Below are 56,357 nucleotides of genomic sequence, written 5' to 3' on the forward strand. Positions count from 1 at the left end.
CGCAAGTGAAAGCCGGGTCGACACCGACTTCTTTTGCGGCTGGCTGAAGCAGGATGTCGCACACAATGTGACGCTGGCCGGTGCCCTGGAATACCGCATCAATGACGGCGGATCGAAAAAGGTCCGCACCATGCAGCAACTCTCGACAACTTACGGTATCCTGAAGACGAAGTCGGCCACGCCCTTCTGATCGGAATCGAGTACAGTTTCTGAAGCGGGACCGTCGGGCCCCGGGACTCAACCAGACTTCGCGCTTGCGTCACAGGATCCGGACGACAGTTTGGAGTTCGGAACCGGCGAGAGCCCTCTTCATGCCGGCGGAATTGAACGGCATGGTAACAGTGCCGCTGCGATCGACCGCGATAAGGCCTCCGTCTCCGCCATGCCGCGCGACGGCATGCAACAATGCCTGACCAGCCTGATCCAGGCTCTCTCCGGCCAGAGCCACGTGCGCCGCCAGGGTCCGGGCTCCGCCGGCGTAAATGAACGCCTCGCCGATACCTGTGCAGCTGACCGCGACCTCGCTATCCGCCCAGTTGCCGATGCCTGTAATCGGCGTGTCCCCCACGCGCCCGGCACGCTTCCCCAGGAGGCCGCCGGTGGAGGTGGCGGCTGCAAGCGCGCCGTTCCGGTCCAGCGCCACAGCGCCGACAGTGCCATGCGCCAGCCCCTCGTCCAGCCGGAGCGTCTCCTCGCGCTCGACCCCTACGGGCAGCCGGTAGTGTGCGTCGGGCTCCTCGACGAGTTCCATACCCCGCTCGATGGCGAAGGCGCGGGCGCCCTCGCCGGCAAGCAGCACGTAAGGCGTATGCTCCAGCACCGCCCGCGCGGCCCTGATCGGCAGGGCTATTCCGGGCGCGGCGCATATCCCGCCCGCACGAAGCCGTGCGCCGTCCATGATCGCGGCATCGCATTCCACGATCCCTGCGCCATTGGGTGCCGAGCCGCGACCGGCAACATAGAGTCCACTCTGCTCCATCTGGGCCACGGCGTGTTCGACCGTATCGATGGCATCCTCGCCGTCAGCCAGCATTGCCTCGCATACATGCACGAGCACGCCGAGGTGTTCCTCCACTTCTGCGTAGTCACGGTCCGGATTTACGCCGGCTCCGCCGTGCAGTGCGATGACATGTTTCTGCGACATCAGTTTCCTGCTCTTCTTATAGTCACGTCGATCGGCTCGATATCGAACCGGACCTTTTCAAGGGCATAGCGGGCAACCCCATCGGGGCCGCGTCCCCACCAGCCACGCGAGGCGTCGGTCTGGGTGAAGCGATAGGTGACGCCGTGACCGTTGGAGAACGAGTGCCACTCGACCGTTCGCGCAGCCGAATTGTCGATCAGCGCCTCCCCGGCGACATCGGCCAGCGAGGTGGCGCCGAGCGCCATCCCGCCGCCGGTGATTGGCGCAGTGGCGAAGTATTCGTTGCCGACGGTGGCGGATTTGAACCCCGCAGGGGTCACTCCTCCCGTGACGAGGTCGAGAGCATCGCCGCTGGTGGCCAGAGAGATCCCGAGATTAGTGACACCGAACCTTTCCCCAACGCCGAGCTCGGCCATACGCGCGTCGAGAAAGGTCACGTAACCTTCACCAAGCACGCGGGCGGTGTTGCTGCCGGTTCTCAGGACAAGCGCCGTGTTCTCGTCGATACCTGCGCCCCTCCTGTGCGGCTGGCCTTCGCGCAGGAGAGCGGCGGCGAGACGACCGAGGCGCGCTCTTTCGCCGAAATGCTGGTCGACCAGCATGTCTGCGACAAAGCCCAGCCCGCGCCCGACCTGCAAGGGTTCGGCCTGGGTATCGGGCAGGAGCGCGGCAAGGGTATCGCCCTGCGTGATCATCGGGTCGCTCATCACGGCAGCGCCTGCCGAGGTGCCGCCGATCACCGCGCCATCGCGCAGCCGCGCCCGGATCGCGGCGAGCATGGGCGTGTCCCGCCCTTCCGTGTTCAGCAGGAGGCCGGTAATGCGCGACTGGTCGCCCCCGGTGAACCAGATGGCGCCCGCCTCAGCCACGCGAGCGATCTCTTCGGTGTTGTCGACATTGGCGGCCCACCGGGCTTCGTCGGTATCCGCAGTGGCGGGATCGTCCATCACGGCCAGCCTCACCACCTCGATAGCGTCGGCATCGGCGCCATGCGCAATCAACGCCTCGCGAAACGCCTCTGCGGATCGGGCAGGTTCGCCCGAAGCGGCGGGGATGATCGCAATCGTGGGATGGCTCGAAGGACGCGCCTCCAGAAACGCAGCGAAGATTTCGGCGTTGTCGGGCTCCAGCCCGCCGCCCACGATGACCAGAGTGCCGGGTTCGGCGCGCACCTGGGGCACGGTGCAGGCCGCTACCAGCGCGGCACAGGCAAGTGCTACCAGTCGTGTTTGCAGCATCAGAAGCCTCCTCCATGCGCCAGCATCATGGCAATGCTCGCCAGCACCATCAGCGCCAGCATCGGTTTCCAGAAGAAGGCGAGCCACGTGCCGTAGGGCACGCGAGCCGCAGCGAGACAGCCCATCAGGGTTGCCGAGGTCGGCACGACAAGGTTGGTCAGCCCGTCGCCCAGCTGGAAGGCCAGCACCGCGGTCTGGCGGGTGACGCCGGAGAGGTCTGCCAGCGGTGCCATGATCGGCATGGTGATGCTCGCCTGGCCGGAACCGGACGAGACTGCGAAGTTGAATACGCTCTGCGCGACATACATCGACCACGCCGTCAACCAGTCAGGCACCATTGCCGTCACGTTTGCCAGACCAGCCAGCAGGGCATTGAGCAGGGACGGGCTGGCCGGATCGTCTCCGCCCAGCACCAGCATGATGCCCTTGGCAGCGCCCACGATGATTGCGGCTGGCAACAATTGCGCCGCGCCATCACGAAAAGCGCTCATCATCTCGCTGGGGGAACCGCCCTCGATACGGCCGAGGCGAGCGATCACGGCGGTGGCAATGCCGACCGCAAAGAACTGCGCGGCGATTTCCGGCAGGTAATATCCCCGCGCGGTAACGCCCCATGCGACCCACGCAACGCCGGCCAGCAGCGTCAGCAGTATCAGCAGGTGAGGCGCGCCGAACTTGCCAACCTGATCCTGCTCCGCGCCCTCGTTCAGCATTCCGATACCGGGACGCATCCCGAGCCGGACAGCACGGGCATAGCGCCAGGTGAACGCGGCACCCAAGGCCGTGAAGACTGTCCAGAGCGCGACGCGCGGCCACATGCCGGACATCGGCGCAAGATCGGCAATACTCTGGGCGATGACGACGCTGAACGGGTTCATCCAGCTCGTGGCGAAGCCCAGCTGGCTCGCGCACAGGCAGACCAGCAGAGCGGTGATCGAATCGTACCCCGCGCGGCACAGGGCTGGCGCGAGGATCAGGGTCAGCGCTATCGCCTCCTCCGAAAGGCCGAAGATCGCGCCGCCCAGTGAGAAGCTGGCGAACAGCAGCACGATCAGCGTCTCGCTCCTCGCTTTTCCTCCCGGCAGCGAAGCCTCGAGCGCGGCATCGATGGCGCGGGTGCGCATGATCATGCCGAACACGCCGCCCAGCACGATGATGAAAGCCATCAGCCCCACCGTGGGCGAATAGCGGTCGCCCGTCACAAGTCCCGCGAACAGGAAATCAAGGAAACCAGCACGCTCCTCCCCGCCGATGATCGGTGCGGGCATGACGGCCCCGGCAGGCTGATAGCTGCCGGGCACGATCCGCGCAGGGTCGCCAGCAACCTGGAACTGGCCCGGCGTGAACACGAAGGTCGCCGCCCAGGCAATCAGCGCGAGGACGAACATGATCAGCAGGGTATCCGGCATCCGCCAGACCTGCGACCTCGCACTTTCGCCGGGGGCTGCGTCAGCCTCTCGCTCTTCAAGCATCGACTTCTCCCGATAGACCGGGACCGGGATCAGCCGAGTTCGTCAGCAGATCCCGGCCTTGCCGGTTCCGACCTTGCAACCTCAGAAGCGCGAGGTCACGCGCACAGTTACGTAGCGGCCGATCAGGTCGTGGTTGAACAGGTCGACGTTGGAGGAGGAGCCGAGCACGCGGGGCGGATCGGCATCGAGCACGTTGCGGGCAGACAGCTGGATGAAGCTGTCTTCGGCAAAGTCGTAGCTGACGCTCATGTCGAAGGTGAGATAGTCGTCCACCTCGTAATCCGCATCTAGCGGCAGGCCCAGCGCCTCCAGCGTCCGGTTGGACGGATCGTCGCTGTAACCGCTCTTGTAATGGCCCGACACACTCGCCCGCCACCTGGCGTTGCGCCAGCGCACCTTTCCGCTGGCGATGAAATCCGGGTAGAGATAGTCGCCCGCCAGCTGTTCAAGCGGGCTGGCATCGGATGCCTGCCGCTCGAAGTTCAGGATCTTCGTCGCATCGAAGGTGAGGGTGAAATCACCGACCGATCCGCCGCCCAGGCGATGGGTATAGCCGAAATCGATCCCGTCGGTTTTCTGGAAGCCGAGATTGGTGATCTGGAAATGGGCATCGGTCACGAAGCCGTTGGCGACTTCGAGGCCGGGCGTGCCGGTCGGCAATTCGCCTGCGCCCACCACGGCGAATTCGCCCGCCAGCGCGCGGCGGATGAAGTCGTCCTCGTCGATGCCGACAAGGTCTTCGTGGCGGATGTTCCAGTAATCGGCCCGCAGTTCGATATCGGGCGTGGGGGTGACAACCACGCCGCCGCCGAAGCTGCGCGCGTTCTCGGCCCCGAGCGCGGGGTTGCCCACGTCTTCCGAAAGCAGCGCCTCGCCGTCGGCGCTGGCATCGCCGTCGCAGGCACCGGGCGTCGCCTCGCAATCGACGCGGTAGGAACTGAGCAGCACGCCCGCTCCGCTTTGTGCCAGCGACGGGGCGCGGAACGACGTGGAGTAGTTGGCCCGCAGAGCGATCCAGTCCGCTGGTTGCCAGCGCGCTGCGACCTTGGGATTGAAGTCGCTGCCGAAGCCCTGGAAGTCGTCGTAGCGGCCGGCCAGTTGCAGGTCGAACCCGTCTGCCACCGGCACGTAGACTTCGCCGTAGACGGCCCAGCTGTTGCGGCTGGCCGCTGCGCTGGTGGAGGAGAAGCCGAGAATGGGCTCAGGATTGTCGATCGTGGCCACGGCCACGCCCGAGGGCGTATCGCGCAATGTCTCGCGCCTGAACTCGCCACCGAATGCCGCCTTCAGCGGACCGGAAGGCAGCTCCAGCAGCGTGCCGTTCACATTGCCATCGACGGAGTAGAGCTTGGAGCGCCCGGTCCGTTCGGCCTGCGTTGCCAGCAGTTCGGCAACGCCCGCCTCCTGCGTGGTCTGCCCGCCGAACGGGTTATACCACAGCGTCGTCTTGCCGATATCCTCGCAGGTGTCTCCCACGAAGTCGGCATCGGGACGGCCTAGGTCCACGTCCCAGCGTTCCACGCGCGAACCATCGGTGCAGACGTTGCCGAGGTTGAGATCGTAGAAATTTCGCGCGATGGCGAGGCCGGAAACGCCGCGCTGCACGCGGTCGTTGCCGCCGTAGAGGAAGGCAATGTCGTAATTCCAGTCACCGCCCGCTTCGCCGCGCAGGCCGGTGGTCCAGCGATAGCTGTCGGATTCGATCTCCACCGCGCGCGGTTCGGGGATCTTGCCCCAAGCGTAGATGGGGAAGCCGAAGAAGTCGCTGAAATCGGTCGCTCCCTCGAACGAGCCCTCCTGCACGATATCTTCCTGCAAGGCGGCTGGCCAGAAGGGGTTTTCCGGATCGATCGGCGCGCGCGAGAAATTTGCGGGCGAGCTGACGCCGCGCGATTCCACGCGGCTGTAGAGCACGTCGTTGTACCAGGTGATCGTGTCCGAGATTTCGAACTGGTGGGTGAAGAGGCCGCCAATGGTCTCCATCCGGTCCTGCACCGAGACGAAGGCATTGGTGTTCACCTCGCAGAATTCGCCGAGATTGCCGGAGCCGAAGTCGTCAGCCGCGCAGCCGCCGTCCTGCGGTTCTTCCGTCTGGTCGAAGAACTGAAAGAACAGGTCGTTGAAGCTGGGATAGAAGCCCTGCTGGCTCGGGCGGAAACTGTCGCGGCTGATCGCCCGGTCGCGCAGGAAGAAGGGATTGCGCTTGAAGTAATCGACGACCAGCATCACCGAGTTGCGTTCGCCGATCCGGGCACCTGCAACGGCGGTGAGATTGTAGCGGCCCTCGTCCGTGCCGGCGGTGGAATTGCCGTAGCTGGCGCTGAGTTCCAGTCCTTCGAAATCCTCGCGCAACACGTAGTTCACCACGCCTGCGACAGCGTCCGCACCGTAGATTGCCGACGCGCCGGACGGGAGGACTTCCACCCGCTCGACCGCCGCGAGGGGGATGGAGCTTGCATCGATGAAGCTTTCCTGCCCGCGAGCGAACGCGCTGATCTGGGCGCGCCGACCGTTGATGAGGGTCAGCGTAGAGGATGCGCCAAGACCGCGCAGGGAAACCGCCGAAGCGCCCACGGGCGTATCCGATGAAAGCGGCCCGGCCGTGGCCGTGGAGAACGTTGCGCCGCCGCCGACGGCGACGGGCAGGTCCTGCAACACCTCGATAACGGTGGCGGCGCCCGACTCGACGATGTCTTGGCGCGAGACCGTGACCGTCTGGACCGGCCCATCGGTGGGCAGGCCTTCGATGCGGCTCCCGGTGACGACAATCGTATCGTCGGTACTGGCGTTATCCGCCTCCGGATTGCCGGGTGTATTGTCAGCCTGGGCAAGCGCAGGCGTGGAAATCCCTGCGAGCAGCAGGGCGGCGGCGCTGGTGGCACCGAAACGGAATTTCGTGTGTGAAGACATGGTGTGATCCCTCGAACCGTAATTCGCGACGAAGCGTCGTGTGGCGAATGGTCGGGGACGGGCCCGGAATGTCGGCAAAGCGGTCTCATCTGGTCAGACGAGGTGCCCGAAGTCCGCGCCTATCCCGCGCGGACGGGTATCACTCGTCGAACCAGTCGGTGAGATGAAACTCGACCGAGCGGCGTACGGCTACCTGGCCGTGAATGGGGCAGAAAAAGCACCTAGCCATGGGAAGAGTATGCCAGCCGACCAGCGACTTCGCAAGATCGCTTCAAGGAAGGGACTCTCGCCTGCATGGTGGAGTCTGCTAAGCCTTTTCAGAAGAAAGATTATTCCGCAGGAAAATTCGGGAGCAAGCGCCTCCCCGTTCGGTGCATCATCGCCGCTCTTCAAACGGTGCCGTCTTCGGCGGATATGCAGCGAATCGCGTCGCGTGCCCGGAACGCTCTCCCGGTTGATGCTTGGCCTTGTCGGTGCACTCGCGCTTGGGCATGTCTGCGAAATGAGCGACCAGACCACGAGTGAAAGGCTTTTGTCTGCGGCCGAGCGCATCCTGGTGGAGCGCGGCGTAACCGGCCTGTCCGTGCGCAAGGTGGGGGAGCAGGCGGGGGTGAACCCCACACTCGTCACCTACCATTTCGGGACCGTCGAGAACCTGCTGGTCGAACTGGCTCGGCGCAATCTCGATCATATCCTCGCCAAGTGGCAGACCATCAGCCCGGATATGGAACCGGGGCTTCTGCTCGAGACCTGGCTGCTACCGATGCAGCGGGAAGCATGTTTTACGCTGGGCGGACGGGCGCTGGCGGTGCTCGACGAGATCGCCGCGCATGGGGAAGGGGAGGCGCGTAGGCTCGTCAACGACGCCATGGAAACGTTCGTCCCCGTTCTGCGCGAAGCGATGGCGCCCCATTTCCCGCACCTTTCCCCCGACGAATTGCGCGCACGCCTGCGCTTCATTTCCGGTGCCGTGCTCGGACCGCCTCCGCGCATCGATGGCGCCCCCCGTCTGCCCGGTGGAAGGGCGCTGGACGATCCGTCGTTCCTGCTCGCATTCGCCCGCGCAGCTCTGGCTGGACAAGCCGCCGCCGATTGATTTATACGACTGTATAAATCCAGAGAGGTGTTGGGAAAATGACCGTGGCCAATGACCAAGTGGCAGGATTTGTTGCCGCAACAACGGCCGTCGCGAACGAGATCATGGCTGCGCGATGAGCAGGTACGCGCAGATTTCGCGGCGCGAGTTCGTGAAATGGAGCGGCTTCGCATCGACATGCGGTACGACGTGGCAAAGTGCCCTTGCCGCGCCTCTCGCTGACACCCCGCGAGGGCTGAATGCCTTGCTGCTCGACACCCGCTTTGGCCGCTTGCAGCCCAACGCTGTGTCGCACGTCCCGGTCCTCCGCTTTTCGGGCGATGTCACGGGTGTGTGGTATGACGAACTCGACACGCGCTGGCGACGGAAAGGCTTCGTGCTGGGCGGCATCACCGGGGCCGACGCGCTGTTCGTGCTGGAAACGCTTGCCAACGACCGGGGTCGCCGCGTCGTCTCGCGAACGCCGCTGGACCTGCCGCGTGTGAAGGACGTGGAGGCCGTGCGCTGGATCATCGCCCCGCATCACCCGAGCGTTTCCGCATGAGTATCCTGCCACCCGATATGGACGAGGCCGGTTTCGCTGCCTTTCTCAGCGACCTGCGCGGCACGGTGGGCGGGGACTGGGTCTGGTCGTCCGACGCAGACATGTTCCCCTACCGCGATGCCTTCTCGCCGGTGTGGAACACCTCAGAAGAAATTCAGGCGAGCAGCGCAGTCGCCCCTGCCGACGTGGCGCAGGTGCAGCAGGTGGTGCGTATTGCGAAGCGCCACCGCGTACCGCTGCACCCGATCTCTACCGGCAAGAACTTCGGCTACGGCGGTGCCTCGCCCAATGTGCAGGGCAGCGCGGTGCTGGACCTGAAGCGGCTGGACCGCGTGATCGAGGTGAATGAAGAGCGCAACTACTGCCTCGTCGAGCCGGGCGTGTCCTATTTCGATCTCTACCGCCACATCCAGGAACGCGGTCTGAAAGTCATGATCGACTGCCCCGATCCCGGCTGGGGATCGCCCGTGGGCAACGCGCTGGACCGCGGCGTTGGTTACACCATGCCGCAGTTCCGCGACCATTTCGGCGCGCATTGCGGCATGGAAGTGGTGCTGCCCGATGGCGAACTGATGCGCACCGGCATGGGTGCGATGCCGGGCGCGGATAGCTGGCAGGAATACCCCTACGGGTTCGGGCCGGACCCGTCGGGCCTGTTCGCGCAGGGCAATTTCGGTGTCGTCACCAAGATGGGTTTCCGCCTGATGCCGCAGCCCGAATATTATCGCACCGGCCTGATCCGCGTGCCCCGGCGGCGCGACCTTGTGAAGCTGGTGAACCACGTGAATTACCTGTCGGACAGCGGCATGGTGAGCGAGGTGCGCTTTGCCAGTCCGCTAGCCGCACTGCTGGGCAATCCGGAATTCGCCGCGCTGGCAACGAAGATGGGCGGGCCATCGGATGCGGAAATGGACGCCGCGGCTTCCACCGCAGGCCTGCATAGCTGGGCGATCGACCTGCAATTCCTCGGCCCGCGTGCGGCAACGGCGGCGCAATGGGACTATGCCAGGGACCGTATCCTTTCCGACATTCCCGGTGCGGAAGCGCTCGACGGCGACCACTTCGCGCTACCAGCCACGGAGCGACAGCTGGAAAACGACACCCAGCCCTATCCCACCGCCATACGCCGCAAGGGCGCGCTGGGCATTCCCTCGCTCGGCATCTGGGAGATCGTGCGGGACGATGGACACGTCGGCTTCTTCCCTGTCCTTCCGCGTGACGGGGAGGCGGTGTTCGAAATGCAGCGCGTGCTGGGCGATGCGCAGCGTCAATTCCCGCTACCGCCCTATTTCAGCGCCGTCACTGCGCCGCTGTTCTGGCATTCCAACACGTTCCAGATGGTCTTTGCACCCAGCATCAGGCGCGACGATCCGGAGCATAACGCGATGGTCCACCGCGCCATGAAGCACATGGTCGCGGTCGCGGCAGAGCACGGCTGGGGCGACTATCGCGCCGCGCCGATCTACCAGGACGATGTGGCGGCGACCTACAGTTTCAACGGCGGTTCGCTGCGCAAATTCCTGGAAGCGATGAAGGACGCGGTCGATCCCGACGGCATCATCGCGCCGGGCCGGGGCGGCGTATGGCCCGCCCGCTTCCGTGAAGGGGCGCGCGCATGAGGCTTCTTTTTGCTTCGCTGGCGCTTTTGGGCGCTGTTTCCCTGTCGGTCGCCGCGCAGAATGAGGACGAACAGGTCATCCACGGGCGGCAGGTGTTTGAGCGGCAATGCGCGCCGTGCCACGGTCGCGGGCCGGGAGACGACCGTTCTGCGATGCTGCCCGGCACCGCTGCGCTGGCGGCGAAATACGAGGGCCGCCTGCCCGCCGCGCTGGAGGACCGCACGGACCTTTCCGCCCCGGTCCTCACCCTGTTCGTGCGGCGCGGATCGGGCGCGATGCCGTTCTTCCGGAAGGCTGAACTGAGCGACGCCGAAATCGAGGCGATCGCGGCCTACCTCGCCGACTGAGAGGCTTCTGTCCTACACTGGATGGCCGCGTCGATAACCCCGGCATGGCCAAATCCTGCGAAACACATCGGCTCAGCGGAAGGTTACACCTTGCACCGCAAAACTGCGCCTATATATCTGATAGGTCGCACAAATCCGGAGATTCGGAGTTTTTCAAAAGCGCCGGTTCGGTGTTCCAGGTTCACCGCTGCAACATAACTGGCACAATTCACGTTCAAGAGGCTGAGGCGTCGCAAACGATAGGCTTCACCAGGGTTCGCAAACCGCATGTCATTATCAAATCGTCGCCAGTTCCTCGGCCTGACCGGGACGGCTTTCGCTGGCCTTTACCTCAACAGTTGCACGTCGCTGGGGCCAAGCGCTTCGTCCAGCCCCGCGCTGTCGGGCGCGGCCAGCCCGGTGGGGCCGCTGGTGCCTGATCCCGCAGGCATGTTCGACTTGCCCGAAGGCTTCTCTTACCGCGTGATCTCGCGTCTCGGCGATGCCATGAGCGATGGCGGCACCGTGCCTGACAGGGCTGACGGCATGGGCTGTTTCGATCTCGGCAACGGCAAACTGGCGCTGGTGCGCAACCACGAGCTGAAGCCGGAGCACGAGGGCGGCGACATTCCGCCCGGCCCCGCTTTCGACACCGTCGCACGCTCGCTGCGCCCGCTGCCAGGCGGCACGACCACGCTGGTGCTCGATGCCGCCACGCTGGAGGTCGAGCGCGAGTATCGCAGCTTGGCGGGCACGATCCGCAACTGTGCGGGCGGCATCACGCCGTGGGGCAGCTGGCTGACCTGCGAGGAAAACACCGACCGCGCCGATGGCCGCATCAACCAGGATCACGGCTGGGTATTCGAAGTGCCCGCCGACGCGCCGGGCCTCGTCGACCCCGTGCCGCTGAAAGCCATGGGCCGCTTCAACCACGAGGCGGTCTGCGTCGATCCCGCCAGCGGCATCGTCTACCTCACTGAAGACCGCGACGATTCGCTGCTCTACCGCTTCCTTCCCACCTATCCCGGCCAGCTGGCGCGCGGCGGCACCTTGCAGGCGCTGGTGCTGGAGGGCATCGGGGACACGCGCAACTGGTCCGCCCGCAGCATTGCTGCAGGCGACACGGCGCGCGGCACGTGGATCACGCTGGACGATGTCGAAGCGCCCAGGGACGACCTGCGCCAGCGCGGCGCGGCACAGGGGGCGGCGCTTTTCGCACGGGGCGAAGGCATCTGGATGGGCGAGGGCGAGCTGTTCTTCACCTGCACCAGCGGCGGCGCGGCGCGCGAGGGGCAGATCTTCCGCCTGCAGCCGGACATTCACAGCGCCGATGTGCTGGAACTGTTCTACGAAAGCCCGCACGAAAGCGAATACAGCTACGGCGACAACCTGACCGTGGCCCCGTTCGGGCACCTCGTGGTGTGCGAAGACAGCTACGACGACGTGGTGCAGAACCACCTGCGCGGCATCACGCCGGAGGGGGCGGCCTATCCGCTGGCCCTGCTGCGGCGGCAGACCGAACTGGCGGGCGCATGTTTCTCTCCCGATGGGCGCACGCTGTTCGTCAACGCCTACAGCCCGACGATGACACTGGTGATTACGGGGCCGTGGCCGGCGTGATAGGGTGCGGCGCATGAATGAAGCGCCCGCAATCCTCTTCGTCTGTCTCGGCAACATCTGCCGTTCGCCCCTCGCCGAAGGTGCCTTGCGCACTGCCGCGCGGGAAGCCGGGCTGGCGCTGGAGATCGACAGTGCGGGCACGGGTGACTGGCACGTTGGCAACCCGCCCGACCCGCGGGCAATAGAGGTGGCACGCGAACAGGGCGTCGACATCACGACCCTGCGCGCGCGACAGGTCGCCTACGACGACTTCACCCGTTTCACGCACATCTTCGCGTTGGACGCCGACAACCTGCGCGACCTGCGCCAACTCGCTCCCGGCGAAACCACCGCCGAGATCGCCTTGCTGCTGGACTTGGTGCCTGGGCGCGAGGGGCAGGCCGTGGCCGACCCATACCACGGTGGTGCGGAAGGCTTCGCGCAGACGTGGGCCGATGTGAACGCGGCGGCCCAGGCACTGGTCGCCCGCTTCTCGTGAGCCCTGCCCAAGCGAGCCTTGCCCGCGCCATCGAGGCGGCAATGGGCGCGGCGGTCCTCGACACGAGACAACTGCCCGGCGGAGACTTGGGCGGCGCTTCACTGGTCACGCTGGCGGACGGCCGGGCGGTGGTGGCGAAGAGCGGACACCTCGTCGCCCGCGAAGGCGCGATGCTGCGCGCGATCGCCGCAAGCGGAGCGCCCGCGCCCGAGGTGCTGCACTGCGACGGCGACCTGCTGGTGATGGAACACGTCGAAGCCGATGGCCGCGCGGGGTGGGAGAGCATGGCCGAGGCGCTGCGCCTGCTGCACGCGCCGCAGGAGCGCGCCTACGGCTGGGACGTGGACTACGCCTTCGGCAGCGTCACGATTTCGAACGACCCGCTGCACAACTGGCCGCGCTTCTGGGCCGAGCGGCGCATGCTGCCGTTCTGCCAGCATGTCGATGCGGCTCTTGCGTCTCGGCTGGAAACGGTCGCGGCGCAATTGCCGGACCTGCTGCCCGCCAATCCGTCACCGGCCCTGCTGCACGGGGACTTGTGGAGCGGCAATGTCCTCTTCCACCAAGGCCGTCTCGCGGCCCTGATCGACCCTGCCTGCCACTACGGCGACCGCGAAGTGGACTTCGCCATGCTGCAGGTGTTCGGCAGCCCGCCCGAAGCGTTCTTCGCTGACAGCGATCTCGCGCCCGGCTGGCGCGAGCGGGTGCCTGCGTACCAGCTGTGGCCGATGCTGGTTCACCTTCGCCTTTTCGGCAGCAGCTATCGCGGAAGGGTGGAGAGCCTGCTGGACGCTTGCGGCGCGTAACGCCTCACGCGGACGGGAAAGGCGTCCATTCCTCGGCTTCGGGCAGGGGAGCGAAGATTGCGCCCAGCATATCCTCGGTCACGCCCTCTGGCTCGGCGGGATCCCACTTGGGCGCGTTGTCCTTGTCCACCAGCACAGCGCGCACGCCTTCGGCGAAATCGGGCCGCATGATCATACGGCTGGCCACGCGGTACTCCATCGCCATGTTGGCGGCAAAGTTCCTGCAGTCGGCGTTCTCCTCGAACTGCCGCAGGGCCACCTTGCTGGTTGTCGGGCACTTTGACTGGACGGCAACCAATTCCTTCGCGGCCCAGTCGCTGTCATCCGCTTCGAGCGCGGCGATGATGCCTTCCAGCGTTTCGGGAGCGAAGAGCCGGTCGATCTTGCGGTGGTTGCGCTCCAGCCTTGCTTCCGGCGCATCGCTGGCAAATTCATCGAGGATCGCTTCCACGTTCCCCGGCTCGGCGATCAGGCGCGCTTTCACTTCGGCCAGCTTCGCGCTCTCGATGTAATGCGTGGCAAGGCCTGCCCACAGGCACTCCGCCCCGTCCAGCCGCGCACCCGTGAGAGCCAGGAACTTGCCCACCTGGCCACGCAGGCGGGGCAGGTAATGGCCGGCGCCCACGTCGGGGAACAGGCCGATGGAGCCTTCGGGCATAGCGAACTTGGTATTCTCGGTCGCCACGCGGTATTTGGCCGGCTGGCTGATGCCCACACCGCCGCCCATGGTCACGCCGTCCATGAAAGCGACAACCGGCTTGGGGTAGGTGAACAGCAGATGGTTCAGCCGATACTCGGTGTGAAAGAACTGACGCCCGCGCACGCCGTCATCCTCGGTGGCGGAGTTGCGCAGCAAAGCCACGTCACCGCCGGAGCAGAAACCGCGGCCCTCTGCGTGGTCGAGAAGGACCAGCTCGACGGCCTCGTCCTCTCGCCAGCCGAGCAGGGCCAGGCCCATCGCCTCGCACATTTCCAGCGTCAGCGCATGGATCGCCTTGGGGCGATTGAGCGAGATGTGCGCCACATTGCCATGCGTGTGCAGGTTGAGAAGATCGGTCATAGAGTCCTTAGTCTTTGAGCAGGTCGCGGCCGACGATCATGCGCATCACCTGGTTCGTTCCTTCCAGGATCGAATGCACGCGCAGGTCGCGCCAGAAACGTTCGATGGGATAATCCTTCAGGTAGCCGTAGCCGCCGAACAGTTGCAGCGCGCTGTTCACGACATTGCTACCGCTGTCCGTCGCAAGGCGCTTGGCCATCGCCGAAAAGCGTGTCTTGTCCGGCGCGCCGTCGGTCACCTTGGCCGCGGCGAGGTATAGGAGGGCGCGGGCGGCTTCCAGCTCTGTCGCCATGTCGGCCAGCATGAACTGGGTGTTCTGGAAATCGGCGATCGACTGGCCGAACTGGTTGCGATCCTTGGTGTAGGCGATCGCTTCGTCGAGGCATCGCTGCGCGCCGCCCAGCGAGCAGGCGCCGATGTTCAGCCGCCCGCCGTCGAGGCCCGCCATGGCGAACTTGAAGCCATCGCCTTCCTCGCCCACGCGGTTCGCCACTGGCACGCGCGCATCCTCGAAGATGACCTGTGCTGTCGGGCTGGCATTCCAGCCCAGCTTCTTTTCAGGCGCCCCGAAGCTGACGCCGGGCGTATCCTTGTCCACTACGACGCACGAGATACCGCGCGTCTTGTGTTCCCCGGTGCGCACCATCACGACGTAGACATCGTTCACGCCGCCGCCGGAGATGAACTGCTTGGTGCCGTTCAGCACATAGTGATCGCCGTCCAGCTTCGCCGTGGTCTTCAGGGCCGCCGCGTCGGATCCGCTGGACGGTTCCGTCAGTGCGTAGCTGGCGAGCTTTTCCATCGAGACAAGATCGGGGAGATAGCGGTTTTTCAGGTCTTCCGAACCATAGGTGTCGATCATCCACGCCGCCATGTTGTGGATGGAGATGAAGGCGCTGGTGGTGGGGCAGCCATAGGCCATGGCTTCCATGATCAGCGCGGCTTCGAGCCGACCGAGGGCGATGCCGCCCGATTCTTCGGAAACGTAGATAGCGCCGAACCCGAGTTCGCCGGTCTGCTTGATCACGTCGACCGGGAAGTGGTGTTTTTCGTCCCACTCGCCCGCTTGAGGCGTGATGTTATCCGCCGTGAAACGCTGTGCCATTTCCTGGATGGCGCGCTGGTCTTCGGTAAGCTGGAACTGTCCGGTCATGCGTATCTCCTGCACGGATGATGTGCTGGCGCGCCATGTCAAAAGGCGCGTTGCGGGGCAACCGGTATCTCGTGAAACTTTTCGCCTCTTTCTTCGCGGCTTATTCCTCGAAACTTTCCGGTGCCATGGTTTCGGGCGCGAATCCGCCTGAATTGTCGGGTGTCGGGTCGAAACCCGCTGCGTCGTCAATCGGGTCGGCGGAGAAGCCCTGAGCGGTGTCGATGAGGGCTTCTGGCGGCACGTCGATGGCCGCACCCTGGTCTAAGTCGTCGGCGCTTTGATCCCCGTCGCTGTCGCGCGAGACAGTCGGTCCGCTCGCCTCCGGCGCAGCCTGACGGACGGTGATATCGCCTCCTTCACGCTCCATGCCCTGAACCGCTGCCTGGCGGCTTTCCAGATCGTCACCGCACCCGGCCAGCAGGGCGATGGCGCAAAGGCCCGCTGCGGCGCGGGCGATCATTGCAGGCTTCCGATCACGGCTTCGGCTTCGATCTCGCATTTCCATTCCGGGTTATAGAGCGCGTTGATACCCACGAGCGTTCCCGTCGGCCGTGCGTGACCCACCGCGCGGGTGAAGGCGGCGGTCACGGCATCAGCATCGTTCATATCGGTTACGAACATGCGAACGCGCACGACATCGCCCGCGTGGCCGCCCAATTGGCCGATGTAATCAAGAATCTGCTCGAAGCACCGGTCCGCCTGCCGCCCGGCATCGGGGCTGACGCTGCCGTCTTCCTCCACCCCCACGTTGCCGGAAACGATGATCCGGTCGCCCACGCGGATGGCGCGGGTGAACCCGGCCGCTTCCTCGAACGGACCGAGCGGGGGGATACGCTGGCGGCCGTCGTCGGGTCCGTTAGAACCGGGTTCAGCCACAGGTGATCCTCTCGATCCGCAGATCGTCGTCGTAATAGACCGTCAGGCGATCCGAACGGTAATCCATGGTGAGAGCAGCGCGCGGCGGTGCCCAGCGAAGGGTGCGCGCGCCCGTCAATTCCAGCAGTCGTGCGCCCACCTCGCTGCTGGCCATGGTGCCGATCAGGCCCTGCGCGGCATCGGCATCGCACGCCTGCGCTGCCGGATCGATCACCCGGGGATCGCCGTCGTCATCGAAAGGCGGAGGCGTTGTTGCGCAGGCGGAGAGCGTCAGCGCGGCGAGCGGGAGGATGGTCTTGATCATGGCCCCATCCTAGCGTGAAGGCCATTGCTGCGCCAGAACCCTGTCCAGATCGGGCATAGTCAATTTGTCCGAAAGCCGTTATGGTGTGCTCACGAAATTGAACTGGCCGGAACGAGCCAAGTGGAGAGCGAGATAATGGCTTTGAAATGCGAACCCATCCTGCCGAATTTCGGCGCGGTCTGCTGGGGGCTGGACCTGACCCGCGAACTGGATGCGGACGAGGTGAGGCAGATTACCGACGCGATGGACAGATACGGCGTCACCGTCTGGCGCGATACCGGCATGAGCGACGAGGACCATGTCAATTTCAGCCGCAATTTCGGCTATCTCGAACGCGTGCCCAAGCGGCCCGAGGGGCAGAGGACGCGGCTGCCCTATCGTGAGCTGTTCGATGCTTCCAATCTCAACCTCGAGGGCGAGATCACCACCGATCCTGCTGCCATCGAATACCGCAAGGGCGACCGCCTGTGGCACACCGACAGCGCTTTCCTGGAAAAGCGCACGAGCTACTCGATCCTGCTGGCCCATATTACTCCCCCCGCCGAAGCTGGCGGCGAGACGTGGTTCGCCGATGCGCGTACGGCATACGAAGACCTGCCGCAGGAAACGAAGGACCTGATCGAGGACAAGGTCGGGGTCAACTCCCTTTGGTGGAGCCGCAAGAAGGCGGGCGCCGACGTCAGCGAGGAAGAGATTTACGAACGGCCCGTGGCCAAGCACCCCCTGGTGCACACCCATGCAGGATCGGGCCGCAAGAGCCTGTTCATCGCTGCGCACACGATGGACGTGGAAGGCATGGAAAAGGCCGAGGGGCGCAAGCTGATCGAGGACCTTATCGCCCACACCACGCAGGACAAGTACACGTTCAAGTGGCAGTGGCAGCCCGGCGACATGGTGATCTGGGACAACCTGTGCACCATGCACAAGGGCGGTGAATACGATTATAACGCCTACAAGCGCGACATGCGCCGCACGACCGTGCGTGAAGGCACCGAACCCCATCTCATGGAGACGGGTGACGATCCCTATACCGCGCTGTTCTCGAAAAGCCCCAAGAGCGTTGATATCAACTCCGCGCGTGACGCCGGGCGCTGATTTGGAGCGTTGATCAGGTAATCAGCAGGGCCAGGTTTACCCGGCCCGTGCCGGATGCAATCAGGCCGATCTCGCGTGCGGCGGCGTAGCTGAGGTCGATCACGCGAGTGCCGTGATAGGGGCCGCGGTCGTTGATGCGCACGACGACGCTTTCGCCGTTGCGTGGGTTCGTGACCCGCACTTCGCTGCCCAGCGGCAGGGTGCGGTGCGCGGCGGTGAGCCGCTGTGGATCGAAAGCTTCGCCGCTGGCGGTGCGGTTACCCGCCAGTTCATTGCCGTAGAAGCTTGCCTCTCCTGCTCCCATTGCGCTTTCCGCGGGGGAGGGGGTGGTAGCAGGCATGGGTTGCGGCAGGTCAATCTCGGCAACCGGCATCGTCTCCACGCTGGCGGTGCCATCGCCCAGCTTCACCATGTCGGGCGAATTGCCGTCGCCTAACATGGAAACACCCATTACCAATGACACGGCAGCGAACAGTCCGGTGCCGATCAAGGCCATTTGGCGCTGCGATTTCAGGCGCATGAACACGCGCAGGCGTTCCCGGCGGCTGGGAAGGGTGTGGTCGTTATGGGCGATATTTTCGGATGTCCTCATACCGAACCAAGGGATAGGCAGGAGTCAATGTTCCGAGAAAGTGCAGCGCCCGGCCCCTTTTCTCGAAGGACCGGACGCCGGAATTTCAGTTCTGATCGACCAGGATCAGAAGATGCGCGTGGCGGTCTCTGCCGGGGCAGCGAGCAGCTTCTCCAGCTCATCGTCCAGCTTCAGCATGGTGAGCGAAGCACCTGCCATTTCCAGCGAGGTGCAGTATTCGCCGACATAGTTGCGAGCCACGGTCAGTCCGGTTTCGGCAGCAAGCTGCGCGGCCTTGTTATAGATGACATAAAGCTCGGCGGGCGGGGTGCCGCCAAGGCCGTTGATCATCAGCGCAACCCGGTCGCCCGATTCGAACGGCAGGTCCGTCTGCACGGCTTCGTAAAGCGTCTCGGTGATCTCGTCGGCGCTGGTGATCTTGGCGCGTTCGCGGCCCGGTTCGCCGTGGATGCCGACGCCCACTTCCATCTCGTCGTCGCCGATTTCGAAGATGGGGTCACCCTTGGCGGGCGGAATGCAGCTGGTGAGCGCGACGCCCATGGTGCGCACGTTGTTGTTCACCTTCTCGGCAATCGCCAGCACTTCATCGAGGCTCGCGCCGTTCTCGGATGCCGCGCCGCAGGCCTTCATCACGAAGAAGTTGCCCGCCACGCCGCGACGGCCGACGGTGTAGAGGCTGTCCTGCACGGCCACGTCGTCGTTGATGTGGAACTGCTTGACCTTGATGCCCTCGGCCTCAGCCAGCTCGGTTGCCATGTCCCAGGCCATGCGGTCGCCCTGATAGTTGTTTACCAGTACCAGCACGCCGGCATCGGTCGCGACGGACTTGATGGTCTCGTAGCAGGCATCCACTGGCGGTGCGGCGAAGACCGGGCCCTGACAGGCGGCGGTCAGCATGCCGGGTCCGACGGCCATGACGTGCGCCGGTTCGTGGCCCGAGCCAGAACCCTGCACGATGGCCACCTTGCTGGCATCAACGTTGCGGCGCTTGATCAGCTGGTGCTCGGGGATGGCTTCCAGCAGGTCCGGGTTGGCGGCAGCGATACCGGCCATGAAATCGGGAACGAAGTTCTCCGGATCGTTGACGAATTTCTTCATTATGGGTCTCTCCCTTGTAGGTTGTCTCTTAGCGGTTCAGTTCCTTGGCATTCGGCGAGTAATCGACGCCGTAGGCCTTGCACCAGTCGTAGAGGATGGTCGCGATACCGACGATGCCGGGATCGGGCGTGTCGGCGCTGCGCTGCCCCACCTGGCTGGCACGGCCGCGATGGGCCACCAGCGTGCGGGTTTCGTCGATTGCCTTGTCCGCCTCGGCGGTGATGGCAGCCAGCACGGCACCAAGGTCGGAGCCGTCCATTTCCTGCATCTTGTCGTGGATCGGCCAGAGCGCATCGAGCAGCGTCTTGTCGCCGCGCTGCGCACCGCCGCGCGCCACGATACCCTCGATGGCGGAGCCGAGCATGTCGACGAGGTTCTGATAGGTCAGTTCCTCCAGCCCCTTCGCCACCATGCCTGCGCGCATGAAGCCGGTGCCCCAAATCGGGCCGGACGAGCCGCCCACGTGCTTGGAGCAGATCATCGAGATTTTCAGCAGCATCGCGCCCACGGCGCTCTTGTCGATCTCCGGCAGTTCCTTCTTGATCACCTTGAACCCGGTGGCCAGCGAAGTGCCGAAATCGCCGTCTCCGGCCAGGCCGTCGAGATCGGAGAAATACTTCTCGTTGCGGATCACCGTGTCGCAGGTGATGTCGATGGTCTTTTCGACCTGGTCGATTGAAATTGTCGACATTTTTCTCTCCCTAATGCGCGCTTATGCGGTCAGCGCGGACAGGTCTGCAAGTGTGATTTGGGGGTTTGGCGCATCACCCAGTTCGGGCACCACGCGCGCGGCTTCGGAGAAGTCCTCGTCCACGGTGTAAGTGCTGGTGGTGATGAGCGTGGGATAGCCCGCGCCGGTGGATGCGAGCAGGCCGTTTCGGCTGTCCTCGATCACCACGCAGTCCTTCGGATCGAGGCCGAGCGACTTCGTTGCCAGCTCGTAGATCTCGGGATCGGGCTTCTTCTTCGAGACCACGTCGCCCGCATGGACGAACTCGAAAGCTGCCTTGCGCTCCGCCCCGAACAGGTCGAGCACGGCATCGATGAACCTGGCGTTCGAAGTGGTGCACACGCCGAGCCGCACGCCATTCGCCATCGCCTCGTCCACGATCCGCAGCACGCCGGGGCGAACGGGCAGTTCCTGCACGATCTGGCTGACTTCGGCAGTCTTGTACTTGTGCAGGGCCGCAATCAGTTCCTGCTTGCCGCCGTATTCGGCCACCTTGTCCTCGGGCCAGCCATCCTCGTCGAAGTAGGCCGTCATGCGTTCCTTGCCGCCCGCGACTTTCAGCAGTTCGCCGTAGCGTTCGACGGACCACTCGGCATCGATGCCGAAGTGCGCGAAGGCGCGGTTGAAGCCTACGCGGTGGGCGTCACGCTCCGTATCCACCAGCACCCCGTCGCAATCGAAAATGATCGCCTTCACCATCAGGCGGTCTCTTTCATGGAGGCGAGGAAAGCGCTGCCCTGATCCTTGCCGCCGAACTTTTCGATGAAGCCTGCGAACAGGTCCTTGCAGGCCTGGTACTGCGCATCGATCACGCGCAGCGGTTCGTAATCGTCGGGGTTGGCCTTGCGATAGGCCTCGAAGCTCTCGACGAAGACGTGCTTGAGGTTGGTGGAGATGTTCACCTTGGCCGAACCGCGGGCGATGGCCTTGGCAAACGTCTCGTCCGAAAGGCCGGTGCCGCCGTGCAGCGCCATCGGGGTGTTGGTGGCTTCGTTGATGGCCTTGATACGGTCGAAATCGACCTTGGGTTCACCCTTGTAGAAACCGTGCGCGGTGCCCACGGCGCAGGCGAAGGCGGAAAGGTCCAGCGCGTCGCAGAACTTCTTCGCGTCTTCGGGATCGGTCAGGACGGAGTCTTCCTCGGCCACCACCATGTCGTCTTCCACGCCCATGATCTGGCCAAGCTCGGCTTCCATGCCCACGCCGTACTTCTCGGCGATGTCGCGCACCTTCTTGGACATTTCGAGGTTTTCCTCGAACGGGTACTCGCTTGCGTCGATCATGATCGAGGTCCAGCCGGTCGCGGCGCACTTCTCGATCATCTCCAGGTTCTTGCAGTGATCGAGGTGTAGCACGACGGGCACCGGCGAGTTTTCCGCGCAGGTGCGCACCCAGGAAACGATTTCCTCGTGGCTGTAATAGTCGATGGTCTTGGACGAGGTCTGGCAGATAACCGGCGCGTTCAGCGCCTCGGCCGCTTTCACCATACCCTTGGTGGTGTTGTAATCGACAAGGTTGAAGGCCGCGACGGCATAGCCATTGTCCATGGCGTGCCGCAGCAGGGGTTTCATATTGACCAGTGGCATGCTCGTGCTCCCTACGAATAGCCGCTTGAAAGGCGCGCTCCGGTGATTGTGTCCGGTTCGCTCGAATCGGGTCCATAGCGGCACTTTCGGCGGCAAACCACCCGTCTTCGGACCATTTCACGTGGGTGAAATTGAAAATGTCCGAAAATTGTTCGGTCATTGCTTCAATCGGCTTTGGCCCCCGTCCGGTCGATCAACTGGCGCGAATAGAACCATCCCATGCCGATCAGGCAGAGGCCCAGGGCGAGGAAGGAAGCGACGCGTGCGAGGCCCTCCAGTCCGGCGGCATCGAATACGAACACCTTGAGGACCGCGCCTAGCATCAGCACCAGCGATCCCACGCGCCAGCTGCGCTGCTGCGTCCGGGCACCCCAGCCGAGGAAGCCGAGCGCCAGCACGATGGCGAGCAGGGAGCGCAGCAGGTCCTCGGTCTGGCCGAGCGGCACTTGGGTCAGCACAGAGCCGGAGAATGCCTGGCGCAATTCCGAAAGCGCCAGCAGAGCAATCAAGGCCATGACCGCGCCGTCAAACGCGGGCCGCAGCGCCGCAAGCCTGCCGATGGCATCGCGCCTCATCCACAGCAGCAGGCCGACGCCGATGCTGTATGACGGCAGCAGCCAGTTGACGAGGGGCCACGGCCCCACCGCCTGCGCGCTCAGCAACGGGTTGTGCAGCAACAGGCCGAAGATTGTGAAGTGGACGAGGGCAACTATGGCGATGGCCCTTGCCGCGTGTCCCTGCCACGCCACGCGGGCAGGAAGTTGGGCGAGAGCTGCAGCAACAAGCGCGAGCAGCGCCTGCCATGTCGTCCGCTCGGCGAGGCCCAGCGCCGCGAACTGCGACAGGTCGCTGATGGAGTAAAGCTGCTTGAACCCGGTATGGACCACCACCAGCGTTGCCAGCGCAGCCATGCTCCATCCGACGATTGCAGACACTTGCGACTTTGCAGGACGAAGCGCGCGCACGCCCAAGAGGGCGATCGCCAGCGGCAGGGCCAAGCGCAGAACGTCTGTCATCGGCGGCAGTTCGTCTGCCAGGAAAGGCATCCCGGAAAGCGCGAGCAGGCCAGCCTCGGACCACGGCAGAAGCACCGGCGCAGCCCAGGCCACGCCCAGCACTCTCCACGTGCGGCTAGCGGCCACCCGCTGCGGCAGTCGCCAGGTGATCGCCAGCGCAGCGGCAGCGAGTAGTGCAGGGATGACCTGCCAGTCCAGCACCATCGCAAGCGCGCCGTAAGCCAGCAGCGCGGCCAGCGTTTCCGCCGTCGCCGGCGCCCGTCCGCGTGAGCCGGGTAGTGCCAGCAGCACGAAAGGCAGCGCGGCAGCGGCCCAGCGCAGCAGACCGCGCCACTCGCTCCATGGCTCTCCGCCGCCGATCAGATGCTCGAATTCGGACCCGGCGCCGGTGCCCGGCAGCACGACGAGGCCGATCATGGCGGCGGCCCAGAGCAGGACTGTCTTCGTGAGTTCGGCCCGCAGGCGTAGCAAGGCGTAGAGGCCGGTTGCAACGGCGGCGCTCACTAGCGGGGCGGCCCAAGCGGGCGAGGCGAGGAATCCCGCGGCCAGGATCAGGGCTGCGGTTGCAGCCAGCGTCCCGCTTACTCTGATATCCAGCGGGCGATCCTCGTTTGGCCAGCGCACGAAGGTAGCCAGCGCTGGCAACAGCGCCAGTGCCGTGGCCGAAAGCGCCAGGATCATGTGCTGCGCTCCGACCAGCGGCTGGCCGAACTGCCAGCAGGCAGCCGTCACCAACGCCACCGGCACCAGCGCGACCTGACCCCTGTCGACATCCCGCGCCTGTTCTCGCCAGATATGCCGGAGCGGTACGCCGCCAAGGATCAGGGCGAAGGCAGCCGTTATGGCCGCAAACCATCCGGCTGGCGCGGCGGGCCACGCGGCAAGCAGGCCAGCGCCCACCAGCGCGGCAAAGGCGCTGGCCTGCCGCACGCGGCCGAAACGGAAGCCAAGCACGGCCAGCGCCCCAGCCAGCAGCACGTAGCAGCCCCAGGCGAGCAGCGAATAACCGCTCAGCCCGACCAGCGCGGCGACCTGCATCGCAGCAAGGGCCGCGGCAATGAGGCGGCCGATCTTGCCCAGCGGACCCGTGCCCAGCAACGCGGGCAGCATGGTGCCGATGAGGACGAGGTAGCCGCCGATTGCGAGCACGCCGGCCTCGTCGGGTGGCCCGGCAACCAGCATCACGAGGCCCCAGCCCAGCGCGCCGCCCAGTGCCGCAAGACCCAGCCAAGAGCGTTGCTGGCGCTTGCCAGTTGCTACAAGGCCGCCGGTGACCATGGCGAGGTAAGTGGCGAGCAGCGGCAGGTTCGGCTCGGTCGAGCCAGAGAGCGCAGGCGCAGCGAAGCCGCCGACCAAACCGAGAACGGCGCTGGGCAGACCGAAGCGGTACGACAGCGCAATGGCCAGCGCGGTTACAACTGCCAGCCCGGCGAAGGCGAAGGCGGGTCCGATCAGGCCGTAGTGCGTGCCCGCAAGATAGAAGCTGGCGTAAAGCGTGGCGAGGCCCGCCCCCGCGAAGGCCTGCCGCACGCGTTCGTCGGCGAGGCGTTTGTCGAAGCGGTGGGCGACCTCGGCCGCCACGAGCAATACGATGCCGAACGCGAAGCCGAGGGCGACGCGCACCTGTTCGTTCAGCACGCCTGCCTCGATGGACCAGCGAACGAGGAAGAAACCTGCAATTGCAAGCGCGATGCCGCCGCCCCAGATGGGGAGCTGGCGACCGAATATATCCTCGAAATCGAACTGGCGACGCGGAGTTTCGGGTTTGGGCTCGGAAGCGAGTGGTTCCGTTTCTGGCGCAACCGGCTCCGGATTAATTTAGGGTTTCTCTTCCTCGAAAATTTCGGGAATCGGTTCCGGTTCGGGTTCCTGAGTGGTGGGCGCAGAAACGTTCGGCGCCTGCGCAGCCATAGGGGCACTGCGTTCGAGAGGAGGAGCAGCGGGCGCGTAATCCTCGACCTGCCGGAGACGTTCCTCAAGCGCCTGCACGCGGCGCCAGAGCAATACCAGCGCCACAACCCCCGCGATCAGGACTAGCTCAACCATTCCCACGAACCCCTTCAGTGTAGTCGTGGGTGTAGCCGTTACAGCTAAAATAAACACTGTTCAATTAAAAATTAGACAGCGTTCAATTTGCGTCCTATCTCTCAGCCTATGGGAAGACGATCCGATCACACGCCGGAGGAACTGCGCGCCTTACTGGTGAGGGAGGGCCATGCGCTTATCTTGGAACGGGGCTTCTCCCGGTTCTCGGCGAGGGAAGCGGCGCGCCGGGCGGGCTATTCGGTCGGCACGATCTACAATGTGTTTGGCTCGCTCGATGGCTACCTGCTGGCGGTGAACAGCCACACGTTCAGGCTGTGGAGCGTCTGGCTGGAGCGCGCGCTGGACGGCGTCCCGCATGAAGGTACGGCGCGGATCGAAGCGCTCGTGCGCGCCTACTTTAGCTTTGCCGCGGAACACGCCAATGCCTGGATGTCGATCTACGATCACCGCATCGATCGCGAGACGGAAATTGCCAAGGAAGACGTCGCCGCGCGCGAGGGGCTGACCGCGATCGTGGACCGCGAGGTGGGACAATGGATGGGAACCGGCGCCGACGATGCGGCAACGCGGCGGCTGGTGCGATCCCTGATCGCGACGGTTCACGGCCACTGCTCGTTGTGGTTGTCGGGTAGCTATGCCCTGATGAACGAGGACGATCCGGCGGGGCAGGCGCTGTCGCGCGTGCTGGAGGTGCTGGCGGCGCAGCAGCGCTCCTAGGCTGGCGCGTGAGCTGGCACCTGCGTCGCGATCCAGATCTTCGTCGTCAGGCCTTCCCCGGCGAGGGCAAGCGGCTGCGATGCGCGAAGCCCGCATGCAGTAAGGAATCCGTCCATCTGCTCGTCGCTGAAACCTAGCCGCGCGTGCGCGTGGCGTTCGCGCAGCTCGTCCCGCTCGTGGGCAGCAAGATCGACGATGACGGTGCGCGCATCGCGCCGCGCGACGCGCGCGGCCTCCCGCAAGGCATATAGCGGCTCGTGTGCGTAATGCAGCACTTGGTGCAGCACGACGGTATCGAACGTATCGTCACCGAAGGGCAGGGCGTTGAAGTCGCCTTGTGCCAGCTCCCATCGCTGGGCCGGAAGATCCTGCAACCGTGCACGGGCAAGGCGCAGCATTTCCGGGCTGCGGTCCAGCCCCACCACATGATCGGCGCGGTTGGCCAGCAACTGCGCGATTCGCCCGGTGCCGGTGCCGATGTCGAGCATTCGGCCAAGCGGTTCTTCGCCTAAGGCTGAGAGGATCTTCGCTTCCAGTTCCTCCGGCGGGCAGAGCATTGCGCGAAGCTGGTCCCAGTTTTCGGCGTGGCTGGCGAAGAATTCGGCGGCGCTGCTTTCCCGCCTTGCGCGGATGGCGGAGAGGTGGCGCCGGTCCTCTGCGCAGCGAGCGGCGAATTCCGTATCCTCTGCTTCTGCCGCATCGAGCAGGCGTGCAGTGGCCGCGGCCAGCGCTGAATCCGATCCGCGCGCAATGGCCTTGCGCAGGTAGACCCAGCTTCCCTCCCGTCGCCGCTCGGCAAGCCCGCTGTCGCACAGGATCGCCACGTGGCGCGAGACGCGCGGCTGGCTCTGTCCCAGCGCCTGCGCCAGCTCACCCACGGCCAGTTCCATATGCTCCAGCAGGCGCATGATGCGCAGCCGCGTCGGGTCCGACAGGGCGCCGAGAAGGGGTTCGATCCTCACGGGCGAGTGCATATTAGGAAATCTTTATATGTGCAAATGGGATATGGATTGCGCATATAAGGATATCTTGATATCCGAATTTGCCGAAGCGGGAGAGACTGCCTCCCGATCTCGTATAGGCATGCTTTTTATGAATACCCCCGACCCTGCGACCCGCAATCAGAGCTGCGAATCCGCCTTTGCCGGGCTTGCGGGGGACATTTCCGTCTCGTTCGAGTTCTTCCCGCCCAAGAACCAGTCTGGCGAAGCGCAGCTTTCGCGCACCTTCGCGCGTCTTGCGCCTTTCGCGCCCAGCTTCGTATCGATGACCTACGGTGCGGGCGGCTCCACGCGCGAACGCAGCCTTGCAGCGGTGAAGCGCCTGGTTGCCGAGGGCGAAGTTCCCGTGGCGGCACATCTCACCTGCGTCGATGCGAGCCGCGACGAGGTGGATGCTGTCGCCATGCAATTCCACGACGCGGGCGTGCGCCACATCGTCGCTCTGCGCGGAGACGCTGGCGAGCCAGGCGAACCGTTCTCGCCCCACCCGAAAGGCTACCAGAGCGCGGCAGAACTGGTCGCGGGCCTGCGTGCGCTCGCTGACTTCGACATTTCGGTTGCCGCTTATCCAGAAGTGCATCCCGACGCGCAAAGCGCCGAGGCCGATCTCGACAACCTGAAGCGCAAGCTGGACGCAGGCGCCAGCCGGGCGCTGACGCAGTTCTTCTTCTCGCCCGACACCTTTCTGCGCTTCCGCGACCGGGCCGCCGCTGTCGGGATCGAGGCACCGATCGCGCCGGGTATCCTGCCAATTTCCAAGTTTGGGCAAGTGCGCAAGTTCGCCCAGGCGTGCGGCGCGCAGGTGCCCGACTGGATGCACCCCGTTTTCGCCGGGCTGGACGAGCATCCCGAGACGAGCAAGTTCGTCTCCACCGCCGTCATCGCAGACCTGTGCCGCAGCCTCTACGAAGGCGGCGTGCGCGATTTCCATTTCTATACGCTCAATCGTGCCGAACAGGTTGAGGCCTTGTGCCACCTGATGGGGCGCCGCCTGCCTGCCGCCCGGCTGGAGGCCGCCGCATGAGCATCCGCGAAGCACTGAACGCCGCCGCGCGCGAGCGCATCCTGCTGTTCGACGGCGCGTTCGGCACCATGATCCAGCGCGCGAAACTGGCAGAGGAAGACTTTGCCGGTGATCTCGGTCTGGCTGCCTCGCAAGGCGGCAATAACGATATTCTCGCGCTCACCCGGCCCGACGTGATCCGCGATATCACCGCGGCCTACCTCGCGGCTGGCTCTGACATCGTCTCTACCAACACCTTCTCCGCCAATCGCATCAGCCAGGCGGATTACGGGGCAGAGCATCTCGTCAGCGAGATCAACTTTGCCTCGGCCCGCATCGCCCGCGAAGCTGCGGACGCGGCTGCCAATGCCGATGGCACCGCGCGCTACGTCGCAGGCGCGCTGGGGCCGACGAACAAGACGCTCACCCTTTCGCCTAACGTCGAGGACCCCGGCTACCGCGAGATCGACTTCGATTTCCTCGCCGAGGTCTACCGCGAGCAGGCCACTGCGCTGGTAGAAGGCGGCGTCGACCTGATCCTGGTCGAGACGATATTCGACACGCTCAACGCCAAGGCGGCGATCTTCGCCGTCCGCCAGCTCGAACGCGAGCTTGGCCGCGAAGTGCCGATTGCGCTCTCCATGACGCTGACCGACCTTTCCGGCCGCAACCTTTCCGGTCACACGGTGGAAGCGTTCTGGTTCGCCGTGCGTCATGCGAGGCCCGTCGCCGTGGGCCTCAACTGCTCATTCGGGGCGGAGCAACTGCGCCCCTACGTGCAGGCGCTCTCCAAGATTGGCGAGACACTGCTGCTGGCCTATCCCAACGCGGGACTTCCAAACGAACTGGGCGAATACGACGAGCCGCCCGAAGAAACCGCCGCCATGCTGCGCGAATGGGCGCACGGGGGGCATGCCAATATCCTTGGCGGCTGCTGCGGATCCACCCCCGAACATATCGCCGCCATTGCCGCTGCCGTACGCGGCGCTGCCCCGCGCAAGCTGCCTACCGTGCAGCCCGCCACGCGGCTCACCGGCCTCGAACCCTTCACGGTGCCTGCCTGACATGACCATGACCGACACGATCGACCGCTCTGAAGGCGAGACCGCGCAGAGCCCCACCGCGCGCTTCGTCAACGTCGGTGAACGCACCAACGTCACCGGCTCTGCGAAGTTCAAGAAGCTGATCCTCGATGGCGACTACGCCGCCGCTGTCGAAGTCGCCCGCCAGCAGGTGGAGAACGGCGCGCAGATCATCGACGTGAACATGGACGAGGGTCTGCTCGATTCCGAGGAGGCGATGGTCAAGTTCCTCCGCCTGCTCGCCGCCGAACCCGATATCGCCCGCGTGCCGACGATGATCGACAGCTCGAAGTGGGAGATCATCGAGGCTGGGCTGAAATGCGTATCGGGCAAGCCCATCGTGAATTCCATCAGCCTGAAGGAAGGCGAGGCGCAGTTCCTCGAGCAGGCGCGCAAGTGCATGGACTACGGCGCGTCCGTGGTCGTCATGGCATTCGACGAGACGGGGCAGGCCGATACGAAGGCGCGCAAGGTCGAGATCTCTTCGCGCGCCTACGACTTGCTGACCAAGAATGGCTTCCCCGCCGAAGACATCATCTTCGATCCCAACATCTTTGCCGTTGCCACCGGCATGGAAGAGCACGAGCGCTACGCATTGGATTTCATTGAGGCCGTGGCGGAAATTCGAGAGCGTTGCCCGCACGTGCACTGCTCCGGTGGCCTTTCGAACTTGTCCTTCAGCTTCCGCGGCAACGAGACGGTGCGCAGGGCGATGCATTCTGTTTTCCTCTACCACGCCATCCCGGCTGGCCTCGACATGGCCATCGTCAATGCTGGCCAGCTCGACGTTTACGACACGCTCGACCCGCAACTGCGCGATGCGTGCGAAGACGTGATCCTATGCCGCCGCCCCGATGCGACCGAGCGGCTGATCGCATTGGCCGAAAGCTATCGCGGCAAGACGAAGGAAGACGAAAAGCAGGCCGCGGAATGGCGCGGGTGGCCCGTGAACCGGCGACTTGAACACGCGCTGGTGAAAGGCATCGACAGCCATATCGTCGACGACACCGAAGAGGCGCGGCTGGAAATCGCCGAACGCAAGGGGCGCACCATCGAGGTGATCGAAGGCCCGCTGATGGACGGCATGAACGTGGTCGGCGACCTGTTCGGCTCGGGCAAGATGTTCCTGCCGCAGGTGGTGAAGTCGGCCCGCGTGATGAAGAAGGCGGTTGCCCACCTCATCCCCTATATCGAGGACGAGAAGACCGAGAATTCGCGCAGCGCAGGCACCATTGTGATGGCGACGGTTAAGGGCGACGTGCACGATATCGGCAAGAACATCGTCGGCGTCGTGCTCCAGTGCAACGGCTACGAGGTGATCGACCTTGGCGTGATGACGCCTTGGACGAAGATCATCGAGACCGCCAAGAAGGAAGGTGCTGACCTGATCGGCCTGTCGGGCCTCATCACTCCCTCCCTGGAGGAGATGGTGACCGTAGCCGAGGAGATGCAGCGCGCGGGCCTAGACATTCCGCTGCTGATCGGCGGTGCGACCACCAGCAAGGTGCACACCGCGCTGCGCATCGATCCGGCCTACGAAGGCCCGGTGATCCACGTACTTGATGCCAGCCGCGCCGTCGGCGTTGCCAGCAAGCTGGTGTCGGAGACGAACAAGGAGAGCTTCGTCGAAGATGTAGCCGACGACTATGAGAAGGTACGCGAAAGCCGGGCAGGGAAGGGCGGCTCCAAGCTGCTGACCTTGGCAGAGGCGCGCGAGAACCGTTTTGCGGCCGACTTCGAGAAGAAAGCTCCGGCACCGGCCAAGCCCGGCCTGCACGTCTTCGACGACTGGAGCCTTGCGGACCTTCGCGAGGCCATCGACTGGACCCCCTTCTTCCGCGCATGGGAACTGGCCGGCACCTATCCCGCCATCCTGCAGGACGAGGTCGTCGGCGAGAGCGCACGAAGCCTGTTCGCCGATGCGCAGGCCATGCTCGATACGATCGTCGAGGAAAAGTGGCTTACCGCGAAGGGCGTCGCCGGGCTCTGGCCGTGCAAGGCGCAGGACGACGACGTTGTGCTCGAAGATGGAACTTTTCTTCCGCTTCTCCGCCAGCAGGTGAAGAAGAGCCGCGACCGCAACAATTTCTGCCTGTCCGATTTCATCGACCCCGCTGGCGACTGGATCGGCGGTTTCGCGGTGGGTATCCACGGCATCGAGCCGCACCTCGAACGCTTCAAGGCCGATACCGACGACTATTCGGATATCCTGCTGAAAGCACTGGCGGACCGCTTCGCCGAGGCCTTTGCGGAGCGCCTGCACCAGCACGTGCGCACCGATCTGTGGGGTTATGCCGCAGACGAGGCGCTTTCGAACGAAGAACTGATCCGGGAGCGATACACCGGCATCCGCCCCGCGCCCGGCTATCCCGCCTGCCCGGACCATACGCTCAAACCCATTGTGTTCGACCTGCTTGACGCGCGCGGCAATGCCGGACTGGAACTGACCGAAAGCCAGGCCATGCTGCCGACGGCGGCGGTGAGCGGGTTTTACTTCGCCCATCCCGACAGCCAGTATTTCGGCGTCGCCCGCATCGGGGAAGACCAGCTGGCCGATTATGCCGACAGGCGCGGCATGGACCTCGAAACCGCCACTCGCTGGCTGCGCCCGAACCTCTCCTAGACACCCCCAAGCAGGACTGCCCATCATGCTCGATACCGCTACCGCACCGCACGCCACCCGCTTCTGGAGCGACGACCTGGAAGCCGCGGATCCCGATGTTGCCGCCATCATTGGCCGCGAGCTGAGCCGCCAGCGCGACGGCATCGAGCTGATCGCGAGCGAGAACATCGCCAGCCCCGCCGTGCTGGAAGCATGTGGCTCGGTCTTCACCAACAAATATGCGGAAGGGTATCCCGGCAAGCGCTACTACGGCGGCTGCGAGTTTGCCGACGAGGTGGAAACCCTCGCCATCGAGCGCGCCAAGAGACTGTTCGGCTGCAACTTCGCCAACGTGCAGCCCAATTCGGGCAGCCAGATGAACCAGGCGGTGTTCCTCGCCCTGCTCCAGCCCGGCGATACCTTCATGGGGCTGGACCTCGCCAGCGGCGGACACCTGACCCACGGATCGCCCGTCAACATGAGCGGCAAGTGGTTCAACGTGGTGCCCTACGGCGTACGAAAAGACGACTGCCGCATCGACATGGAAGAGGTTCGCCGCCTTGCGCACGAACACAAGCCCAAGCTGATCATCTCGGGCGGCACGGCCTACCCGCGCACCTGGGACTTTGCCGAATTCCGCAAGATCGCCGACGAGGTGGGCGCATACCTGCTGGCGGACATCTCGCACTTCTCCGGCCTTGTCGTGGGCGGCCAGCATCCCTCGCCGTTTCCGCATGCACACGTCGTCACCAGCACGACGCACAAGAGCCTTCGCGGGCCCCGTTCCGGCATCATCCTGTGGAACGACGAGGAACTGACCAAGCCGATCAACATGGCGGTCTTCCCCGGCATGCAGGGCGGCCCGCTGATGCACACCATCGCCGGCAAGGCCGTGGCCTTCGGCGAAGCGCTGCGCCCAGAATTCAGCCTCTACGCGCGAGGAGTGGTCGAGAACGCCAAGGCGCTGGCCGAGGGCCTGTTGTGCGAAGGCGTGGGCGTGGTGTCGGGTGGAACCGACAACCACCTCGTCCTTGTCGACCTGACCCGGAACGGCGTCACCGGCAAGTCGGCCGAGGCCGCGCTGGGCCGCGCGCACATCACCTGCAACAAGAATGGAATCCCCTTCGATCCCGCTCCGCCCTTCGTCACCAGCGGCGTGCGTCTCGGCACGCCGGCGGGCACGACGCGCGGGTTCGGACAAGCGGAATTCGCTAGCATCGCCGAGATGATCGCCTGCGTGGTATCGGCCGCTGCCGAAGGCGAGGGGAGCAATGCCCGCGTCGAGCAAGAGGTCGCGGGGCGTGTTGAGCGAATGTGCGCGGACTTCCCGCTCTATCCCGGCAGATAGGCTGCTTCTGCACGCAGGCGTATTTGTATTGACCGGGGGCGATCCCCCGTGGCAATTGCGCCGCGACCTTGCGGGTGTAGCTCAATGGTAGAGCAGCAGCTTCCCAAGCTGACGACGAGGGTTCGATTCCCTTCACCCGCTCCACTCATCCCTTTCGCAGTATTTTCAGCCGTGCCCTGACTACCGGGGCGGCGAGCAGTTCGTCTAGACTCGCGTCCAGTCGCCTGCGCCAGTTGGGGTGCTCCGTTGTGGTGCCGGGGATGTTGGGCTGTTGGGCAAGGCCCAGCAGGTCTTCCAGCGGCACGATGGCGAGCATGCTCGGCGTCCGGGCGACATGGGCCATGGCGGCGTCCACGGCGGCTGTTGGCTGGTCCGGCGCGGGACGCGGTGTGTGACCCTCAATGGTCGACCACAACAGTCCGCGATCCCAGTCGCGGACCTGCTCTGCCTTCTGGCGGTCCACCCCTTTGAGCAGACGGCCCAGGCTCTCGGCCCAGTCCAGATCCTTTCCGCTCCACCAGCCAGCCAGCGTAGGCGTATCGTGCGTTCCGGTCATGGCGACCGCCAGCTCGTCGTAATCGTGCGCGCCGACGAAGCCGTCGTCCGCGGCTCGTTCGAACCACAGCACTCGCATTCCCAGCATCTTGCGTCGTGCGATGGCATCGGAAAAACCGTGCGGGGCCGTGCCGAGATCCTCGGCGATGATGAAGGCTTTTGCCAGGTGCGCTTCCAGCGTCAGCAATCGCAGCAGGTCCTCGAACGGATAGGTGAGGTATGCGCCGTCTCCTGGTCCGCCGCCCTCGGGTATCACCCAGAGCCGCGCGAGGCCGAAGGCGTGATCGATCCGCAAGCCGCCTCCGCTCGCGAGGGCCCCGCGGATCATGGCGATCCACGGTGCGAAGCCGGTGCGCCGCAGCCCCTCTGGCGAGAAACCGGTGATGTTCCAGTTCTGCCCGTGCGGCCCCAGCGGATCGGGCGGCGCGCCGATGGTGAGGCCACGCAGCATCACGTCACCCAGCGCCCAGCAATCGCTGCCGCCCGGATCGACGCCGACGGCAAGGTCGCCAACGAGCCCGATGGACATTCCCGCCGCTTTCGCCCGGTCCTGCACCTCGGCCAGCCCGGCGCGGGCAAGCGACTGGATGAACAGGTGGAACTCCACCTCGTCTTCATGTTTCGCCGCGAAATTGGCCACGGCCTTGCTGGCGGGATTGCGATACTGGCGAGGCCAGTCGCGCCAGCCCTTCGCGCCCTTGGGGCGGTAGTGGCAGTCGAGCGCATCGAAAACGGCGTGAAGCACCTCGTCTTTTTCGGGTTGCCCGATAACGTCGGCGCGCTGCTGTGGCGAGAGGCTGTCGAACAGGGTTCGCATGTGCTCCAGCCGTGCGGGCAGGGCGCTCTCCCAGTCGATCAGCGCGCCGCTTTGAAAGTCAGGCAGGGCGGGCAACCCGAGCAGGGCCGGGTCGGCCATGGCCCCGTTCAGGAAGCGGCGGCTGGACGGCGAATAGGGACTGAAGCCCTCACCATTACCTGGAAAGAGAGCGTGGACCGGATTGATCGCTGCGGCATCCGCGCCCGCGCGTGCAAGCGTTTCAACGGCCTTGGCAAGGTCGCCCAAAGTGCCGAATGCGCCGCCACCTGCAGGTCGCAGCGAAGGGATTTGCAGCGATGCTCCCCATGGCCTTTGCCCTTGGTGCGGCGGCAAGGGGCAATGCGGCGGAGCGACGGCGAGCCGGGTCTCCTCGCCGTCGAATCGGCAGTCGAAATAGCCCGGTTCTGGCGGGGCGACCGGCTTGCCGTCCCGGATTTCCAGCGGCTGCCATGTGTCACCGTCCGCAAATTCGGCCTGGGAACAGGGGGAGTGTAGTTCCACCGGTTGTCCTGCGTCCGCGATCACCAGGGTAGGGAGGGCGCCGTGCTCAGCCTCCAGAGTCTTTAGCGTAGCACCGATTTGCCGGGGCGTATCCACCTTGTGCCCCAGCGCCCGCAGCACGCCGCGCAGGGTTGCGTCCGGCACGACGTAGTCGCGGCCTTCGACATCGCGCCAGCGGCGTTGCAGGCCGGCGGCATCGGCCAGCGCATGCAGCGGTTCGAGGGCATCAGTCACGGCCGGTTCCTTCTCGCAGGGGCCCCCCGGTCATCGGCCCGCCGGGCCCAATTTGCAACCGGATTGCTGCGCCGCAGAAACGAATAGGAATGCGCGAGCGGATGCGCGATTGCGCGGTGCAGCAAAACCTGTCTAATAGCAGCAAGGAGAGGCGTTTTCGACGTCGCGAGGAGCGACCACCACTGGAGCTTTCGTACCGTGACCACCAGCCCGCAGCCCTCCAATGCCGAAATCGACGCGCTGATCGTCGACGCGCTCAACCACCGCGTCGGCAAGGACGAGCGCGCCGCCAAGCCGCACGACTGGTATACCGCCACCGTTTACGCGCTGCGCGACAAGGTGATCGACCGCTGGATGGAATCGACGCGCCGCACCTATGCCGAGGGCGGGAAGCGGGTCTATTATCTCAGCCTGGAATTCCTGATCGGCCGCCTGCTGCGCGATGCGGTGAGCAATCTCGACCTCAACGGCGCGCTGGAGCGGGCGCTGCGTTCGCACGGGTTCGAACTGTCACAGCTGGAAGAGCTGGAGCCCGATGCGGCGCTGGGTAACGGCGGCCTCGGTCGGCTTGCGGCGTGCTTCATGGAAAGCCTCGCCAGCCTCGATATCCCGGCCTACGGCTACGGCATCCGTTACGTGAACGGCATGTTCCGCCAGCGTATCGACGATGGCTGGCAGGTGGAACTGCCCGAGACATGGCTCAGCCACGGCAACCCCTGGGAGTTCGACCGCCGCGAAAGCGCCTACCGCGTGGGCTTCGGCGGGGAAGTGGTCAGCGACGGCGATGCGGTGCGGTGGGAGCCTGCCGAGATGGTGGAAGCATCCGCCGTAGATACCCCGGTGGTCGGCTGGCGCGGCAAGCGGGTGAACACCTTGCGACTGTGGACCGCGCACGCGCTCGATCCGATCAAGCTCGATGCCTTCAACGCGGGCGATCACGTCGGCGCGCTGGAGGGAGAGGCGCGTGCCGCCAGCCTCGTGCGCGTGCTCTATCCGGCGGATTCGCACCAGGCCGGGCAGGAACTGCGGCTGCGGCAGGAGTATTTCTTCTCCGCCGCCAGCATCCAGGACATCCTGCGCCGCCACATGCAGCACCACGCCAACATACGCACCTTGCCGGACAAGGCCGCGATCCAGCTCAACGATACGCACCCGGCGGTGGCCGTGGCAGAGCTTGTGCGCCTGCTGGTCGATCACCATGGCCTTGAGTTCGACGAGGCGCTGGACATCACCCGGCGCACCGTCGCCTACACCAACCACACCCTGCTGCCCGAAGCTTTGGAAAGCTGGCCGCTGCCCTTGTTCGAGCGGTTGCTGCCGCGCCACATGCAGATCATCTACGCCATCAACAGCCGCGTCCTTCGCGAGGCGCGCAAGCAGGGCATGGACGATGCTGCCATTGCCGCGATCAGCCTGATCGACGAGGGCGGGGAGAGGCGCGTGCGCATGGCCAACCTCGCCTTCACCGGCGCGCACAGCGTCAACGGCGTGGCGGCACTGCACACCGAACTGATGAAGCAGACCGTGTTTCACGACCTGCACCAGCTGTATCCCAAGAAGATCAACAACAAGACCAACGGCGTGACGCCGCGCCGCTGGCTGATGCAGTGCAATCCGGGTCTGACGAACGTGATCCGCGATGCCATCGGCGATGCCTTCCTAGACGATACCGAGGAACTGAGCGCCCTGAATGCGCTGGCAGGCGATGCCGAGCTGGGAGAGCGGATTGCCGAGGTGAAGCGCAGCAACAAGGTCGCGCTGGCGGCCCATATCAAGGATCTGACGGGCGTGCGCGTCAGCCCCGATGCCCTGTTCGACGTGCAGATCAAGCGCATCCACGAATACAAGCGCCAGCTCTTGAACCTAGTCGAGACCGTGGCCCTATACGACCAGATCCGCAGCCATCCCGAGCGCGACTGGGTGCCGCGGGTGAAGATCTTCGGCGGCAAGGCTGCGCCCAGCTATCACAACGCCAAGCTGATAATTAAGCTGGCCAACGACATTGCCCGGCGGGTGAATTCCGATCCCAGCGTCGCGGGCCTTCTGAAAGTCGTGTTCGTGCCGAACTACAACGTCACTCTGGCCGAACGCATCATTCCCGCTGCCGACCTCTCCGAACAGATCAGCACGGCGGGGATGGAAGCCTCTGGCACCGGCAACATGAAGTTCGCGCTCAACGGCGCGCTCACCATCGGCACGCTCGACGGGGCGAATATCGAGATCAAGGACCGGGTCGGCGACGAGAACATCGTGATCTTCGGCATGACCGCAGACGAGGTCGCCGAGAAGCGCGCCAACGGCTACAACCCGCGCGAAGTGATCGAAGGATCGCCCGAGCTGCATCAGGCGGTGGAGGCGATTGCAAGCGGCGTGTTCTCGCCCGATGACAAGGATCGCTACAAGGACCTGATGGGCGGGCTATACGCCAGCGACTGGTTCATGGTGGCCGCCGATTTCGAGGCCTATGCCTCCGCCCAGCGCGAGGTGGATGCGCGCTGGCAGGATGTGGCAGGCTGGCGCAAGTCGGCGATCCACAACATCGCCAACGTCGGCTGGTTCTCCTCCGATCGCACGATCGGCGAATACGCGCGCGATATCTGGGGCGTGCTCTAGGGAACCGCGCTTAGCACGCATACGTTTTCCTGTTTCGCTCTGCCCGCCTGTCGGGCACAGTGTCATCCGCGAGGTCATGACGGCCCGCACGACAGGGGGACAGGTGAAGCCACCGCAAGACGCGATAGAAGCCCTGTTTGCAGGCCGGCAGGCCGACCCCTTCGCCTTGCTTGGCCCGCACGAAGGGCCGGAAGGCACATTCGCCCGCGCCATGCTGCCCGGGGCCGAGACGGCAGAGGGCCACTCGCTCGAGGGTGCGAAGCTGGGCAAGCTGAAACGGGTGGACGATCGCGGCCTGTTCGAGGGCAAGCTGCGCGGCAAGCCGAAACCCGTGAAGTATCGCTGCACGGCGGGCGAGCACGAGTGGTGGGTAACGGACCCCTACAGTTTCGGCCCCGTGCTTGGTCCGGTGGACGACCTGCTGATTGCGCAAGGCACGCATTTTCGTCTGTTCGACAAGCTGGGCGCGCACCTGATCGAGCACGAGGGCGCACTCGGCGTCCACTTCGCCGTCTGGGCGCCCAATGCCCGCAATGTGAGCGTTGTCGGCGATTTTAACGACTGGGACGGTTCGCGCCACCCGATGCGCAATCGCGTGGACATCGGCGTCTGGGAGATATTCATTCCCGACATCGCGGACTGGCGCGCCTACAAGTACCGCATCATCGGCCCTGACGGGGTGGAGCAGCCGCTGAAAGCCGATCCCTTCGCCTTCGCCAGCGAACTGCGCCCGAAAACCGCCTCCCTCACGGCGCGCCCCGCCAAGCCCGACTGGGGCGACGAGGCGCACCGCGAGCACTGGCGCAATGTCGATCCCCGGCGCGAGGCGATCTCGATCTACGAGGTCCACCCAGGTTCGTGGCAGCGCGACGACAACGACTGGTTCCTGACCTGGGACGAGATGGCCAGTCGCCTGATCCCCTACGTCGCCGACATGGGCTTCACCCATATCGAGTTCCTGCCAGTGTCGGAGCATCCCTATGATCCGAGCTGGGGCTACCAGACCACCGGCCTCTATGCCCCCAGCGCCCGTTTTGGCGCGCCCGATGGCTTCGCCCGCTTCGTGGACGGCGCGCATCAGGCTGGGCTTGGCGTATTGCTGGACTGGGTTCCAGCGCACTTCCCCACCGACGAGCACGGGCTGGCGAAGTTCGACGGTACCGCGCTCTATGAACACGCCGATCCGAAGCTGGGTTTCCACCCGGACTGGAACACCGCGATCTACAATTTCGGCAGGCGCGAGGTGCGCAGCTTCCTCGTCAACAACGCGCTGTTCTGGGCCGAGCGGTATCATGTCGACGGGCTGCGCGTGGATGCCGTCGCCTCGATGCTCTACCGCGATTACAGCCGCGAAGAGGGCGAATGGATTCCCAACGAATTGGGCGGGAACGAGAACTGGGAAGCGGTAGAATTCCTGCGCGCGATGAACCGCGCCGTGCACCGGGAACATCCCGGCATCCTGACGATTGCCGAGGAATCGACAAGCTGGCCCGGCGTATCCCACCCCGCCTACGACGATGGCCCGCGCGAGAACCTGGGCTTCGGGTTCAAGTGGAACATGGGCTTCATGCACGACACGCTGCAATACATGGCCCGCGATCCGGTGCACCGGAAGCATCACCACGACGAGATCACCTTCGGCCTGGTCTATGCCTTCAGTGAGAACTTCGTCCTCCCGCTCAGCCACGACGAGGTCGTGCACGGCAAGGGCAGCCTGCTGAACAAGATGAGCGGCGATGACTGGCAGAAATTCGCCAACCTGCGCGCCTATTATGGCCTGATGTGGGGCTACCCCGGCAAGAAGCTGCTGTTCATGGGGCAGGAATTCGCCCAGCGCCGCGAATGGAGCGAGGCGCGCGCGCTCGACTGGCACCTGCTGGATGCGCCGGCCCACGAAGGGGTGCGAAAGCTCGTTCGTGATCTCAACCACCTCTACAAGGCTAAGCCCGCGCTGCACGCGCGCGACTGCGAAGGCGACGGGTTCGAATGGCTGGTCGCTGACGATGCCGATGCCAGCGTGTTCGCCTGGCTGCGCAAGTGCCCCGGCCAGCCGCCCGTCGCGGTGCTGAGCAACATGACGCCGATGACGCACGGCTGCTACGGCCTCCACCTGCCGAATGACGGGACATGGGCCGAGGTGTTCAATTCCGACGCGCAGGAATACGGCGGCAGCGGTCAGGGCAACATGGGCAAGATCGAGGTGCGCGATGGCTGGGGCTGTGTCACCCTGCCGCCGCTCAGCACCATCATGCTGGAATACAAGGGATAGCAAGACCGGGAGAATGGCGATGAGAGAGACATATTCGCAGCCGCTGGCGCGTGACGCGATGGCCTATGTGCTGGCTGGCGGGCGCGGCAGTCGCCTGCTGGAACTGACCGACCGGCGCGCTAAGCCCGCGGTCTATTTCGGCGGCGTCTCCCGCATCGTCGATTTTGCCCTGTCGAACGCGATCAATTCCGGCATCCGCCGCATCGGCGTTGCCACCCAGTACAAGGCGCACAGCCTGATCCGCCACATGCAGCGCGCGTGGAATTTCATGCGCCCCGAACGCAACGAAAGCTTCGACATCCTGCCTGCCAGCCAGCGCGTATCCGAAAGCCAGTGGTACGAGGGCACGGCGGACGCGGTGTTCCAGAACATCGACATCATTCAGGCCCATGCGCCCAGGTACATGATCATCCTGGCGGGCGATCACGTGTACAAGATGGATTACGAGCTGATGCTGCGCCAGCACGTGGAAAGCGGCGCGGACGTGACCGTGGGCTGCCTTGTCGTGCCGCGCATGGAAGCCACCGGCTTTGGTGTCATGCACGTCGACAAGACCGATCGCATCACCGCTTTCGTGGAGAAGCCTGCCGATCCGCCCGGCATTCCAGGGCAGGAAGAGATGGCGCTCGCCAGCATGGGTATCTACGTCTTCGAGACGGAATTCCTGTTCGACCAGCTTCGCCGCGATGCCGACGATCCGGACAGCAAGCGCGATTTCGGCGGCGATATCATCCCGTGGATCGTCAAGAACGGCAAGGCGCAGGCCCATCGCTTTACCGACAGCTGCATCCGTGCCGCAGACGAGATCGAGGAATACTGGCGCGACGTCGGCACGCTGGACGCCTATTTCGAAGCCAATCTCGACCTCACCGACACGGTGCCCAAGCTCAACCTGTATGACCGCGACTGGCCGATCTGGACCGACCAGATCGTGGCCGCTCCGGCAAAGTTCGTGCACGACGAGGAGGGGCGGCGCGGAATGGCGGTCTCCTCGCTGGTATCACAGGATTGCATCGTCTCTGGCTCGCTGGTCCGGAACAGTCTGCTGTTCACCGGAGTGAAGATGGGCAGCTTCTCCAGCGTCGAGCGCGGCGTGATCCTGCCCTATTGCAACATCGGGCGCGGAGCGCGGCTGACGAATGTCATTCTCGACAGCGGCGTGCGCATCCCGGAAGGGCTGGTGGTGGGGGAGGACCCCGAACTCGACGCCCGTCGTTTCCGCCGCAGCGAGAAGGGCGTCTGCCTGATTACCAGGCCGATGATCGAGAAGCTGGACCTGTAATGGCGCTTTCCGTCCTTTCGGCCGCGTCGGAAGCCGTGCCACTGGTGAAGACCGGCGGGCTGGCGGACGTGGCGGGCGCGCTCCCCGCGGCGGTAGCGGCGCAGGGTGTTGAAATGACGACATTCCTTCCCGGCTATCCCGCCGTTGCCAAGGCGATGGGCAGGAAGCGGGTGGTCCATAAGTGGGATTCGCTCCTCGGCCATAAGGCGCGGCTGCTTTCCGGCAGAATCGGCGACCACAAGTTGCTGGTATTCGATTGCCCGGCATTCTTCGCGCGCGATGGCGGCCCGTACTCGGACAGCAAGGGACAGGACTGGGCCGACAACTGGCACCGCTTCGCCGCATTTGGCCGCGCCGCTGCCGACATAGCATCGGGCAAGGTAAAGGGCCGCCGGTTCGACCTTGTTCACGCTCACGACTGGCAGGCGGCGATGGCGATTGCCTACCTGAAGCTCGCGAGCGACGCGCCGGTCCTGCCGTCGGTCATGACGATCCATAACATGGCGTTCCAGGGCTATTACGACGCCGCGATCTTCCCTCGCCTCGGCCTGCCGCAATCGGCGTGGTCGGTGGACGGGGTGGAGAGCTATGGCGGGGTCGGCTTCCTGAAGGCCGGGATGCAGCTTGCCGACATCATCACCACGGTCAGTCCGAGTTACGCCGCCGAGATCAGGCAACCCGAATTCGGCATGGGGCTGGAAGGGCTTGTCGCCCTGCGCGGCGAAAGGGTGCGGGGAATCCTGAACGGTATCGACCGCGCCGTGTGGAACCCCGAAACGGACGAGGCAATCGCGGCCAAGTATTCCGCCAACTCGCTGAACAAGCGCAAGGCCAACAAGCGCGCCATCGAAAAGGCGTTCGGGCTGGAAAAAGGTGACGGCCCGGTCTTCACCGTGGTCAGCCGCCTGACCTGGCAGAAAGGGATGGACGTGCTGGTCGAGGTGCTCGACCACCTCGCCGGCATCGGCGGGCGGCTGGCGCTGCTCGGCTCCGGCGACAAGGCGATCGAGGCCGCACTGCACGAGGCCGCTGCGCGCCATCCGGGGCGCATCGCAATCCGCATCGGCTATGACGAGGCGTTGTCCCACCAGTCGCAGGCAGGAGCCGACGCAATACTCGTGCCCAGCCGGTTCGAGCCGTGCGGCCTGACCCAGCTCTATGGTCTTGCCTACGGCTGTGTGCCGGTGGTGGCACGCACCGGCGGGCTGGCGGACACGGTAATCGACGCCAACCCCGCCGCGCTGGCGCAGGGCGTCGCCACCGGCGTGCAGTTCGACGGCGTGCATTACCACGCGCTGCGCTCCGCCATCGACAGGACGGTGGCGCTTTACGCGCAGGCGGAAAAATGGCGCGAAATCCAGCGCAACGGCATGAAATCGGACTCTTCGTGGAACGCCAGCGGGCGCGCATACGCAGACCTCTACCGTGAACTGACAGGGAAAGCCGCATGATCCGAACGCACGAGACCACGCCTTTCGACGGGCAGAAACCGGGCACCTCCGGCCTGCGCAAGAAGGTGAAGGTATTCCAGCAGCCCAACTACGCCGAGAACTTCATCCAGTCCGTGTTCGACGTGGCAGAGCGCGAGCCCGGCTCTACCCTGGTGCTGGGCGGCGACGGGCGCTTCCACAACCGCACCGTGATCCAGCAGGCGATCCGCATGGCAGCGGCGAACGGATATGGCCGCGTGCTGGTGGGGCAGGGCGGCATTCTCTCTACCCCGGCGGCCAGCCACGTGATCCGCAAGTACGGCGCGAGCGGCGGGCTGATACTATCGGCCAGCCACAATCCCGGCGGGCCGGACGAGGATTTCGGCATCAAGTACAACACCGCCAACGGCGGCCCCGCGCCCGAAGGCGTGACCGCAGCGATTTACGCCCGCACGCAGGACATCGACCGCTGGCTGGATGTCGATGCGCCCGATGTCGATCTCGACACCCGCGGCGTGACGCACGTGGGCGAGATGGCCGTGCAGGTGATCGATCCGGTTGCCGACTACGCCGCGCTGATGGAGGAACTGTTCGACTTCGACGCCATCCGCGCCGCCGTGAAAGACGGGCTCGGCATGGCCTTCGATGCGATGCACGCCGTCACCGGGCCCTACGCCCACGAGATTCTCGAAAGCCGGCTCGGTTTCGCGAAAGGCACGGTTCGCAACGGCACCCCGCTGGAGGATTTCGGCGGGCACCATCCCGACCCCAATCTCGTCCACGCCAGGGTACTTTACGATCTGATGATGTCGGACGATGCGCCCGCCGTCGGTGCGGCGTCGGACGGCGACGGGGACCGCAACCTCATCATCGGCAAGCACCGCTTCATCACCCCGTCGGATTCGCTGGCGATGCTGGCCGCCAACGCGCATCTCGCGCCGGGTTACGCAGGCGGCCTCAAGGGCATTGCCCGCTCCATGCCCACCAGCGCAGCGGCGGACCGGGTGGCAGAAGCGCTGGGCATCCCCGCCTACGAAACGCCGACCGGGTGGAAGTTCTTCGGCAACCTGCTCGATGCCGGAATGGCGACGGTCTGCGGCGAGGAAAGCGCCGGGACGGGCAGCGACCACGTGCGCGAGAAGGACGGGCTGTGGGCCGTGCTGCTGTGGCTCAACATTCTTGCGGCGACCGGCAAGAGCGTGGACCAGATCGCCCGCGAACACTGGGCGCGCTTCGGGCGCAACTACTACGCGCGGCATGATTACGAGGGTGTCGAGAGCGACAGGGCCGACGCGCTGATGGCGGAATTGACGGGCAGCCTCGTCAGCCTGCCGGGCACCAGTTTCGGCCCGCTTACCGTGGCCGAGGCGGACAGCTTTGCCTACACCGACCCGGTCGATGGCTCTCTCAGCGAGAACCAGGGTATTCGGGTGCTGTTCGAAGGCGGCAGCCGCGTGGTGTTTCGCCTGTCGGGCACCGGCACGCAGGGCGCGACGATCCGGGTCTATCTGGAGCGCTACGAACCTGTGGGCGGCGATCTCGATGCCGAGACGCCTGCCATGCTGGCCGAGATCATCGCCGCTGCCGAGCAGATCGCCGGGATCGAACGGCACACCGGGCGCACCGCGCCCGATGTGGTGACGTGAGCGGCTACGGCGCGCAGGTCCAAGCGGGCCGCACATCATTCCGCGTCCGCTCCCCGCTTGCCGAAGCCATGCACCTCTGCCTTTTCGAAGGCGAGGGCGAGCAGCGCGTGGCCATGGAGCGGGACGGCGAAGACTGGGTGGCCGAAATGCCGCGCGACCTCTCCGGCTTGGCTTACAGCTACCGCGCGGAAGGGGAATGGTCGCCGGACGAGGGCAAGTGGTTCGACCCGGCGAAGCTGCTGGTCGATCCCTACGCGCTCGAACTGGACCGGCGCTTCGACCAGAAGCCGGAGCTGGCTGTTCACGGCGTCGATACCGCCGCCATCGTTCCGCGCGCCATAGTGCCCGGACCTTTGCAAGAAGTGGCTTCGGAGCCGCCCCGTTTCACCCGCGGCGGCCTTGTCTACGAAGTCGCCGTGGCAGGCTTCACTGCGCTCCATCCCGATGTGCCGGAAGCCCAGCGCAGCACCGTCGCGGCGCTCGCCCATCCCGCCGTCATCGCGCACCTGAAGAAGCTGCACGTCAGCGCGGTGGAGCTGATGCCGATCATCGCCTGGATCGACGAGCGGCACCTGCCTCCGCTGGGGTTGGCGAACCACTGGGGCTACAACCCGGTCGCGCCGTTGGCGCTCGATCCCGGCCTGTGTCCCGGCGGCGTGGCGGAATTGCGCGAGACGGTGGCGGCGCTGCATGAGGCGGGCATCGGCGTGATCCTCGATCTCGTGCTCAACCACACCGGAGAGAGTGACATCTTTGGCGGCGTTTGGAGCCTGCGGGGGCTGGACGATGCAGCCTATGCCCATGCGCCCGATGGATCGCTGATCAACGATACCGGCTGTGGCAACACGCTGGACTTTGCCAACCGCCACGTCCGCGCGCTGGCGCTGGAGACGCTGCGCCATTTCGTGCGCTATTGCGGCGTCGACGGCTTCCGCTTCGATCTGGCCCCGGTGCTGGCGCGCGGGCCGGGCTTTGCCGCCGATGCGCCGATCTTTGCCGAGATTGCTGCCGACCCGCTGCTGGCCGACAGGGTGATGATCGCAGAGCCGTGGGATATCGGTCCCGGTGGCTACCAGCTCGGCAATTTCCCTGCGAACTGGCTGGAATGGAATGACCGCTACCGCGACGACGTGCGCCAGTTCTGGCGCGGCGACGGGGCGGCGAACGTGCTGGCAACGCGCATGGCGGGCTCGTCCGACATATTCGGGCCGCAGACCCGCAGCATCAATTTCCTCGCCGCGCACGACGGCTTCACGCTGGCCGATACCGTCGCCTACGAACATCGCCACAACGTGGCGAACGGCGAGGGTAACCGCGACGGGCACGGCGAGAACTTCAGCTGGAACAACGGGGTGGAGGGACCGAGCGACGACCCTGCCGTAAAGGCGCGCCGCGATGCGGACTTGCGCGCGATGCTCGGCACCCTGTTTGCTTCCGGCGGTACGATCATGCTGACTGCGGGCGACGAATTCGGGCGCAGCCAGCAGGGCAACAACAACGCCTATTGCCAGTTCATGCCGGTCGACTGGCAGGCGCGGGACGTGGCGCTGGAGGCCTACGTCGCCGGGCTGTCGGAAGACCGCGTGCAGAGGGCGGCGGCCATGGCTGAATTTCCCGAGGGCGGCACGTGGCGCAGCCTGTCCGGGGAGGCCATGCACGCAAGGCTTTGGGAAGACCCACGGTGCGCCGGTTTCACCTTCGATCCTCCTTCAGGCAGCCACTGGCCGCGTTTCACCGTGGATCGCGGGAAACGGACAGTAACGCTGGACTAGGCGGCCCTGCGCGGCTGGCCGGTCAGCGAGGCGGCGATATCGGCCAGGTCGTCCCGCGTCATTTCGACGGCGGTGCGGTTGAAGTGCTTCTGCGCATTGGTGACGCGCGCCAGCAGGGAGCGGTAGAACACGTCGAGCGACTTCGACACCGGCTGCGCCATGTCGAGGCCGGAGAGCAGCGTGATCAGGCCCATCTGCGCGCGTTCCAGCGCCTTGCGCCGAACATCGGCGCGGCCGTTCGTATCCGCCCACAGCGCCCGGTCCAGCGCCGCGCCCGCGTCGGCAAAGCACATGCGGACAAGGCCGTCCGTGTCGCTGCCCGAGACGAGAGCTTCGAAATCGACGCGCTTGTAGGCAGCGGCGGGATCGGTGCGTTTCAGCATGTCAGTTCCGGTTGTTCGTCCACATGGCGACCTGCGCCTTCAGGAATTCCAGCGTCGATTGCGAGGCCGAAACGCGCGCGTCGGCGGCGGCGAAGTTCTTCACCATCCGCTCGCGAAGCGCTTCCTGCTGGTCGGCAATCTTCTCGCGGCGTTCCTGCAATCGCTCGAGCTGGTCCGAATAGCGGGTGATGGACCCGCCCAGCGTGCCGGGATCGGAGCGGCTGCCCATGTCGCGGGCGAGGTTGTCGATGGTGGCGAACAGGCCGAAGGGTCCGGTGGTGAACATGGCGCTGGCGGCGGCAAGGTTGCCTTCCAGCGTGGTCTTCAGCCGCGCATTGTCGAGCGTGAAGCTGCCGTCGCGGCCGCGCTTCAGGCCGAGATCGGCGAGTGTCGAGGGCTCGCCCTCCGCCGCGCCGGGCATGACAATGAGGCCGGTCAGCCCTGCCAGTTCGCGCTTCAGCGCCCGCGCGCCGGGATCGTTGCCCAGTTCCCCGCCAAGCGGCGCGGCGAGTTCATTCAGAGAGGCGGCGATATCGTTAAGCGCGCCGACGAAATCGCCCATCATCGCGGTGATCGCCTTGCTCTTGTCGGCAAAGGAAATGGTGGTGGGATCGCTCTGGTTGGTGCCGGTCAGCGTCAGCACGAGACCGCTCGGCAGGCCGCTCACCTTGTTGGTGGCGCTGGTCATGGCAACGCCGTCGAACATGAATTCGGCATCGGCGGCGCTTGCCTTAAGCTGGCCTACATCGCTGGCGGGGTTCCAGGCGAGGTAATCGATATTTCCCGCGGCGGGCGTGCCGCTGCTGGCACTTGTCCCGCTCGCTTCGATAGCGAAAGCGCTGGCTGCGCCTTCGGTGCCTTTCACGACCAGCCGCGCGCCCTCGGCGGTGTTGGCGACATAGGCGTTGAGGCCGCGCCCGGACCCGCGGATCTTCGCTGCCACATTGGCAAGGGTATCAGTGGCGGCAACGTCGATCACCAGCGGATCGCCGCCGCCATCGGTGAAGGCGCCTGCCCCGATGCTGCCGAAACGCAGGGTAAGCTGTCCTTCGCCGACGAGGTCGGTTTCGGCGGAGTAGGCGCTGCTCGCCAGCGTTTGCGCGCTCGCGAGGCGCGACACCTCGAGCGAATAGGAGCCTTTCGCGCTGCTACCTGCCAGCACAGAGACATTCGCCACGCCCGCATCGCCAATGTCGGCAGCAGGCGCAAGGTCGCCGTTGCGGATACGATCGCCCAAGGCATTCGCCAGCTGGCTCAGCAGGTTCTTGAGGCCCGACGCGCCCGAGATGCGCGCTTCCAGCGCCTCGCTTCGGCTGTCGATCTGGGCGATCTGCGGCGTGAAGCGGGCTGCCGCCAGGTCCTGCGCCAGCTTGACCATGTCGACCCCGCTGCCGCCGCCAAGAGCGGAAACGATGGAGGATGTGCTGCTTTCCATGGGCTGTAGAACGGGCGGCACCCGCCTCCTTTAAGTGGCTGAAGGACGCCCATCGGCGTCGAAGTGCAGTTCCAGCGGTACGCCAACCTGCGGGCGCTGCGGATGCTCGCCGCGCTTGAGGCTCATCACGAAGGCAAGCACGCTGGCGATTGCGGAATAGAGTTCCGCGCGGATCATCTGCTGTTCGCGCGTGGTGAAGTATACCGCGCGGGCGAGGGTGGGGTATTCCAGCGTCGGCACGCTCATTTCGGCGGCGAGTTCGCGCATGGCCAGCGCCTTCTCTCCGCGCCCTTTCGCGATCACGTATGGCGCGCTGGCGACCGCGGGATCGTAGGCCATGGCGACGGAGAAGTGCGTCGGGTTGGTCAGCACGAACTGCGCGTCCTTCATCGCAGGACGCAAGCCGCCCTTGGCAAGGTCGCGCTGGCGCTGGCGGATAGCCATTTTCTTCTCGGGCGAGCCTTCCTGCTCCTTGTTCTCGTCGCGCACTTCCTGGTTGGTCATCCTCAGCTGCAAATTGCGCCGCACGTACTGAATCGGCCAGTCGACCAGCGCGATCACCACCAGCCCGATGGACAGGAGCAGCAGCAGGTTGATCATCGATTCCCACGCCGCCGACAATTGCCCGGTCAGTTCGCCGCGCCCCAGTTGCAGGATGGCGACGAGGTTGGCGCTGCCCCAGAACCACGCGATCGCGCCCAGCAGCGCCAGCTTCGCCAGCCCCTTGCCCAGTTCGATCCAGCCTTGCGGGCCGAACATGCGTTGCAGGCCCTTGAGCGGATTGAGCTTCTCCGGCTTGGGTTTGAGGTTGCCGTTCACCCACGCCCCGCCGCCCAGCGTCAGTTGCGCGGCCATGACGGCGAGAGTCACCAGCACGCCCAGCGTGAGGATCGGCGGGACAAGCGCGACCACAAGGTCGGTCATCATGCGGCCCGGCTGGAAATGGGTGATGGCGGTGCGGTCGAACTGCCAGAGCGTTTCGGCAGAAGTCTCCACTGTGCCCAGCAGCCAGGGCCCCGCCAGCTTCAGCCAGAGAGCGCCAACGAGGACGCAGACCGCTGTCGCCACTTCCTTGGAGCGAAGCACGTTGCCCTTCTTGACGGCATCGCGCTTGCGCTTCTCGGTCGGTTCGAATGACTTTTCGCCCGAAGGCTGTTCGCTCATGGTTGCACCACCATTCCGGCCTGTTCGATGGCCATTTCCGCCAGCATGACGAATTGCTCGCCCAGCAGCGCGGTGCTGGCGATCAGGGCAGCGAGGCCGGCCAGAACGCTGGCGGGCAGACCCAGCGCGAAGAGGTTGAGCGAGGGGGCCGAGCGTCCGATGACGCCTGTCACAAGCTGCACCAGCAGCAGCACCAGCGTGACGGGCAGGGCGATGGCAACAGCGGTGGCCAGCGCCTGGGTGAAGAAGCTGGCGACAAGCCAGCCGCGCTCCGCGAAATCCCAGTCGGCACCGGGCGGGAACAGGACATAGCTTTCCACCACCAGCCGCAGCCACAGCAGGTGCCCGCCGATGGCGAGGAACAGCAGCGTCAGCATCACGGTGAACATCTGCCCCACCACGCCCGACTGCGCGCCGCTGGAGGGGTCGACGGCAGTCGCCATCGCCATGCCCATGCCGCCCGCGATCTGCTCGCCCGCGATCATCGGCGCGGCGAAGGCGATCTGCAAAACCATGCCGAGCGAAAAGCCGATCACGGCTTCGGTCGCGAGCGACACGAGTGTGGGCAGGGCCAGCATGTCGTCAGGCACCGAAACCGGCACCCAGTTGAGGATGAACACACCCATCGCGCCTGCCAGCACGGTGCGTACCTGCGGTGGCACCATGCGCGCGCCGAAGATGGGGGCGGCCAGCACGGCAGCGCCCACGCGCACCATCACGAAGATGAGCGCCCACAGGTCCGCTTCTATCGCGCCGAGGCCGAAGTCCGGAAGGCTCATTGGGCAGAGATATTCGCGATGCGGGCGAAGATTTCCTCTGCGAAATCGCCGATCAGGCCGAACATGCTCGCCCCCATCAGCACCAGCACCACGGCAACGATGGCAAGCTTGGGCACGAAGGTGAGGGTTTGCTCGTTCACCGAGGTCGCCGCCTGGATCACGCCCACCAGCAGGCCGACGGCGAGTGCCGCGATCAGGATGGGGGCGGCCACCAGCGCGGCGGTCCACAACATGCGGTCCATCAGCGAGAACAGGGCTGCGCTTTCGTCCATCGAACGGCCCCCTTATCCGAAACTCATGGCGAGGCTGCCCATCAGCAGCGCCCAGCCATCGACCAGCACGAACAGCAGCAGCTTGAACGGCAGCGATATGATCGTGGGGGAAAGCATCATCATGCCAAGGCTCATCAACACGCTGGCCACCACCAGGTCGATCACCAGGAACGGCAGGAACAGCATGAAGCCGATCTGGAACGCGGTCTTGAGTTCGCTGGTGACGAAGGCGGGAAGCAGGATGGAATAGGGAATGTCCGCCGTATCCGCGAACTGCTGCTGGCCCGCCATGTTGGCGAACATGGCAAGGTCGGTCTCGCGGGTCTGGCGGATCATGAAGGCGCGGAACGCCTCGCCCGCCGCCTCGATCGCGGCGTCCGCCTCGATCTGTTCGGCGGCGTAGGGTTCGATTGCCGTGGTGTTCACCTGTTCCAGCGTCGGCCCCATCACGAACAGCGAGAGGAACAGCGACAGCCCGATCAGCACCTGGTTAGGCGGCGATTGCTGCAAGCCCAGCGCCTGGCGCAGGATGGCGAGCACGATGATGATGCGCGTGAAGCTCGTCATCATCAGAACCAGCGCAGGCAGCACGGTGAGCAGGCCCATGATAAGGAGGACCTGCAGCGACAGCGAGAGCGGCGTGTCCTCGCCACCCGCGGCACCGTCCATCGCACGTTCCAAGGCGCTGCCGATGCCGGGAACTTCCGGTGCGGCAGGCGCGGCGTGGACGATATCGGGCAGGGCCAGCGTCAGGAGGGTCAGTGCTCCTGCCAGCAGGAAACGGCGGTTCATGGATTGGGCTCCACGACGGGGCGCGCAGGGTCGGCCTCCGCAAGGCGAACGAGGCCGTGCTTGGACGCGCCCACCAGGATCTCGCGCCCGTGGAACTCGATCACCGCCAGCCGCATTCCGGGGCCGAGCATGGTCGTTTCCTTCAGCCGCGCAGACTTCTCGCCCGCCCGCGCCACGGCAACCCCTTGGGTCTTTTTCGCTAGCCACAGGCTACCCCATATCAACCCTGCGAGCAGGGGCAGCAGCAGCAGCAGCTTGGCCACGTACCAAAGCATCAGGCGATCTCGCCTTCGCTGCTCTTTTCGGGGCGGGCTTCCGAACGGCGATCCTCGCCCGAGCGGCGCTCGCCGATCATCTCGACGATGCGCAGGGCGAAGCGCCCGCCTTCGGTCACAACCTCGCCCTTGGCGATAGGCTTGCCGTTCACGTAGATGTCGAGCAGTTCGTCAACCTGTCGGTCCAGCGGCACGACGGAGCCTTCGACCAGTTCCAGCACGTCCTTCAGCGCCATGGCGGAGCGGCCAAGCTCCACGCTCAGCGAGACGGTGACGTCACGGATCAGGTCCAGCCCGCGGAAATTGTCGGTCATTGTTCGGGTCCTTTCGAAAGGGAATTCCAGGCAATCGTGGTGAGCCGCAGCGCCAGCGCGCCGTCGCTTGCGCCCACTTCGCCGCGGGCGATCTCGGTGTCGGCCAGCTTCAGCGCGACGCTGCGTCCGATGGCGAGCGGAATGGTGTCGCCGGGACGGAGATCGGAAATGCGCGAGACAGGCACGTCCATGCGCGCCAGCACGGCTGTGAGTTCGAGGGGGATGGCGGCGAAGGGCTTGGCGTCGGGGCGGCGCCGGTCACCTGCGCCTGCGGTGGGTCTGGTAGATGGTTGCCGCTCGTCCAGCAGCCTTGCCGCATCGGCTTCGCGCAGCACCAGCAGCACGCTCCACGGCTTGGCATTGTCCACTGCAATGTCGGCGCGCACGGTGAGGAAATTGCTCGCGTCGCGGGCGCGGATGAACTTGCCCAGCACGTCGCTGCGGGCGGTAACGGGCATGGCGGCGGAAAGATCGAACGTGGGCGCAAGCGCCTTGCCCAGCACATCGCCCATACGCTGCAAGGTGAGATTGACCGAAGCAGGGAGGCGGACGGGCCGCGCGGCAGGCCATTCGCCCGCACCGCCGAACACCCGGTCGGTCAGCACCAGCGCCCCATGATAGTCGATCGAGGCGAGAACCTGCGCCCCGTCATCGTTCGCCAGCCGGAAATTGGCGGCGACTGCATCTATAACCTTGTGCAGCTTTGCCGCATTCGCCCTGTCCACCTTGCCGCAGGTTACAACGGCGCGCGTGCCGCCCAGCAGGTCTGCCAGTTCGTCCGCCAGCGCGGCTTCCAGTGCGGAGAGCCTTGCCGCCAGTGCCTTCGCCAGCTCGCCCGCCTCGGGCGGCCGCGCGGCGAGGCGCTCGCTGTGCCGGGCCAGCGGTCGCGCGGCCATCAGGGTGCCTTCGGGTTTCACTGGACGAGGAACGTGCGGAAGTGGACTGCATCCACGCCGCCGAACCCTTCTTCCTCTTCCAGCACGCGGTTGATCGCGGCGGCGAGGCGCTTCTTCAGGTCTTCCTTGCCTTCCACGGTGAAAACGTCGTCTTCCCTCGTGTTGGCCAGTTCCACCAGGATGGCGGAGCGGATGGCCAGTTCGTGCATCTGCAACCACTGGATCACGCGCCCGTCGTGGCGGGTGGAGGCAGCGAGGCTCAACTGCACCAGGCCGGGCGAATCCTTGAGGTTGGACGTGAACCCTTCCTCGAAGCTGTAATAGGCCGTGCGATACTCGCTGCCGCCTTCGCCGTGGACCAGGACGAGGGCGTCTTCATCGATGGGAGCGAAGGGATCTTCCGCGCCCTTGCTGACCAGTTGCGGCACGTCGGGGCCGTGTTCGCCTTCGCCCGCGGGGCCCAGCAGGCCAGCGGCAAAGGCGCCGTAGGCTCCGCCCGCACCGAGGCCCAGGAGGACCACGGCACCGACAACCATTTTCATCGCGCCCGACTTCGGCTTGCTCTCGGCCTTGTCGTCAGCGGGTTTGGACTTGCTCATGGATCGTGTCTCCGATGGATGGATCAGGCGAACAGCGCGGCATCGCGACCGGTGGGGCGGCGTTGCGGAGCACTGCGTTCGGCGGTTTCGGCCTGCTCGCCGCGGTTGGGCTGCACACCAGGGGCGCGGGGTGTTTCGTGTTGACGGCCCTGCTGGTGTTGAGCGTTATCGCCGTGGGAATGACCCGTCGCAGACTGCGCGGAGGTGCTGGCCTGGACGCTCGTCTGCGCCTGCTGATGGTTTGCAACTTCGACCCGCGCGGCTTCCGTGGAAGCGGCCACCGGGCGCTCGGCCAGCGCCGCCTGTACGGCTGGCGCAAATCCCGCATGGGCGCTGGCGAGCGCGACTTTCAGCGCGCCGCCGGTGACGTCGAACTGCATCGAGACCGTTCCGAATTCGCGATGCGAGACCTGCATCTCGGCCCGCGCCGGGCGAGCGAGTTCGCGGGCCTCGGCCAGTTTCTCGACGACCTGCCCGAAATCATGGCGCTGCGGGGCCGGGGCGGCATCTGGCAGCGATGCGGTAGCGATGGGGCGAGCGGTCTCGCCGGATGGCACGACGGCAGTCTGGACGAGAGGCGCGGGAACCGTCGACGACGGGGCGGCGGGCGAGACCGACTGCGACCTGTGTTCGGGCGCGGCGTCGGCAGCAGTCTCCATAACGGGAGCAGGCGAACTGGTGGCCACGGGCCGCAGCAACTGCGCAACCGGGATGAAGCGAGCGACCTTCTCGGCGGCGATCGGCTTCCGCGTCGCTTCGTCCGACACGTTCAAGGCCTCCGCAGCGGGGGGCTGCGCTCCGTCAGACCCGGACAATCCGATCTTAGCGGCAGTGCCCGTCGTTGCGGGTCGCAATGCGAGTGCCACCGTGTGGCCTGCCGCGAGGGCCAGTTCGGCAGGTGCGGGGGACCTGGCGGACGGGACATGCGCTTCAGAGCGCGACAGAGGCGACGGTTCGGCTTCATCCTTAGGAGCGACGGCGTGCAGGGCGCGTGCTTCACTCGGCTTCGCGTCTGGCAAGACGAGAAACGTTGCAGCCGGTTCATACGGGGAAGGCACACTTCGAAGGACGGGCGGCACGTTCTGTGGCGGGGGTGGGTCCTCTCCATCGGAAGGCATCGCGACCGGCTGCGCGGCCAACGGCAGAGCGGCAACGGCAAGCGGCAACTCCTTGCCGGTCTCATCCGGCAAGGCATTGCCGTCAGCGGCATGAACCACACCTTCGCCTTTCACGGCGGGTGCGGCCTGCGGTGCGGCAAGGGTGAGGGCGAACAGGTCGGCAAAGGAGCCGAAAAGCCCGCTTTCCTCCGGATTTTTGGCTTGGGCCCCCGGGCCGGACAGCACGGCTGCAATGCCTGCGCTGGATGAAGGAACGAGATCGAAAAGATTCACCTGGATTGGCCCTGCGCCTGTTGGTTAACGGTCAGGAGGGGCTTTTCAATTTGCGTGCCAATTGCGTCGGTTCGCGCGACGCGCGGCGCATTTCGTCCTCGCGCTGGCGGGTGGACAGGGCATCTGCGGTGATCTCCTGCCGCCGCTCGGCCATGTGCAGGTGCGCCATCGCCGCCTGGCTGGCATCGCCCGCCTTGCGCGCTTCGCTGGCGGTATCGCCCCTGATAGCCTGCACCCCCGCGGTGAATTGCAGAGTTCGCGCAAGCTCGCCTGCCGTGCCCGCATCCCGGCGCGCGGAATAGGTGGCGGCGATTTCGGCACTGCGGCTTTCCAGCGCCAGCAGCTTGCCGTGCATGCCCTGCGCCTCGGCAAGGCGAGCGGCGGCTCGGCGCTTTTCCACCTCGCGCAGTCGCACCACGCGTTTCAGCAGCGCGATGCGGCGATCAGCGTGCGGCATCGACCATCAGCGCGGCAAGAGCGGCGGTGGAGGCAGCGAGCGAGACTGGCTCGCCCGCCTCCTGTGCGAGAAAGGACCGGATCTGCTCCTGCATCGCCACGGCGCGGTCGAGCTGGGCGTCGGTGCCCTGCTGGTAGGCGCCCATCATCAGGAAATCGCGATTGCTCTCGTGGGCCGCGATCAGGCCACGAAGGGTGCCTGCGTGGCGGCGATGATCGGGCGCGGCGACGTCGGCCATCACCCGGCTGAGCGAGGTTGGGATGTCGATGGCGGGGTAATGCCCACGCTGCGCGATCTCCCGGCTCAGCACGATGTGTCCATCCAGAATGGCACGCGCGGTATCGACCACTGGGTCGGAGGTGTCGTCACCATCGGCTAACACCGAATAGAGCCCGGTTATCGAGCCGCCGCTGGTGGCGGAATTGCCCGCACGTTCGATCAGCTTGGTAATACAGGCCAGCGCCGAGGGCGGATAGCCGCGCGCCGCGCCTGCTTCGCCCAGCGAAAGCGCGATCTCGCGAGCCGCGTGGGCCACGCGGGTGAGGCTGTCCATCACCAGCAGCACACGCTTGCCCTGGCTGCGGAAATATTCCGCCAGCGAGGTGGCCAGTTGCGCGCCGCGCAGGCGAAGGTTGGCGGCATGGTCCGAAGGGACCGCGACGACCACGGTGCGGCGCTTCTGTTCGCCGCGCATGTGGCGGGACACGAAATCCGATACCTCTCTCGCGCGCTCACCGATCAGGCCGACCACGGCCACATCGCAGTCTGAGCCGCGCACCATGGTATCCAGCAGCACGGATTTGCCGACGCCCGAGCCTGCGATCACACCCAGCCGCTGTCCCACGCCCATGGTCGCCAGTGCGTTGATGGCCCGGATGCCGCAGTCGAACGGCTCGATCACGCTGGAACGTTCCAGCGCGCTCTCGCGTCTGCCGCCCAGCAGCCAGTCATGCCGTGCTTTCACCAGCGGGCCGCCATCGATGGGCAGGCCTTGCCCGTCCACCGCGCGGCCCAGGAATTCCTCGCCCACCTTGACGACGCCGGGATGCCCCTCGGCCCGAACCAGCGCGCCGGGTTGCAGGCGCACGGTATCGCCCAGCAGCATCATCAGGCTGCGCCCGCTGCGAAAGCCGACGACTTCGGCGGCAGGCGCGGGTTCGCCGCCTTGCGTTTCGGCGCGGCAGAGTGTGCCGATGGGCGCGTCGAGGCCCGATACCTCGATCAGTCCGCCGTCACAGGCGACGATCCGGCCAAGGCGCACCGGGGTAAAGGTCGGCTGGCTCTGCACCATCCGGTCCAGCTCGCGGTTGACGATGTTCAGCACAGGCCGAGCGTTTCCCGCAGGGCGCTGCGCCATTCGTCCGGCCCGTCGCGGACGGTGCCATCGGCTGTCTCGAACACCACGGTGCCGCGCGCCTGTTCGGGTGCGGAGACGATGGTCCAGCACTGCGCGAATTGGGGATCGAGCAAGGCGGTGTCATCCGGGTGGAGGCGCAGGCGTGCGTCGGTGGCATCGGTGAGCAGGTCGGCGGCGTTCTTGCAGCGGCGCTGCAAGGCTTCGGAATCCAGCACCATCGGGGCCAGTGCGCTCTCGCACAGCGCGGCGACGGTTTCCGCCAGACGCTGAGCCAGTTGCTCATTCAATTGTGCATCCAGTTTCTGGAAAGACAGCTTCAAGGCCGCGCGCGCCGCGCCTTCGCTCGCCATTTCGGCCAGCGCGGCTTCGCGTCCGCGCGCTTCGGCATCGGCCAGCATGTCCGCCAGCACGGCATCGGGCCGCTCGGGTTCCGGCTCTTTGATTGGTGCGGGCGCAGCGCCGAAGCGGGCGTCCGGCTGGAAACCGCTGCCTTGCGACAGCGCGGCGAACCAGGGTGTTGGTGGCTCCGCCTCCGCGGTCCCGGCAAAGCCGGTAAGCGGCT

The 56,357-nt window shown here is 65.4% G+C and carries 53 protein-coding genes and 1 tRNA gene (3 of these 54 cut by a window edge); 21 read left to right on the forward strand and 33 right to left on the reverse strand.

Going from position 1 to position 56,357, the window contains the following annotated elements:
* A protein-coding gene (locus D4Q51_RS10280; RefSeq protein ID WP_120077665.1) for a hypothetical protein crosses the window boundary here: on the forward strand, positions 1–190 show its 3' portion. 164 nt of this gene lie to the left of the window's left edge; 190 of the gene's 354 nt are visible here — the last part of the coding sequence; the start codon falls outside the window, past its left edge; its stop codon occupies positions 188–190.
* Positions 191–259: 69 nt separating this feature from the next.
* On the opposite strand, the gene D4Q51_RS10285 is transcribed toward D4Q51_RS10280, so the two are convergent.
* The 4 genes from D4Q51_RS10285 to D4Q51_RS10300 form a co-directional block, all read right to left on the reverse strand.
* A complete protein-coding gene (locus D4Q51_RS10285) occupies positions 260–1,144 on the reverse strand; it encodes an isoaspartyl peptidase/L-asparaginase family protein (RefSeq protein WP_120077666.1) in 885 nt (294 codons plus the stop codon).
* Positions 1,144–2,382 (reverse strand): cyanophycinase, encoded by a 1,239-nt coding sequence (locus D4Q51_RS10290; RefSeq protein WP_120077667.1) that lies wholly within the window; start codon positions 2,380–2,382, stop codon positions 1,144–1,146. The genes D4Q51_RS10285 and D4Q51_RS10290 overlap by 1 nt, the downstream gene beginning before the upstream one ends.
* Positions 2,382–3,854: a putative basic amino acid antiporter YfcC gene (yfcC, locus tag D4Q51_RS10295; RefSeq protein WP_120077668.1), complete on the reverse strand. Its 1,473-nt coding sequence runs from the start codon at positions 3,852–3,854 to the stop codon at positions 2,382–2,384. Before yfcC ends, D4Q51_RS10290 begins: the two co-directional genes overlap by 1 nt.
* Before the next feature lie 81 nt (positions 3,855–3,935).
* Positions 3,936–6,764 (reverse strand): TonB-dependent receptor plug domain-containing protein, encoded by a 2,829-nt coding sequence (locus D4Q51_RS10300; protein WP_120077669.1) that lies wholly within the window; start codon positions 6,762–6,764, stop codon positions 3,936–3,938.
* A gap of 502 nt (positions 6,765–7,266) precedes the next feature.
* Here D4Q51_RS10300 and D4Q51_RS15750 point away from each other — a divergent pair.
* From D4Q51_RS15750 to D4Q51_RS10335, 7 genes are all read left to right on the forward strand, one after another.
* A complete protein-coding gene (locus tag D4Q51_RS15750; protein WP_162925294.1) occupies positions 7,267–7,860 on the forward strand; it encodes a TetR/AcrR family transcriptional regulator in 594 nt (197 codons plus the stop codon).
* Between the two features lie 115 nt (positions 7,861–7,975).
* Positions 7,976–8,404 (forward strand): hypothetical protein, encoded by a 429-nt coding sequence (locus D4Q51_RS10310; protein WP_120077671.1) that lies wholly within the window; start codon positions 7,976–7,978, stop codon positions 8,402–8,404.
* The gene (locus D4Q51_RS10315) at positions 8,401–10,023 is read left to right on the forward strand and encodes an FAD-binding oxidoreductase (RefSeq protein ID WP_120077672.1); all 1,623 of its coding nucleotides are present in this window, start codon (positions 8,401–8,403) and stop codon (positions 10,021–10,023) included. Before D4Q51_RS10310 ends, D4Q51_RS10315 begins: the two co-directional genes overlap by 4 nt.
* A complete protein-coding gene (locus tag D4Q51_RS10320) occupies positions 10,020–10,370 on the forward strand; it encodes a c-type cytochrome (protein WP_120077673.1) in 351 nt (116 codons plus the stop codon). Before D4Q51_RS10315 ends, D4Q51_RS10320 begins: the two co-directional genes overlap by 4 nt.
* A 267-nt stretch (positions 10,371–10,637) precedes the next feature.
* The gene (locus tag D4Q51_RS10325) at positions 10,638–11,969 is read left to right on the forward strand and encodes an alkaline phosphatase PhoX (RefSeq protein ID WP_120077674.1); all 1,332 of its coding nucleotides are present in this window, start codon (positions 10,638–10,640) and stop codon (positions 11,967–11,969) included.
* Between the two features lie 13 nt (positions 11,970–11,982).
* Positions 11,983–12,447: a low molecular weight protein-tyrosine-phosphatase gene (locus D4Q51_RS10330; protein WP_120077675.1), complete on the forward strand. Its 465-nt coding sequence runs from the start codon at positions 11,983–11,985 to the stop codon at positions 12,445–12,447.
* A complete protein-coding gene (locus D4Q51_RS10335) occupies positions 12,444–13,253 on the forward strand; it encodes a fructosamine kinase family protein (protein WP_240624676.1) in 810 nt (269 codons plus the stop codon). Before D4Q51_RS10330 ends, D4Q51_RS10335 begins: the two co-directional genes overlap by 4 nt.
* Before the next feature lie 4 nt (positions 13,254–13,257).
* On the opposite strand, the gene D4Q51_RS10340 is transcribed toward D4Q51_RS10335, so the two are convergent.
* The 5 genes from D4Q51_RS10340 to D4Q51_RS10360 form a co-directional block, all read right to left on the reverse strand.
* On the reverse strand, positions 13,258–14,313 hold the full coding sequence (locus tag D4Q51_RS10340) for an enoyl-CoA hydratase/isomerase family protein (protein WP_120077676.1): 1,056 nt from the start codon (positions 14,311–14,313) through the stop codon (positions 13,258–13,260).
* Positions 14,314–14,320: 7 nt separating this feature from the next.
* A complete protein-coding gene (locus D4Q51_RS10345) occupies positions 14,321–15,466 on the reverse strand; it encodes an acyl-CoA dehydrogenase family protein (RefSeq protein ID WP_120077677.1) in 1,146 nt (381 codons plus the stop codon).
* Positions 15,467–15,566: 100 nt separating this feature from the next.
* The gene (locus D4Q51_RS10350; protein WP_120077678.1) at positions 15,567–15,926 is read right to left on the reverse strand and encodes a hypothetical protein; all 360 of its coding nucleotides are present in this window, start codon (positions 15,924–15,926) and stop codon (positions 15,567–15,569) included.
* Positions 15,923–16,342, reverse strand: a complete 420-nt coding sequence (locus tag D4Q51_RS10355; RefSeq protein ID WP_240624677.1) for a Rid family hydrolase — start codon at positions 16,340–16,342, stop codon at positions 15,923–15,925. The genes D4Q51_RS10350 and D4Q51_RS10355 overlap by 4 nt, the downstream gene beginning before the upstream one ends.
* Positions 16,335–16,646: an I78 family peptidase inhibitor gene (locus tag D4Q51_RS10360; RefSeq protein ID WP_120077679.1), complete on the reverse strand. Its 312-nt coding sequence runs from the start codon at positions 16,644–16,646 to the stop codon at positions 16,335–16,337. The genes D4Q51_RS10355 and D4Q51_RS10360 overlap by 8 nt, the downstream gene beginning before the upstream one ends.
* A 135-nt stretch (positions 16,647–16,781) precedes the next feature.
* Between D4Q51_RS10360 and D4Q51_RS10365 the strand changes: the two genes are divergently transcribed.
* A complete protein-coding gene (locus D4Q51_RS10365; protein ID WP_120077680.1) occupies positions 16,782–17,741 on the forward strand; it encodes a TauD/TfdA dioxygenase family protein in 960 nt (319 codons plus the stop codon).
* A gap of 13 nt (positions 17,742–17,754) precedes the next feature.
* Here the strand turns inward: D4Q51_RS10365 and D4Q51_RS10370 are convergent, their stop codons facing one another.
* The 7 genes from D4Q51_RS10370 to D4Q51_RS15755 form a co-directional block, all read right to left on the reverse strand.
* Complete coding sequence (locus D4Q51_RS10370) at positions 17,755–18,333, reverse strand: septal ring lytic transglycosylase RlpA family protein (RefSeq protein WP_120077681.1); 579 nt, start codon at positions 18,331–18,333, stop codon at positions 17,755–17,757.
* 105 nt (positions 18,334–18,438) lie between these two features.
* Complete coding sequence (gene dhaK / locus D4Q51_RS10375) at positions 18,439–19,431, reverse strand: dihydroxyacetone kinase subunit DhaK (protein WP_120077682.1); 993 nt, start codon at positions 19,429–19,431, stop codon at positions 18,439–18,441.
* 28 nt (positions 19,432–19,459) lie between these two features.
* Positions 19,460–20,122, reverse strand: coding sequence for a dihydroxyacetone kinase subunit DhaL (gene dhaL / locus D4Q51_RS10380; protein ID WP_120077683.1), 663 nt, complete (start codon positions 20,120–20,122; stop codon positions 19,460–19,462).
* A gap of 21 nt (positions 20,123–20,143) precedes the next feature.
* Positions 20,144–20,860: an HAD-IA family hydrolase gene (locus D4Q51_RS10385; protein ID WP_120077684.1), complete on the reverse strand. Its 717-nt coding sequence runs from the start codon at positions 20,858–20,860 to the stop codon at positions 20,144–20,146.
* Positions 20,860–21,747 carry a class II fructose-bisphosphate aldolase gene (locus D4Q51_RS10390; protein WP_120077685.1) on the reverse strand — a complete coding sequence of 296 codons (888 nt, stop codon included), beginning with the start codon at positions 21,745–21,747 and terminating at the stop codon, positions 20,860–20,862. Before D4Q51_RS10390 ends, D4Q51_RS10385 begins: the two co-directional genes overlap by 1 nt.
* Positions 21,748–21,911: 164 nt before the next feature.
* Positions 21,912–24,581, reverse strand: a complete 2,670-nt coding sequence (locus D4Q51_RS10395; RefSeq protein ID WP_338068474.1) for a DUF2339 domain-containing protein — start codon at positions 24,579–24,581, stop codon at positions 21,912–21,914.
* Entirely contained in the window at positions 24,582–24,809 is a 228-nt protein-coding gene (locus tag D4Q51_RS15755) for a hypothetical protein (RefSeq protein WP_162925295.1), read from the reverse strand.
* Positions 24,810–24,917: 108 nt separating this feature from the next.
* Here D4Q51_RS15755 and D4Q51_RS10405 point away from each other — a divergent pair, with 108 nt between their 5' ends.
* Entirely contained in the window at positions 24,918–25,526 is a 609-nt protein-coding gene (locus tag D4Q51_RS10405; RefSeq protein ID WP_120077688.1) for a TetR/AcrR family transcriptional regulator, read from the forward strand.
* Here the strand turns inward: D4Q51_RS10405 and D4Q51_RS10410 are convergent.
* Entirely contained in the window at positions 25,523–26,488 is a 966-nt protein-coding gene (locus D4Q51_RS10410; RefSeq protein WP_120077965.1) for an ArsR/SmtB family transcription factor, read from the reverse strand. The two genes, D4Q51_RS10405 and D4Q51_RS10410, sit on opposite strands and share 4 nt — an antisense overlap.
* Before the next feature lie 130 nt (positions 26,489–26,618).
* On the opposite strand from D4Q51_RS10410, the gene metF reads away from it, so the two are divergent.
* The 5 genes from metF to D4Q51_RS10435 all read left to right on the forward strand — a co-directional run bounded on the left by metF (position 26,619) and on the right by D4Q51_RS10435 (position 32,706).
* On the forward strand, positions 26,619–27,551 hold the full coding sequence (gene metF, locus D4Q51_RS10415; protein WP_120077966.1) for a methylenetetrahydrofolate reductase [NAD(P)H]: 933 nt from the start codon (positions 26,619–26,621) through the stop codon (positions 27,549–27,551).
* On the forward strand, positions 27,548–28,594 hold the full coding sequence (locus D4Q51_RS10420; RefSeq protein WP_120077689.1) for a homocysteine S-methyltransferase family protein: 1,047 nt from the start codon (positions 27,548–27,550) through the stop codon (positions 28,592–28,594). Before metF ends, D4Q51_RS10420 begins: the two co-directional genes overlap by 4 nt.
* A gap of 1 nt (position 28,595) precedes the next feature.
* Complete coding sequence (gene metH / locus D4Q51_RS10425; RefSeq protein WP_240624678.1) at positions 28,596–31,235, forward strand: methionine synthase; 2,640 nt, start codon at positions 28,596–28,598, stop codon at positions 31,233–31,235.
* A gap of 25 nt (positions 31,236–31,260) precedes the next feature.
* Entirely contained in the window at positions 31,261–32,562 is a 1,302-nt protein-coding gene (gene glyA / locus D4Q51_RS10430) for a serine hydroxymethyltransferase (RefSeq protein WP_120077690.1), read from the forward strand.
* A 70-nt stretch (positions 32,563–32,632) separates the two neighbouring features.
* A tRNA-Gly gene (locus tag D4Q51_RS10435) sits at positions 32,633–32,706 on the forward strand.
* Position 32,707: 1 nt separating this feature from the next.
* Here D4Q51_RS10435 and malQ read toward each other — a convergent pair.
* A complete protein-coding gene (gene malQ, locus D4Q51_RS10440; protein ID WP_120077691.1) occupies positions 32,708–34,669 on the reverse strand; it encodes a 4-alpha-glucanotransferase in 1,962 nt (653 codons plus the stop codon).
* A 198-nt stretch (positions 34,670–34,867) separates the two neighbouring features.
* Here malQ and D4Q51_RS10445 point away from each other — a divergent pair, with 198 nt between their 5' ends.
* The 6 genes from D4Q51_RS10445 to D4Q51_RS10470 all read left to right on the forward strand — a co-directional run bounded on the left by D4Q51_RS10445 (position 34,868) and on the right by D4Q51_RS10470 (position 45,681).
* Positions 34,868–37,282, forward strand: coding sequence for a glycogen/starch/alpha-glucan phosphorylase (locus D4Q51_RS10445; RefSeq protein WP_120077692.1), 2,415 nt, complete (start codon positions 34,868–34,870; stop codon positions 37,280–37,282).
* Positions 37,283–37,385: 103 nt separating this feature from the next.
* On the forward strand, positions 37,386–39,551 hold the full coding sequence (gene glgB, locus D4Q51_RS10450) for a 1,4-alpha-glucan branching protein GlgB (RefSeq protein ID WP_120077968.1): 2,166 nt from the start codon (positions 37,386–37,388) through the stop codon (positions 39,549–39,551).
* Between the two features lie 19 nt (positions 39,552–39,570).
* On the forward strand, positions 39,571–40,833 hold the full coding sequence (gene glgC / locus D4Q51_RS10455) for a glucose-1-phosphate adenylyltransferase (protein WP_120077693.1): 1,263 nt from the start codon (positions 39,571–39,573) through the stop codon (positions 40,831–40,833).
* Positions 40,833–42,284, forward strand: coding sequence for a glycogen synthase GlgA (glgA, locus tag D4Q51_RS10460; protein ID WP_120077694.1), 1,452 nt, complete (start codon positions 40,833–40,835; stop codon positions 42,282–42,284). The genes glgC and glgA overlap by 1 nt, the downstream gene beginning before the upstream one ends.
* Positions 42,281–43,909, forward strand: a complete 1,629-nt coding sequence (locus tag D4Q51_RS10465) for an alpha-D-glucose phosphate-specific phosphoglucomutase (protein WP_120077695.1) — start codon at positions 42,281–42,283, stop codon at positions 43,907–43,909. The genes glgA and D4Q51_RS10465 overlap by 4 nt, the downstream gene beginning before the upstream one ends.
* Positions 43,906–45,681, forward strand: a complete 1,776-nt coding sequence (locus D4Q51_RS10470) for a glycogen debranching protein (RefSeq protein ID WP_120077696.1) — start codon at positions 43,906–43,908, stop codon at positions 45,679–45,681. Before D4Q51_RS10465 ends, D4Q51_RS10470 begins: the two co-directional genes overlap by 4 nt.
* Here the strand turns inward: D4Q51_RS10470 and D4Q51_RS10475 are convergent.
* Positions 45,678–46,064, reverse strand: coding sequence for a flagellar protein FliS (locus D4Q51_RS10475; protein ID WP_120077697.1), 387 nt, complete (start codon positions 46,062–46,064; stop codon positions 45,678–45,680). The genes D4Q51_RS10470 and D4Q51_RS10475 overlap by 4 nt on opposite strands.
* A 1-nt stretch (position 46,065) precedes the next feature.
* Positions 46,066–47,499 carry a flagellar filament capping protein FliD gene (gene fliD / locus D4Q51_RS10480; RefSeq protein WP_120077698.1) on the reverse strand — a complete coding sequence of 478 codons (1,434 nt, stop codon included), beginning with the start codon at positions 47,497–47,499 and terminating at the stop codon, positions 46,066–46,068.
* Between the two features lie 30 nt (positions 47,500–47,529).
* Positions 47,530–48,663: an EscU/YscU/HrcU family type III secretion system export apparatus switch protein gene (locus D4Q51_RS10485; RefSeq protein ID WP_120077699.1), complete on the reverse strand. Its 1,134-nt coding sequence runs from the start codon at positions 48,661–48,663 to the stop codon at positions 47,530–47,532.
* Complete coding sequence (locus D4Q51_RS10490; RefSeq protein WP_120077700.1) at positions 48,660–49,442, reverse strand: flagellar biosynthetic protein FliR; 783 nt, start codon at positions 49,440–49,442, stop codon at positions 48,660–48,662. The genes D4Q51_RS10485 and D4Q51_RS10490 overlap by 4 nt, the downstream gene beginning before the upstream one ends.
* On the reverse strand, positions 49,439–49,714 hold the full coding sequence (locus D4Q51_RS10495; protein ID WP_120077701.1) for a flagellar biosynthetic protein FliQ: 276 nt from the start codon (positions 49,712–49,714) through the stop codon (positions 49,439–49,441). Before D4Q51_RS10495 ends, D4Q51_RS10490 begins: the two co-directional genes overlap by 4 nt.
* Before the next feature lie 12 nt (positions 49,715–49,726).
* The gene (gene fliP / locus D4Q51_RS10500) at positions 49,727–50,506 is read right to left on the reverse strand and encodes a flagellar type III secretion system pore protein FliP (protein WP_120077702.1); all 780 of its coding nucleotides are present in this window, start codon (positions 50,504–50,506) and stop codon (positions 49,727–49,729) included.
* Positions 50,503–50,781, reverse strand: a complete 279-nt coding sequence (locus D4Q51_RS10505) for a flagellar biosynthetic protein FliO (protein ID WP_120077703.1) — start codon at positions 50,779–50,781, stop codon at positions 50,503–50,505. Before D4Q51_RS10505 ends, fliP begins: the two co-directional genes overlap by 4 nt.
* Positions 50,781–51,095 carry a flagellar motor switch protein FliN gene (gene fliN, locus D4Q51_RS10510; protein WP_120077704.1) on the reverse strand — a complete coding sequence of 105 codons (315 nt, stop codon included), beginning with the start codon at positions 51,093–51,095 and terminating at the stop codon, positions 50,781–50,783. The genes D4Q51_RS10505 and fliN overlap by 1 nt, the downstream gene beginning before the upstream one ends.
* Positions 51,092–51,991, reverse strand: a complete 900-nt coding sequence (locus D4Q51_RS10515; protein ID WP_120077705.1) for a flagellar motor switch protein FliM — start codon at positions 51,989–51,991, stop codon at positions 51,092–51,094. Before D4Q51_RS10515 ends, fliN begins: the two co-directional genes overlap by 4 nt.
* Before the next feature lie 17 nt (positions 51,992–52,008).
* Positions 52,009–52,590, reverse strand: coding sequence for a flagellar basal body-associated FliL family protein (locus D4Q51_RS10520; protein WP_120077706.1), 582 nt, complete (start codon positions 52,588–52,590; stop codon positions 52,009–52,011).
* A gap of 23 nt (positions 52,591–52,613) precedes the next feature.
* Entirely contained in the window at positions 52,614–53,981 is a 1,368-nt protein-coding gene (locus D4Q51_RS15760) for a hypothetical protein (RefSeq protein ID WP_162925296.1), read from the reverse strand.
* Between the two features lie 31 nt (positions 53,982–54,012).
* Complete coding sequence (locus tag D4Q51_RS10535) at positions 54,013–54,438, reverse strand: hypothetical protein (RefSeq protein WP_120077709.1); 426 nt, start codon at positions 54,436–54,438, stop codon at positions 54,013–54,015.
* Positions 54,425–55,762: a FliI/YscN family ATPase gene (locus tag D4Q51_RS10540; RefSeq protein ID WP_420807539.1), complete on the reverse strand. Its 1,338-nt coding sequence runs from the start codon at positions 55,760–55,762 to the stop codon at positions 54,425–54,427. The genes D4Q51_RS10535 and D4Q51_RS10540 overlap by 14 nt, the downstream gene beginning before the upstream one ends.
* Positions 55,756–56,357: the 3' portion of a FliH/SctL family protein gene (locus tag D4Q51_RS10545; protein WP_120077711.1), read on the reverse strand. Its footprint extends 16 nt past the window's final position; the window shows 602 of its 618 coding nt (coding positions 17–618); its start codon lies off the right edge, out of view; the stop codon is at positions 55,756–55,758. Before D4Q51_RS10545 ends, D4Q51_RS10540 begins: the two co-directional genes overlap by 7 nt.
* Position 56,357 carries a 1-nt sliver of a flagellar motor switch protein FliG gene (locus D4Q51_RS10550; RefSeq protein WP_120077712.1) on the reverse strand. 1,004 nt of this gene lie beyond the right edge of the window, so a 1-nt sliver of its 1,005-nt coding sequence is all that appears in the window; the start codon falls outside the window, past its right edge — the gene reads right to left on this strand; the stop codon is cut by the window's right edge — 1 of its three bases falls inside, at position 56,357. The genes D4Q51_RS10545 and D4Q51_RS10550 overlap by 17 nt, the downstream gene beginning before the upstream one ends.

Source organism: Aurantiacibacter odishensis, from assembly GCF_003605195.1.
Classification (GTDB): domain Bacteria; phylum Pseudomonadota; class Alphaproteobacteria; order Sphingomonadales; family Sphingomonadaceae; genus Alteraurantiacibacter; species Alteraurantiacibacter odishensis.

Excerpts from the sequence above, each read along its gene's own strand:
- D4Q51_RS10285 (WP_120077666.1), bottom strand. The coding sequence starts at position 1,144 with ATGTCGCAGAAACATGTCATCGCACTGCACGGCGGAGCCGGCGTAAAT.
- D4Q51_RS10290 (WP_120077667.1), bottom strand. The coding sequence starts at position 2,382 with ATGCTGCAAACACGACTGGTAGCACTTGCCTGTGCCGCGCTGGTAGCG.
- yfcC (WP_120077668.1), bottom strand. The coding sequence starts at position 3,854 with ATGCTTGAAGAGCGAGAGGCTGACGCAGCCCCCGGCGAAAGTGCGAGG.
- D4Q51_RS10300 (WP_120077669.1), bottom strand. The coding sequence starts at position 6,764 with ATGTCTTCACACACGAAATTCCGTTTCGGTGCCACCAGCGCCGCCGCC.
- D4Q51_RS15750 (WP_162925294.1), top strand. The coding sequence starts at position 7,267 with ATGAGCGACCAGACCACGAGTGAAAGGCTTTTGTCTGCGGCCGAGCGC.
- D4Q51_RS10310 (WP_120077671.1), top strand. The coding sequence starts at position 7,976 with ATGAGCAGGTACGCGCAGATTTCGCGGCGCGAGTTCGTGAAATGGAGC.
- D4Q51_RS10315 (WP_120077672.1), top strand. The coding sequence starts at position 8,401 with ATGAGTATCCTGCCACCCGATATGGACGAGGCCGGTTTCGCTGCCTTT.
- D4Q51_RS10320 (WP_120077673.1), top strand. The coding sequence starts at position 10,020 with ATGAGGCTTCTTTTTGCTTCGCTGGCGCTTTTGGGCGCTGTTTCCCTG.
- D4Q51_RS10325 (WP_120077674.1), top strand. The coding sequence starts at position 10,638 with ATGTCATTATCAAATCGTCGCCAGTTCCTCGGCCTGACCGGGACGGCT.
- D4Q51_RS10330 (WP_120077675.1), top strand. The coding sequence starts at position 11,983 with ATGAATGAAGCGCCCGCAATCCTCTTCGTCTGTCTCGGCAACATCTGC.
- D4Q51_RS10340 (WP_120077676.1), bottom strand. The coding sequence starts at position 14,313 with ATGACCGATCTTCTCAACCTGCACACGCATGGCAATGTGGCGCACATC.
- D4Q51_RS10345 (WP_120077677.1), bottom strand. The coding sequence starts at position 15,466 with ATGACCGGACAGTTCCAGCTTACCGAAGACCAGCGCGCCATCCAGGAA.
- D4Q51_RS10350 (WP_120077678.1), bottom strand. The coding sequence starts at position 15,926 with ATGATCGCCCGCGCCGCAGCGGGCCTTTGCGCCATCGCCCTGCTGGCC.
- D4Q51_RS10360 (WP_120077679.1), bottom strand. The coding sequence starts at position 16,646 with ATGATCAAGACCATCCTCCCGCTCGCCGCGCTGACGCTCTCCGCCTGC.
- D4Q51_RS10365 (WP_120077680.1), top strand. The coding sequence starts at position 16,782 with ATGGCTTTGAAATGCGAACCCATCCTGCCGAATTTCGGCGCGGTCTGC.
- D4Q51_RS10370 (WP_120077681.1), bottom strand. The coding sequence starts at position 18,333 with ATGAGGACATCCGAAAATATCGCCCATAACGACCACACCCTTCCCAGC.
- dhaK (WP_120077682.1), bottom strand. The coding sequence starts at position 19,431 with ATGAAGAAATTCGTCAACGATCCGGAGAACTTCGTTCCCGATTTCATG.
- dhaL (WP_120077683.1), bottom strand. The coding sequence starts at position 20,122 with ATGTCGACAATTTCAATCGACCAGGTCGAAAAGACCATCGACATCACC.
- D4Q51_RS10385 (WP_120077684.1), bottom strand. The coding sequence starts at position 20,860 with ATGGTGAAGGCGATCATTTTCGATTGCGACGGGGTGCTGGTGGATACG.
- D4Q51_RS10390 (WP_120077685.1), bottom strand. The coding sequence starts at position 21,747 with ATGCCACTGGTCAATATGAAACCCCTGCTGCGGCACGCCATGGACAAT.
- D4Q51_RS15755 (WP_162925295.1), bottom strand. The coding sequence starts at position 24,809 with ATGGTTGAGCTAGTCCTGATCGCGGGGGTTGTGGCGCTGGTATTGCTC.
- D4Q51_RS10405 (WP_120077688.1), top strand. The coding sequence starts at position 24,918 with ATGGGAAGACGATCCGATCACACGCCGGAGGAACTGCGCGCCTTACTG.
- metF (WP_120077966.1), top strand. The coding sequence starts at position 26,619 with ATGAATACCCCCGACCCTGCGACCCGCAATCAGAGCTGCGAATCCGCC.
- D4Q51_RS10420 (WP_120077689.1), top strand. The coding sequence starts at position 27,548 with ATGAGCATCCGCGAAGCACTGAACGCCGCCGCGCGCGAGCGCATCCTG.
- metH (WP_240624678.1), top strand. The coding sequence starts at position 28,596 with ATGACCATGACCGACACGATCGACCGCTCTGAAGGCGAGACCGCGCAG.
- glyA (WP_120077690.1), top strand. The coding sequence starts at position 31,261 with ATGCTCGATACCGCTACCGCACCGCACGCCACCCGCTTCTGGAGCGAC.
- glgC (WP_120077693.1), top strand. The coding sequence starts at position 39,571 with ATGAGAGAGACATATTCGCAGCCGCTGGCGCGTGACGCGATGGCCTAT.
- glgA (WP_120077694.1), top strand. The coding sequence starts at position 40,833 with ATGGCGCTTTCCGTCCTTTCGGCCGCGTCGGAAGCCGTGCCACTGGTG.
- D4Q51_RS10465 (WP_120077695.1), top strand. The coding sequence starts at position 42,281 with ATGATCCGAACGCACGAGACCACGCCTTTCGACGGGCAGAAACCGGGC.
- D4Q51_RS10475 (WP_120077697.1), bottom strand. The coding sequence starts at position 46,064 with ATGCTGAAACGCACCGATCCCGCCGCTGCCTACAAGCGCGTCGATTTC.
- fliD (WP_120077698.1), bottom strand. The coding sequence starts at position 47,499 with ATGGAAAGCAGCACATCCTCCATCGTTTCCGCTCTTGGCGGCGGCAGC.
- D4Q51_RS10485 (WP_120077699.1), bottom strand. The coding sequence starts at position 48,663 with ATGAGCGAACAGCCTTCGGGCGAAAAGTCATTCGAACCGACCGAGAAG.
- D4Q51_RS10490 (WP_120077700.1), bottom strand. The coding sequence starts at position 49,442 with ATGAGCCTTCCGGACTTCGGCCTCGGCGCGATAGAAGCGGACCTGTGG.
- D4Q51_RS10495 (WP_120077701.1), bottom strand. The coding sequence starts at position 49,714 with ATGGACGAAAGCGCAGCCCTGTTCTCGCTGATGGACCGCATGTTGTGG.
- fliP (WP_120077702.1), bottom strand. The coding sequence starts at position 50,506 with ATGAACCGCCGTTTCCTGCTGGCAGGAGCACTGACCCTCCTGACGCTG.
- D4Q51_RS10505 (WP_120077703.1), bottom strand. The coding sequence starts at position 50,781 with ATGCTTTGGTACGTGGCCAAGCTGCTGCTGCTGCTGCCCCTGCTCGCA.
- fliN (WP_120077704.1), bottom strand. The coding sequence starts at position 51,095 with ATGACCGACAATTTCCGCGGGCTGGACCTGATCCGTGACGTCACCGTC.
- D4Q51_RS10515 (WP_120077705.1), bottom strand. The coding sequence starts at position 51,991 with ATGGCCGCGCGACCGCTGGCCCGGCACAGCGAGCGCCTCGCCGCGCGG.
- D4Q51_RS10520 (WP_120077706.1), bottom strand. The coding sequence starts at position 52,590 with ATGAGCAAGTCCAAACCCGCTGACGACAAGGCCGAGAGCAAGCCGAAG.
- D4Q51_RS10535 (WP_120077709.1), bottom strand. The coding sequence starts at position 54,438 with ATGCCGCACGCTGATCGCCGCATCGCGCTGCTGAAACGCGTGGTGCGA.